Origin of the sequence: Klebsiella sp. K5-306 (assembly GCF_051835185.1) — a bacterium.
GTDB lineage: Bacteria > Pseudomonadota > Gammaproteobacteria > Enterobacterales > Enterobacteriaceae > Klebsiella > Klebsiella oxytoca.
Genome location: NZ_JAIFJY010000014.1, coordinates 57,672 through 115,342 on the forward strand (window position 1 = coordinate 57,672; position 57,671 = coordinate 115,342).

The window sequence follows — 57,671 nt, forward strand, 5'->3', positions numbered from 1 at the left end:
TACCAGTACACGCTGCTGTCGGACGACCTTGCGGCGCTGCGGGAGTGGGAACCCAAAATCCGCAAAACGCTGGCGGCGCTGCCGGAACTGGCGGACGTCAACTCCGACAGCCAGAATAACGGCACCGAGATGGACCTGATCTACGACCGCGATACCATGTCGCGACTCGGCATCAGCGTGCAGGACGCCAATAATCTGCTAAATAACGCCTTCGGTCAGCGGCAGGTCTCAACCATCTACCAGCCGCTGAACCAGTATAAAGTGGTGATGCAGGTCGACCCGGTCTACACCCAGGACGTCAGCGCCCTCGATAAAATGTTTGTGATCAACAGCGAAGACAAGCCGATCCCGCTATCCTATTTCGCCAAATGGCAGCCGGCCAACGCCCCGCTGTCGGTGAACCATCAGGGGCTGTCGGCGGCATCGACCGTGTCGTTTAACCTGCCTACCGGCAAATCGCTGTCAGAAGCCAGCGACGCCATTAACCGGGCGATGACCCAGCTTGGCGTGCCGTCCAGCGTGCGCGGGTCGTTCGCCGGGACCGCGCAGGTGTTCCAGGAGACCATGAACTCGCAGGTGATCCTGATTCTGGCGGCTATCGCCACGGTCTATATCGTGCTGGGGATCCTCTATGAGAGCTACGTTCATCCGCTAACCATTCTGTCGACTATTCCGTCCGCGGGCGTCGGCGCGCTGCTGGCGCTGGAGCTTTTCGATGCCCCGTTCAGCCTAATCGCGCTTATCGGGATTATGCTATTAATTGGCATTGTGAAGAAAAACGCCATCATGATGGTCGACTTTGCCCTGGAAGCGCAGCGCAACGGCAACCTGCCGCCGGAAGAGGCAATCTTCCAGGCCTGTCTGCTGCGCTTCCGGCCGATAATGATGACCACCCTGGCGGCGCTGTTCGGCGCGCTGCCGCTGGTTATCTCTGGCGGCGATGGCGCCGAGCTGCGCCAGCCCTTGGGGATCACCATTGTCGGCGGTCTGGTAATGAGTCAGCTGTTGACCCTGTATACCACGCCGGTGGTCTATCTGTTCTTCGACCGTCTGCGGCTGCGTTTTTCGCGAAAAGTCCATCAACCGGTAAGCGAATAACATGACAGATCTTCCTTCCAGCGTACGCTGGCAGCTGTGGATAGTGGCCTTTGGCTTTTTTATGCAGGCGCTGGATACCACCATCGTTAACACCGCCCTCCCCTCAATGGCGCAAAGTCTTGGGGAGAGCCCGCTGCATATGCATATGGTTATCGTCTCCTACGTGCTGACGGTGGCGGTGATGCTGCCCGCCAGCGGCTGGCTGGCGGATCGTGTCGGAGTAAGAAATATCTTTTTTAGCGCCATCGTGCTGTTCACCGCCGGCTCCCTGTTCTGCGCGCAGGCCGCCACGCTCGATCAGCTGATTCTGGCCCGGGTGCTGCAGGGCGTCGGCGGCGCAATGATGGTTCCCGTTGGCCGCCTGACGGTAATGAAAATTGTCCCGCGCAGCCAATATATGGCGGCGATGACCTTCGTCACCCTGCCCGGCCAGGTGGGGCCGCTGCTCGGCCCGGCGCTCGGCGGGATGCTGGTGGAGTACGCCTCCTGGCACTGGATCTTTCTGATCAATATTCCGGTTGGCATCGTCGGCGCCATCGCCACGCTGTGGCTGATGCCCAACTACACTCTGCAAACCCGGCGCTTTGATATCCTCGGCTTTATTTTGCTGGCCGCTGGCATGGCGACGCTCTCCCTGGCGCTCGACGGCAAAAAGGGGCTCGGAATCTCCCCCCTGTGGCTGACGGCGCTGGTGGCCATCGGCGCGGCGTCAATTCTGTGCTATCTGTGGCACGCGCGCGGCAACCGCAACGCGCTGTTCAGCCTGAAGCTGTTCAACAACCGCACCTTTTCTCTCGGCCTTGGCGGCAGCTTCGCCGGGCGCATCGGCAGCGGCATGCTGCCGTTCATGACCCCGGTGTTTTTACAGATTGGCCTCGGCTTTTCGCCGTTCCACGCCGGGCTGATGATGATCCCGATGGTGCTTGGCAGCATGGGAATGAAGCGCATTGTGGTTCAGGTGGTCAACCGCTTCGGCTATCGCCGGGTGCTGGTGACTTCAACGATCGGCCTCGCGCTGGTCAGCCTGCTGTTTATGGCCGTCGCGCTCGCGGGCTGGTACTGGCTGCTGCCGGTGGTCCTGTTTCTGCAGGGAATGATTAACTCCAGCCGCTTCTCCTCAATGAATACCCTGACCCTGAAAGACCTGCCCGACGATCTGGCCAGCAGCGGCAACAGCATGCTATCGATGGTCATGCAGCTGTCGATGAGTATCGGCGTCACTATCGCCGGGATGCTACTCGGTCTCTACGGCCAGCAGCATATCGGCGTCGATGCGGCGACCGCTCATCAGGTGTTTCTTTATACCTACTTAAGCATGGCGGTGGTTATTGCGCTGCCGGCACTCATTTTTTCCCGCGTACCGGACGACACCACGATGAATACCGTGATTCGTCGCCGTAAAAGGAGTGAGTCTTGAAGTTCTGGCGTCCCGGCATTACCGGCAAGCTGTTTATCGCGATTCTTGCCACCTGCATCGTGCTGCTAATCAGCATGCACTGGGCGGTGCGTATCAGTTTTGAACGCGGCTTTATCGACTATATCAAGCGCGGCAACGAACAGCGCCTGACCATGCTCGGCGATGCCCTGAGCGAACAGTATGCCCAGCACGGCAGCTGGAAGTTCCTGCGCAACAACGACCGCTTTATTTTCCAGCTGCTGAAAACCTTTGAGCGCGACAATGACGATCGCTCGCCGCCGGGTCGCGGCATGGGTCCGATGGACGAACCGCGTCCGGGCCCCGGCCCCGGAGAGATGCCGCCGGATGCCGCGCCGGACCGCCCCCTTGAGGGCCCGCGCGGCGATCGTGGCGATCGCGGTCCCGGTCCTGATATGCCTCCGCACGGCTGGCGCACGATGTTCTGGGTGGTCGATCAGAAAGGGCGCGTACTGGTGGGCCCGCGCGAGCGCGTCCCGACAGACGGTACCCGGCGCAGCATTATGGTTAACGGCGTCGAGGTTGGCGCGGTCATTGCCTCGCCGGTTGAGCGCCTGACGCGCAACACCGATATCAACTTCGACCGTCAGCAGAAACGCACCAGCTGGCTGATTGTCGCCCTCGCTACGCTGCTGGCGGCGCTGGCCACCTTCCCGCTGGCGCGCGGTCTGCTCGCCCCGGTTAAACGGCTGGTTGAGGGGACTCATCGTCTGGCGGCCGGCGATTTCTCCACCCGGGTCACCGCCACCAGCAGCGATGAACTGGGGCGCCTGGCGAAAGATTTCAACCAGCTAGCCAGTACCCTTGAACGCAATCAGCAAATGCGCCGCGACCTGATGGCCGATATTTCTCATGAACTGCGCACGCCGCTGGCGGTGCTGCGCGGCGAGCTGGAGGCGATTCAGGATGGCATCAGGAAATTTACCCCGGATTCCATCGCCTCCCTACAGGCGGAGGTCGCCACCCTCACCAAACTGGTCGAGGATTTGCACCAGCTTTCCATGTCCGATGAAGGCGCCCTCACCTACCAGAAAAGCTCGGTGGATATTATTAATCTGCTGGAGGTCGCCGCCGGCGCGTTTCGCGAGCGCTTCGCCAGCCGTGGACTGTCGATTGGCGTTTCGCTGCCGGAAAGCGCGGCGATTTTCGGCGACCGGGATCGCCTGATGCAGCTGTTCAACAACCTGCTGGAAAACAGCCTGCGCTATACCGATAGCGGCGGCGGCCTGCAGATTAGCGCCAGCCAGAGCGGCCAGATGCTGATTCTCGACTTTGCCGATAGCGCGCCCGGCGTCACCGACGAACAGCTGGAGCGGCTGGTTGAGCGCTTTTATCGTACCGAAGGGTCGCGTAATCGTGCCAGCGGCGGCTCTGGTCTGGGGCTGGCGATTTGCCTTAACATCGTGGCTGCCCACGGCGGCACTTTACGTGCCGGCCATTCGCCTTTGGGCGGGGTTAGCATTAAAGTAGAGTTACCTCTGGAACGTAATTTATCGAGAGACGTATGACTGAATTACCTGTTGATGAAAACACGCCGCGCATTCTTATCGTGGAAGATGAGCCCAAACTGGGCCAATTGCTGATCGATTATCTTCAGGCGGCGGGTTACGCGCCGACGCTGATCAATCACGGCGATCGGGTTCTACCGTACGTTCGCCAGACGCCGCCGCATCTGATCCTGCTGGATCTGATGCTGCCCGGTACCGACGGACTCACTCTGTGCCGGGAAATCCGCCGTTTCTCTGAAGTTCCGGTGGTGATGGTAACCGCCAAAATCGAGGAGATCGACCGCCTGCTGGGGTTAGAAATCGGCGCCGATGACTATATCTGTAAGCCCTATAGCCCGCGTGAAGTGGTGGCCCGCGTGAAGACCATTCTTCGCCGCTGCAAGCCGCAGCGCGATCTGCAGGCGCTGGATGCCGAAAGCCCGCTGATTGTCGACGAGGGCCGCTTCCAGGCTTCCTGGCGCAACAAGCTGCTGGACCTCACGCCCGCCGAGTTCCGGCTGCTGAAGACCCTCTCTCAGGAGCCGGGTAAAGTCTTCTCCCGTGAACAGCTGCTCAATCATCTGTACGACGATTACCGCGTGGTCACCGATCGCACCATTGACAGCCATATCAAAAACCTGCGCCGCAAGCTGGAATCGCTGGACGCCGAGCAGTCGTTTATCCGCGCCGTTTACGGCGTTGGATATCGCTGGGAAGCCGACGCCTGCCGCCTGGCGTAACCGCACAGCCCCGGCTCAGCGCCGGGGCTGGCATTTTCTGTTATCCGCTCCCCCAAATAAGCCCCTCAGCGGCGCTTCAGGAAAAAACTGCGCCCTTCGGGTCATAATCTGAGAATACCGGCAATAATAAGAAATACGTCACCGGCATGATATATTGCAGGCGGATATTCTCTAATATTCAACTGCGCAAGGAATGCCATGAGTAATATTCATAGAAAATATAATCCACGAAATATAATTAACGCTCCTGATGTAAAATCGGCCATTATTTCTCGCAGCGAACAGCGCGACGACGGTAATCGTATTCAACGCTGGCTAAGCAACCATTTTTTTCGCTGGGCTATCGGTAATTTTCCCCACGTTTACCCCGTACGCTCCGCCGCCGATTATGCGGTTTACTTTGGCGCGGAGAAGGCGATCCCCGCGTGGTTGATATCCGGGCTGGGCGGCGGCGGCGCCTTTTACTATCTTAATCCACAACATCCGCAGCTGCTGGCGACGGAAAGGGAGTTACTGGAGTTCCTGTCGCGGCTGGAAGGCACGCGGCTGGAAAGCAAACTTCAGCGCATTAATTGTTTCACCGTCCTGGACATGCGCGAGGCCGAGCACCAGAAAATGCAGCGCCTGCGCGAACGAGGGTGGTACCCCTCCAGCGACGACGCCGTTAAGCCGCTGATGAAGGTCACTGCTGGGCAATGGGTCGCCTTCGATGCCGCCAGCCCGGCCTTGCGTAGTGAAATGGCCTATGAATCCTGGCATATGCAGCACTGCGTCGGCCAGTTCGAGGATAAAGGGTCACTCTCCGGCGGCTACGGCGAGTACTACGCCCGGCAAATTGAACAAGGCGCATTTCGCCTTCTGAGCCTGCGCGACGAAAATAATATTCCCCACGTCACCCTGAGCCTGAGGATAAATAATGACAGCATGAGTATCGATCAAATTAAAGGTAAGCAGAACCAGCATCCTGTTAAAAAATATGCCGCCGACGTTTTGGCTTTATTACATTATCTGCAACCACGTCCCGAGCGCCACGCCGATTGTGAAGGTATGGGGATCGTCTATGAAGCGACGCCGCAATTTGCTGGCTGGAAATTTATCACCGATGTGGTTGATTTTGATTTTTTACTCAACGTTCTGCATAACAATTTTCATTTAATGACGCACTTCCCTCACCCACCGGTGGCGCTACAGTGGCTGCTTCTGCACAGCGCTCCGGAGGCATTGCGCTATCTTCGGACGATCGATCCCAACGTGGCGACCGCGGCGGAAATGCTGTTCCCACAGCATGAATGGCACCCTACGCTTGCCGGGAAAAACACCTGCAGCCAGCCTTTTGAAATTGAGAGCCTGACGCTACAAACCACGCGCTACCGACCCCACACCGGAGAGAGTCCTTGATGCTGCTGATAGCCTTGTTTACCACCGCTTATTACCTGCGCTTACGCGCCAAAAAAAAGAATAAACAGCTGGTTGCCGCCCGCATCGCCGAGGAAAAAGAAAAGGACCGTCTTAACGATCTGCGCCGCGATAGCCGAAGACGCCAGTGGGCGCTGGCGTTAGCCGATCTCCTCTCGCACCGCAATGGCCTGCCGACAAAAGGCGTACAGCTGGCGTTGAAACTTGATGATGACCAGCGCCGCCACCTGACGCAGCAGGTAAAAAAAGAACTGGGCTTGCATCAGCACCTCGACGGCGCGGCGTTACGCCAGCAGATCGCCGAGATCCTGCGCTGCTGGCCGGCGGGCATGGGCAACTCGCCGCGCACGTTTTACCACCACCTGGCGGCCCAGGGCCGGGTTCGCGACGCGCTGGCGTTCGACTGCATGCGCACCGCCTTTCTGACGCGCTGTATCGCCGGGCTCGGCTGGTGCGACGAAAATCAGGCCTGGCTGGTTCTCCTGTTAAACGCCCAGCGGGCGCAGGATTGTTTTGCTTCGTGGGAAGATTACGCCACCGCCTACGTCCGCGCCCGCCGGGTACGGCTGGCGTTAATGGATACGCCAACGGCGGTTGCCGGACGCGATGTGCAGGAGGTGGCCTGTTACCTGAAAGCCTCCTTCAGCCGCTGGAAAACGCTGCCGTGGAATGACTTCAAAATTTTCGACCCGGTTTAAAAGGAGTATTTATGGAAAAGGATGACCCACTGCTCACCGCCATGTTTGAGATGTGCAACCGTAAAAATCCCCTCAATGACGGACAGCGCGAGTGGTCTATCGCGGATCTTCCCGGCCTGTTGCGCGAAGGATGTTATGACGAGCTCGAAGCGCGCTATAGCCGGGCGCTGGCGGAAAGCCTGACCAGCCGCGAGGCGGAAAAACGTTACTTCCTCGCCTGGACGCAGATGTGCAACCATTTTTACGATATGGATGCGCTGGTCGAGGCCGGGCCTGCTGGGTTAGCGCTGATCAAAAACTGGCAGCGCGCCCGCCCGCGCTCCAGCTATGCCTGGCTTGCTGAGGCCCAGTACTGGAACCACCGCGCGTGGCTCTATCGCAGCTACGGCTGGGCGCAGGATACCACCCGCGCCATGTGGATCTGCGCCAGCGCCTGCAATGAGCGGATGGTCATTGCCGCTCTCTACGCCATCGACCTCGAACCACGCCAGTGGATGGCGGCGTCCCTGACCAGCACTAACTCTAAGGTCTTCGGCCAGCCCGACTGGCTGGCTGAGTTCCTTGCCGGCGCTGAGGTTGCGGGACGACCGCTGATGCAGGAACTGGCTGAGTATCACCGCCGCTCACCGCAGGAAGTGGAGGCGCTGATGGCCTATTCCGGCCTGTCGTTTGCCGACGCGGTATGCCCGAATCTTCCGCGTCCGCAGGTACTGCCTGCGTGCGATGGCGACGCCGGGCAACGCTACTGGCTCGCCGTTTGTCTGGCGATTTTCCCGACGGCATTTTACGCGCTGGATGAGTATATTCCGTTTCGTATGCCGCGCTGGGGAGGATCGCATCAGGAGATCCGCGAATTTCTGGCATCAACGGTATGCGATCATCTTACCGCCGCCGAGCGGGAGCATCTGGAACTTTTAATCTGGTGGGATGACCATCGCGATCTGCGTATCAATGAAGTGGATTCACCGACCGAGCGGGAGCATATTATCGCCAAAGCCGAAGAGATTGCCCGGCGGGCGCACATGGCGCAGTCTCGCCACTATGCGCTGGAGTGGCTGCTGCTCTGCTATAGCGATTTAGACGATAAAGACGCGCTCTGGCTCACCCTGCAGCGTTCGGTCATGGAAAAAGTGAAGCTCAACAATTACTACACCGCGTGGGCGTTAAAGTTTGCGCTGCGCGATTTCCCGGACAGCGAGTGGATTTACAATTTCATCTGCCAGAATGCGCAACAAACCGAATACGGCGTGCCGAAAATCTATCGCGGCTACTTCCAGTACGCGGGGTTATTTGGCTTTGAAAAAGATGAAGCGCAGGGTGCCGTCTGGCTCGATAGCGTCGCCGACATTGAATACGACCATAACTGGCGGGCGGCGATAAAAGATTTTCGCTGGCTCGGTTACCCCGAATATCTCCTGCCTCTGGCCCACCTTGGCGCCCGAAGAAACATCCCCAGCGCGCTTAATCAGCTCGGGGTGGAATCTCATGCCAGAGATAACGGAGGCTTGTTGCCGTACGATCCCGCCATCGCCTTCGGTTACTGCCAGCAAGCGGCCGAGATTTTACGCCAGCACGTCGCGCAGCGCGACGCAGATAATAAATATCGCTTGATCGCCAACGGCGGCGATGACGGCTATGAACAGGATCTGCAGGAGATCCATTTCCGCATGGCCAACTGCAGCGAACGTCTGATCAACCAGGCTCCGCCGGCGGAAAAGCGCGCCGCTTACGAAAAAAACCTTCTCGATAATCTCTATCTGGCCTCCCGCTATGGCGATAAGCGGGCCTGGGAACTCTTTCTGCTTAATATCGCCGGCGTAAAAGATTTAGCGCTGGCGCACTCACATTTGCAACAGGTGCGGGAAGCGGCAAATAAAGGTTCGCCGGAGGCCATGGTGGCGCTGTCGCAGCTGTACGGTAACAAACGGGATAAAGCGCTTTATAATATGAAACAGAGCGCGCGCTGGGCGCATTTTTTCATCACCTTGTACCCTGAACATGAATTATTCATGGATCTGGATGCTCTCCATTTCGATTCTTTCTGGAAACGCTGGCGCTTTGCCTGGTACACCTCACGCATCCCGGATTCCGAGCTGCCGGGGCAGGTCAACTCCATGGTGTAAGGTGGTTTACTCCCCTGCCCCACAGCGCTACAATGCCCGCCCTTAATGTGGGGGCACTCCCCAACTCGCCGCACCGGGTGCGGCGAATCTGACCTGTCATCAGAACGAGAAAATCATGTTTAAACCGGAACTCCTTTCCCCGGCGGGAACGCTGAAAAATATGCGTTACGCTTTCGCCTATGGCGCAGATGCCGTTTATGCGGGCCAACCCCGCTACTCCCTGCGCGTGCGTAACAACGAATTCAATCACGAAAATCTGCAGCTCGGCATTAACGAAGCCCACGCGTTGGGTAAAAAATTCTATGTGGTGGTTAACATTGCCCCGCATAACGCCAAGCTGAAAACGTTTATTCGCGATCTGAAGCCGGTGGTGGAAATGGGGCCGGATGCGCTGATCATGTCCGATCCGGGCTTAATTATGCTGGTGCGCGAACATTTTCCCGACATGGATATTCATCTGTCGGTGCAGGCCAACGCCGTGAACTGGGCGACGGTCAAGTTCTGGCAGCAAATGGGGCTGACCCGCGTCATTCTCTCCCGCGAGCTGTCGCTGGATGAAATCGCCGAAATTCGCAGCCAGGTGCCGGAGATGGAAATTGAAATCTTCGTTCACGGCGCGCTGTGCATGGCCTACTCTGGCCGCTGCCTGCTCTCGGGCTATATCAACAAACGCGATCCGAACCAGGGCACCTGCACCAACGCCTGCCGCTGGGAGTACAACGTGCAGGAAGGTAAAGAAGACGACGTCGGTAATATCGTGCATAAGCACGAACCGATCCCGGTGCAGAACGTCGAGCCGACGCTGGGCATCGGCGCGCCGACTGACCAGGTGTTTATGATTGAAGAGGCCAAACGTCCGGGCGAATACATGACCGCGTTTGAAGACGAACACGGCACCTATATCATGAACTCGAAAGATCTGCGCGCTATCGCTCACGTCGAGCGGCTGACCCAGATGGGCGTTCATTCGCTGAAAATCGAAGGCCGCACGAAATCACATTACTATTGTGCCCGTACCGCTCAGGTCTACCGCAAGGCCATTGACGACGCCGCCGCAGGCAAACCGTTCGATACTTCCCTGCTGGATACCCTGGAAAACCTCGCGCATCGCGGCTATACCGAAGGTTTTCTGCGTCGCCATACGCACGATGACTACCAGAACTATGAGCACGGCTACTCTGTTTCCGAACGCCAGCAGTTCGTCGGCGAATTTACCGGCGAGCGCAACGGCCAGCTGGCGGCGGTGGCGGTGAAAAATAAATTTTCCGTCGGCGATAGCCTTGAGCTGATGACCCCGCAGGGCAACGTCAACTTTACTCTCGAACATATGGAAAACGGCAAAGGCGAGCGAGTGTCGGTAGCGCCGGGCGACGGGCACACAGTATGGTTGCCTGTCCCGGAAGATATGGTGCTGCAATATGCTCTGCTGATGCGCAACTTTACTGGTCAGACAACCCGAAACCCGCACAGTAACTAGTTAATTTGGGTTATTTTTTCACGATGTAAAGATATTAGAAACGGATCACATACCGTTTCGTTCAAAGCAGATATCATCCATTTCGCTGAAAAACATAACCCATAAATGCTAGCTGTACCAGGAACCACCTCCTTAGCCTGCGTAATCTCCCTTACGCGGGCTTATTTTTTATCTCTCCCCCCGCCTTCGCTTTCTTCATGCGGTACACTTTATGCATTACTGAGCAATAAAGGTCCCCTGATAATGTCCACGTTTCCAGCCAGCTTACTGATTCTGAATGGCAAAGGCGCCAATGAACCGCAGCTACGCGAGGCGGTTAAACTGTTACGCGACGAAGGAATCGATATTCACGTCCGCGTCACCTGGGAAAAAGGCGATGCCGTTCGCTTTGTCGATGAAGCTCTGCAGCTGAATGTCGAAACGGTGATTGCCGGCGGCGGTGATGGCACCATCAATGAGGTGGCGACGGCGCTGGTCGAGCGCGACGGTAAAATGGCGCTGGGGATTTTGCCGCTGGGCACGGCGAACGACTTCGCCACCAGCGTCGGCATCCCGCAGGATCTGGCCAGCGCGCTGAAGCTGGCCATCGTTGGCCGCGAAGTAGCGATAGATATTGCGCGAGTTAACGATAAGACCGGTTTTATTAATATGGCCACCGGCGGTTTCGGCACCCGCATTACGACCGAAACCCCGGAGAAACTCAAGGCCGCGCTCGGCGGCGTCTCGTATTTGATCCACGGCCTGATGCGCATGGATACGCTCAAGCCGGACCGCTGCGAAATCCGCGGCGAGAACTTTCACTGGCATGGCGATGCGCTGGTCATCGGCATCGGCAACGGGCGTCAGGCCGGCGGCGGCCAGCAGCTGTGCCCGGAAGCATTAATCAACGACGGCCTGCTGCATCTGCGCATTTTCACCGGCGAAGAGCTGATCCCTGCGCTGTTCAGCACCCTGGCAAATCCGCAAACCTCGCCGAATATCATCGACGGCGTCTCATCGTGGTTTGAGATAACTGCCCCTCATGAGATGACGTTTAACCTCGACGGCGAACCGCTGACCGGTAAAACCTTCCGCATGGAGCTTTTACCGGCCGCGCTACGCTGCCGGCTTCCTCCCGACTGTCCGCTGCTACGTTGATCAGGTTTCGCAAAGCAAAGACGGCGCCCGGCTGGTATACAGCAGCCGGGTTCGTTGATTGAGCCGCTGAATATTAAGGTAAAACGGCACCTGCGGCTGCAGGAAAAACTTGGGCAGGATGTTGTTAATATGCTTCTCCTGCTCGGTTTCGCCGATGCTGGCAGAGACGGTTTCCGATCGCAGGAAGTAGTGCTGGCCGTCGCGGGTAAAGCTAAACCAGATGTTCTGGTTGATGGTAAACGATTCACCCTGCGGCGGCGTAATCTCTCCCCGGACAATCACCAGCCCACGGGTGCTATCAAATACGAAGCGTAATGAAATATCGCCCTGATAACCTGAGTTTAATAGCCGCATCTCACCGCTGCACTGGAAATGATTGCGCTGCCAGTATTGCCAGGATTTTATCGTCATACCGCTTAATACTCCGATAAATACGATAGCGATTAACCATTTAATTTCACGCCGGCGCATTGACTACCTCCTTAATGTAATATTTGGTGAGGCATTGATTATCACGCCATTGACTAAATGGCTGACGGCAGCGAATCACCGACACCCGCGCTTGCCCGGGATAAAGCGTCAAATAAATCCATGGATATTCTTCGCATTCAAATTTACTGCGCTTGATAAAATTGACATGACGAACATGGTCAACTACGTCATTATTGGCAAAGAAGTGACATTGTTGCGAAACTTTAGCAATTATGGGCGAATAACTTTGCAAATAAGATTCGAATTCTGTTTGCCACGCAACAAATCCACAAACCAGACAACTCAGCAGCGCCGCAAGCCCCCACAAAAGAGAGCGTCGCGGCCTTAACCGCTTTTTTTCGGGCAAACTCGCAGCTGCGACCTCCTTATGAACAGGCTCGTCAACGGGCGCTTGTGGCTCCTCCGCCGTCGGTGCCTTCTCTACATCGCGCGGCTGAGATTCCGTAACCGTTAATGTTGCATCCAGCCTGACGCCTACCCTCGGCACCGTAATAATAATATCCTCGTCTACCCCCAGCTCCTTAAATGCCCGACGTAACAGGGAAATATTCTGGTAAAAACCGTTGCTGGTTACCTGGGCGCCATGCTTTATCCACACTTCCTTAAAAAAGGTTTCGCGGGCAACAGTATTGCCATCATGCTGAATAAGCAGTAATAAACAGCGGCTGGCCGGCATATTTAAGGAAACCGTTTTCGTCTCGTCAGCAATAAGTATTAGAGCGCTACGCTGAGGAAAAAAGGCAATTCTTCCATTAATCGTATATATTTTTTCCATCCTGTTCTCTGAGAATAGTAATCACGTGGATGAGCGGCAGGGGGTACCCTACTATAAATAGGGTAATCCGCCATGACGTTGATGACATCTTAAGATTATTCGCAGGCGAGTTTACTCTATTACTCAGCAGATCTGGAGGCGTAATACGCAGTTTTTCCTTGTTATTAGCAAGGTTTAAATGAATTTACAGAACGGAATATTTTGTACTTCGAATTGAAATTGGCTATTTATTTCAAAAAAAATAATAAATACAAGTTATAATTCGCAAAAGATGCATTCACACAACAGATACTTTCATTTTAGATCTAAATACCACATTTACATTAATAGACGATATTTATAACTATAACTACATATCGTTTCAAAGTTTTATCTATAAAATGGGCGCATTTCCCGCGTGACAAATGCGCCATAAAGCTTAGTATGCCGCCACCTCGCGCGCCATTTCGCGCGTATATTGCCGACTGGCGTTGACCAGCATCTGCGTATAGGCCGTCCGCGCCTCGCCGCTGACCAGCGCATCGACCGTCAGGGTTTCAAGGATCTTCCCGTACTGCATCACCGCCACGGTCTGGCATAAATGGGCAATAACCCCGAGATCGTGAGTAACCATCAGGTAAGTGAGCTTAGCCTCCTGCTGCAATTCTGCCAGCAGATTGAGGATCTCCGCCTGCACCGACACATCCAGCGCCGACGTCGGCTCATCCAGCAGCAGTACCTGAGGCTCAAGAATCAGCGCTCTGGCTATCGCCACGCGCTGCCGCTGCCCGCCGGAGAGCTGATGCGGATAGCGCTCGCGAAAGGCACGGTTGAGGCCAACTTTGTCCAGCAGCGCATTGATCCGCCGGTCGCGGTCGTTGATACGATGGATCTGCAGCGGCTCTTCGAGGATATCGCCAATGGTGTGACGAGGATGCAGCGATCCGTAGGGGTCCTGAAATACCATTTGCACCTGACGGCAGCGCTTGCGGCTAATTTCATGCCCTAAGCGCTGACCATCGATGGCCAGCTCCCCCTGCCAGTGGGTAAACAGCCCCGCCAGGCACTTGAGCACCGTCGTTTTACCGGAGCCGGACTCGCCTACCAGACCGTAGATCTCGCCGGGCTTAACGTGGAAACTGACGTCATACAGCACCTGGTTACGCTTCTCCCCCTCGCCAAACGCGAGGTTGAGATGTTGAACTTCAATCATCATCCGCTCCTTATTCCGTTAACCAACTGGCCTGACGCTGCAGCACCGGCAGTATCGGGCGACGATGCTGCATATCCGGCAGCGAGTTAATCAATCCCTGAGTATAGGGATGACGGGCGTTATCGAGATCTTTAGCAGCGATGGACTCCACTACCCGTCCGGCGTACATCACCAGTACGCGGTCGCAGAAGCTGCGCACCAGGTTGATATCGTGGCTGATAAAAATCAGCCCCAGCCCGCGCGACTGAACCAGGTCATCCAGCAGGCCCAACACCTGCAGGCGCACCGACACATCCAGCGCGGAGGTCGGCTCATCGGCAATGATCAGCTCCGGGTCGGTAATCAGCATCATGGCGATCATGATGCGCTGCCCCTGTCCGCCGGATATTTCATGCGGATAAAGCTGATAAACGCGCTCCGGCTGGCGAATACGCACCACCTCCAGCATCTCCAGCGCCCTGGCTTTCGCCTCATCTTTGCGCCCGGGATGATGAGTAAGCCAGGCCTCGGCGATTTGCTTACCCACGCAGACCACCGGATTAAGCGAATATTTCGGGTCCTGCATAATCATAGAGATACGTTTGCCGCGTACGCCGCGCATTTGCGCTTCGCTAAGATGCTGCAGATCGAGGTCGGCAAACTGCATCCGGCTGGCGCTGACGCGGGCCTTTTTCGAATGCAGCTGCAGCAGCGCGCGCCCAACGGTGGACTTACCCGAACCGGACTCGCCGACAATCGCCAGCTTTTCGCGCCCCAGCTGGAAGGAGACGCCGCGCACGGCATGGGTCACCGCGCTGCCGTTAACAAAGTCGACGCACAGATCGCGCACGTCGAGCAGCGGAGCATTATTCACTGCGGGGATCGAGGATGTCACGTAGGCCATCTCCTAAGAAGTTGAACGCTAAGCTGTTGATCAGAATCGCCAGCCCCGGAATTGTTACGACCCACCAGCACTCCATCATATAAGTGCGCCCGCTGGAGATCATCGCTCCCCACTCCGGCTCCGGCGGCTGCGCGCCGAGCCCGAGAAAGCCGAGACCGGCCGCGGTCAGAATGATCCCGGCCATATTCATGGTGATACGGATAATGACCGAGGGCAGACACAGCGGCACGATATGGCGCCAGAGGACGCGGGACGATGAAGCGCCCTGCAGACGCACGGCGGAGATAAAATCGGCCTGGCGCAGAGAGAGCGTTTCGGCGCGCGCCAGACGGGCTATCGGCGGCCAGGCGGTAAGCGTGATGGCGATAACCACATGCTCCAGCCCCGGCCCTAAGGCGGCGACAAACGCCAGCGCCAGAACCAGGCTCGGGAAGGAGATGAAAATATCGGTGACGCGCATCAGCACCATATCGACTTTACCGCCGAAATAGCCGGCGCTGACGCCCAGCAGCAGCCCGAGCGGACCGACGGTCACCGAGACCAGCAGCACGATATAGAGCGTGATGCGCGAGCCGTACACCAGGCGACTAAAGATATCCCGGCCAAACTCATCGGTGCCGAACCAGTGCTGCGCATTCGGCGCGACCAGCGCGCTGTTCAGGTCCTGCACCAGCGGGTTATAAGGCGCAATCAGCGGCGCGAAAATCGCCACCACCAGCAGCAGAAAGATAATTCCTCCGCCGATGGCCGTTAGCGGGTTGCGCGCCATTTTGCCGATAAACCCGACGGCCCGCGCCGCCGCGCGTTGCAGCCGCTGACGGCCTTCGCCCGCACCGCCCGAAAGCGGCGAATCCAGAGAAACGGTCATGATTTTGTCCTCGGGTCAAAGAATTGATACAGCATGTCGGAGAGCAGGTTGAGCATCACGAAGATCACTCCCACCAGCAGCACGCAGCCCATCACCGCATTCATATCGCCCAGCAGCAGGCTACCGGTAAGATAGGAGCCGAAACCCGGCCATGAGAAGACGGTTTCAATCAGCACCGCGCCTTCCAGCAGCGCGCCGTAGGCCAGCGCCACCACCGTCAGCAGCTGCACGAGGATGTTACGAAACGCATGGTTCCAGATAACCTGACGCTCGGTTAGCCCTTTCACCCTCGCGGTAATAATGAACTCCTGCGACAGCTGGGCCAGCATAAAGCTGCGGGTCATACGGCTGATATAAGCCAGCGAGTGAAAACCCAGCAGTGAGGCGGGAAGAATCAGATGATTAATGGCGTTCCAGAACACCTGTCCGTTTCCTGCCAGCAGCGCATCAACGGTCATCAGGCCGGTACGGCGCGGCACAATGCCGTCCAGACCGAGGTCTACCCGACCGGCGCCGCCCACCCAGCCGAGCCAGGCATAGAACACCAGCAGCCCCATCATTCCGACCCAGAAAATCGGCGTCGAGTAGCCCGCCAGGCTGATAATGCGTACCACATAATCGGAGACGCTATTGCGCCGCGCCGCCGCCAGCACGCCCAGCGGAATTCCGAGACCCGCGCCGACGAGAATCGCCATCGTCGCCAGCTCCATGGTGGCCGGGAAGACGCGGATAATATCGTCCACCACCGGTTTCCCGGTCAGCAGCGCATTGCCCAGATCGCCGTGCAGCAGGTTGACGAAATAGATGCCAAACTGGGTGGTCAGCGATTTATCAAACCCCAGCTGCTGGTAAACCTGCTGATAGGTACTCTGGTCAGCATCCGGACCGACGATCGCCAGCACCGGGTCGATAGGCATGACGCGGCCAATGGTAAAGGTCAGCAGCAGCAGGCCGAACAGCGTAATCACCACCTGCAGCAGCCGTTTGGATAAGCGCCGGCCGCGTGAGCCGGGCGCAAGGATTGCGGTACTCATCCTTTCTCTCCTTCGCGGACTTTATAGACGTCACGCAGAAAAGTGGTGGCGGAGGGGTGCGGCTGATACTCTCGTACCTCGTTGCGCACCACCACGGAATCGACCATCTGCGAAAGCGGAATTAAAGCCGGAACCAGCTGGTCGTAGCGCGCCTGGATGGCCTGGTAGTCAGCCACCTGTTTTTGCGGATCGCGTTCCAGCAGGGCCTGGTCAATCATCGTATTGAGCTGCGGGTCGTAAAAACCGGTACGCCAGCCCTGAAAGTTGGTCAGACGCGCCTCATCGCTGTTATCCGGGTTATAGACCAGCGCGCGCAGGCTGGAGTGCGGATGCGGCTCCATTCCGCTGCCGCCGCGTCCTACCAGCAGGTCAAATTTACGCTCGCGCATCGCGCCGTAGATCTGGTTACCGGTGCCGGTGATGATTTTGGCGTTAATCCCCGCCTGCATCAGCGTCGACTGCACGGCGATAGCGATGTTAAGAAATGGCTGATCGGAGAGGACCCGCAGCGTGGTATCAAAGCCGTTGGGATAACCCGCTTCCGCCAGCAGCTTTTTCGCCCGCGCCACGTCCAGCTTATAGCCAGGGTCAGGCAGCGTAGACGGCATGCCCGCCTTAATCGGCCGCTGGTGCAGCACACCGTAGCCCGGCATCAGCGCTTTATTGATACCCTGGTAATCAATCAGATAGCGCACCGCTTCGCGCACTTTCGGTTGGGCGAAGTGCGCCTCTTTCATGCTCATCGCCACGTAGTACATGGTGCCGCGCTGCACCGCATCGACGGTCAGCTGCGGGTCGCTGCGCAGGGCGTTAATATCGGAAACCGCCATATTGTTGGCAATATCGAGGTCGCCTTTTTCGATCATCAGACGCAGGGTTTGCGACTCCTGGAAATGGCGCAGCACCACGCGGCTCATTTTCGCCTCGCCGCGCCAGTAGTCAGGATTGCGCTTCATGCGCAGCACATCTTTTGCCTGCCAGGTTTCCAGCGTAAACGGCCCGGAACCGGCTTCATGGGTGGTCAGCCAGCGGTTACCCCAGTCGTTATCCTGCTGGTGGCTTTGCACCGTTTTACTGTCCAGCACCCCGAGGTTGCCCAGCGCCGCCAGCGAGTAAATCACCAGCTGCGGATCGTTATCTTTGGGTAACTCGATTTGCACCGTGAAGCGGTCCGGCGCGCTGACCTGGCTGTCGATATTTTTCTTACTGAAGCCATAGGATTTCCATACCGAGGCCTGAGCCAGGTTGAGGTGCAGGATGCGCCGCATTGACCACACCACGTCAGCGGCGGTCAGCGGGTTGCCGGAGTGAAACTTAACGTCGTCGCGCAGATGAAAGGTCAGGGTTTTGCCGTCGGGGCTGATATCCCAGGATTTCGCCAGCGCGGGCTTAACGTTGGTGAGCTGTTCAGGGTCAAGCTCCACCAGCGAGTCGTAGAGGTTGACCACGATTCCCACCACTTCGTTACCGGTCATCGCCGCCGGGTCAAGGGTGAGCAAGTTATTCATATTCATGCCGATGATGAGCTGATCGGGCGGCGTTTTCGCCACCGCCGCCCCGCTTCCCATCGACACGGCGAGCGTGAATAAGCACGCTGCCAGTAGGGAGGTTTTTTTCATATCTCTGTTTGCCTGTACTGTAGGGTACATGTTGCCGGATGGCGGCATTTTCGCCTTATCCGGCCTACCGGGCCGCAGACCCGATAAGCGCAGCGCCATCGGGCATTTATTTTTTTGAATCAGTCGTGGCTAACGGTATTGGCTTCGATATACGCAAAATTAATGTCTTCGCCGAGGCCCGGACGTTGTGACAAATGCACAAATCCCTGGTCATCCATCGGGTCAACAATGCTATTGAGATAAGCCGCCGGTTCATCGTAGTCGAGGAACGGATGCAGCAGGCCGCGCTCGTACCAGCGGCAGTTGCGGATCGCGCCGACCACCGCCAGGCTTGCCGCGCCGTTGCCGTGGACTTCGCAATCCATGCCGAAAGATTCCGCCAGCGCCGCGACCTTCATGGTCGGGGTAATACCGCCCACGCCGTTAGCGCCGGCGCGCAGAATGTCGCAGGCTCCGGCTTTCACCCATTCGGCGCGCATGTGGTGCTTGCCGCCGAAGCTCTCCGGCCCGACGATGGGGATCGACAGGTTTTCCGCCAGCCACGCGTAGGAGGACATCGAATCCTCCTCCATCGGCTCTTCAAACCAGGCGAAATTGAGTTTTTCCAGCTCTTTGCCGATCCACAGCGCCTCGGCGCGGCTGTACCAGTGATAGCCGTCAATCATCAGGTCAATATCCGGCCCCACCGCTTCGCGCACCGCCGCGCAGGCTTTAATGTCCATTTTGGGATTGGGCGCAAAAGAGATTGGCGGCATCCAGGTGTGCAGCTTGATGGCCTTGTAGCCGCGGGCGACCAGCTTTTCGGCAAAGGCGGCATACTCTTCCGGAGTCGACAGACCACCCGGCAGATCGTCGCCGCACATCGTGCTGCCGTAAGCCGGGACGGTGTCGCGATAGCCGCCGAGCAGCTTGTAAACCGGCATCTTAAGGCTGCGGCCTATCAGGTCCCACAGCGCCTGTTCAATAAACGACAGCGCGCGCTCCGTTAGCTGATGTGCACTACCGCGCTGCCAGTGGTTAAGATCCTGCCAGATACGCTCGCGGTTAAACGGGTCCTGCCCCACCAGCACTTTGCGGAAAAAAGTATTCACCACGAACGGGCGCACGACTTCCGGAGGCGCAAATGAAAAACCCTGCTCCCCATCATCAGCGGTGATGGTCAGCATCGCCATTTTGGCCATGCTTTCAGCCCCCGGATGGGAGTGCCCGGCGCTGTCGGAAACCCGACGTGTGGGATACTGGAAAACGGTGACATTCACAGATTCAATTTTCATGCTCAATCCTTATCACGGCCAAATCCGATCGATAGAAGCAAATCGGCAAAGTGGTTTCACATTATTGAAAATACGTTTCAATATCTAATCTAAGCACAATTACGTAGCAGTGCCTCGGACAAACACCGCTAAGCAAGGCAATAAATTTGGGCATTGGCACAACAAGACGTGACTGTTTTCACAAAAGATGAGTGAAATGTGAGGCGGATCGGCATGGAGAAAAAAGGGCGTGAGCGCAGAAAAGAGAGTGACCGACCGTGTACATCCCGGGATTTTCTGCGCTCACGAAAGCGTGAGTTATGCGACCGCCTCTGGCTCGGCGGTGAGGGCTTCCAGCAGTTCAGGCAGCGCCCGGTAGCGGCCAGCGGCGGCCTGAAAACGCGCGTGCTGGCTATCTTCGGCAATCACTATCGTGGCAATCCCCGCCGCCCGGGCCGCGCTAAAGCCATTGAAGCTGTCTTCGATCACCAGGCAACGGCTGGCGTCGAGATTAAGCTTATCCAACGTCGTCAGATAAACCGCCGGATGCGGCTTGCCCTGCGCTTCATCATCCGCGCTGCAAATCACATCAAAATAGTGCCAGAGCGAGAGCTTGTTCAGCACGGCGGCGATAACCTGCCGGGACGAGGAGGTCGCGAGCGCAATTTTATAACCGGCATGGCGAAAATAGCGTAACGCCTCATGCACCCCGCGCATCGGCTCGCCTTCGGCGGCGATCAGGCCGGTAATACGCTGCAATATCGCGGCTTCAAGCCGCTGCGGAACAAGCTCAAGCTGGCAATGGCGGCACCAGGTGCGGGCAATTTCGTCGAGGCGTTTGCCTTTGGTCAGCGTTTCGCACTCCTCGACGCTCGCCGTTGCCCCCCACTGCGCGAGGGCGTCGATTTGCGCCTGCCGCCACAGGCTTTCGGAATCAATAATCACGCCATCCATGTCAAAAATCACTGCCTGAATACTCATCATTCACCTCATTAAGGCTGGCATGCCTGGCATGCCAGCCGCATCACCTTAAGAGAACTCCACCTGCTCGCTGGCCGGCGCTTCCTTGTGGGAAAATCCCGGCTGCTCGACGCGGATAAACGCACAGAGGAAAAAGGCCGCCACGTACAGCGCGGTATAGGCGATCACCACTCCGATGGTGCTAAAGAACGGCAGCAAAATCACCGCAATAGCCGGTGCGAGAAAGTTCGACATCCCCGCCGACAGGTTGTAGACCGAAATGGCCGCGCCTTTGTGCTTCGGCTCCAGCGCCGGGAAAACCGCCGCCAGCGGAACAAACGCGGCGACAAAGATCCCCAGGGCGATAGCCGGAAGCAGCGCCATCGCGAAGTTATGTCCGAAGTGCTGCGGAATGTAATAAAACGCCAGGCTGGAGACCGCCATACCGATGCAGCCGAACCAGCGCACCACCTTCATCCAGCCCAGTTTTTCGCCCAGAATGCCCCACAGCACGTTAGAGAAAATGGTGGTAAAGAAGAAGACCGCCCACACCTGCAGCCATTCTGAGGTGGTGAAGCCCAGCTCATCGACGAACATCATCGGCATAATCACCGCAAAGCCGAACAGCGAGAGCGTATTGATAATTCGCACCATGCTCGACAGCAGAATATTGCGGTTGGTATAGAGCAGCGTCGCCGCGCGGCCCAGTTCGGCAAACTTCTCGCGGGTGGTCAGGTTCTGCATATGGTGCGGCGTTTTAATATGGCGCAGGGAAGCCAGCGCAATGATGCCGCCGGTGACGCAGAAAGCGAGCGCCAGCCACAATGTCCCCAGCTCGCCGATATGCGGGATGGTAAAGCTCGGAATATAGCTGCCGAATACGCCGATGCCGATGGAATAGACCGCCCAGAACCAGCCGATCGCCGAGCTGGCGTTATCGCTTTTCACGTTGTGGATAATGGCGACGATAAACGAGTAAAGGAACAGCGGATACGCGAAGCCGCGGATGCCGTAGAAAATTAAGATCAGCGCATAGTTGGCATGACCGAGACCGAAGACCAGGAACAGCACGTGGAACACGCACCATAGCACAAAGCCAATCATCATGGTCTTCAGCGGCGTGATGATTTCCGCCACCACGCCGGAGATCCATGCCGACAGCGCGGCGGCCAGGCCGTAGAGGGTGAAGGCGAACGATGCCTGCGCCGGGGAGAACCCGAGCTCTTTAATGTAGTGCGACAGGAATGCCAGTTCAAAACCGTCGCCGGTCATAAACACGGCAATGGCGATGTATCCCCAGAGCAGGTTCAGGGGTAAACCGAGCCACTGTTTATTATTGATGGACATAATGACCTCGTTTTTAGGGTACAGGAGGCCGCTCCGGTCAGATCGCCGGAGCGGTTATGGTGATAAAAATTAGTGCTGCCGATAGTTCAGATCGTTTAAATACAGGGCCTTGAACTGCGCATAGCGCCGCATCAGGGTTTGATGGCGTACCGGGTCCGCACGCCAGGTCTGCCAGATCTCCGGTTTTTCACATACCGCGGTAATTGGTTTGCCCGCCGCCAGACAGGCCAGCCGCGCCGCGCCCAGCGCGCCGCCGGTCTCTCCACCTTTGTGGGTCACCACCGGCATATCGAGGATATCGGCCAACAGCTGCGCCCAGAACGGGCTGCGGGCGCCGCCGCCAACCAGCGAACATTGTTCGATCTGCGTACCGCTCTCTTTCAACACCTGCAGACCATCGCTGATCCCAAAGCTCACCCCTTCCAGCACCGCATAGCCGAGCTGGGCGCGCAGGCTGGAGTGGGTCATGCCCCAGAACATGCCGCGCGCGTCAGGATCGTTGTGCGGCGTACGTTCGCCGGAGAGATAGGGTAAGAAGAACGGCGCATGGGCCTTCTCCTCTTCGCTAAGCTCGGCAATCTCCTCCAGCAGCGCCACTTCCGTGGTGCCGGTCAGGCGGCAGAACCACTGCAAACAGCTGGCGGCGCTGAGCATCACGCTCATCTGATGCCACAGATTCGGCAGAACGTGACAAAACGCATGGACCGCCGACTGCGGAGCCGGACGATAGGCGTCGGTTACCACAAACAGCACGCCGGAGGTACCGAGCGAAATAAACGCATCCCCCGGTGAAACCGCCCCGACGCCGATGGCGCTGACCGCGTTATCGCCACCGCCGCCGGCAACCGCTACCGAGGCATTCAGCCCCCAGCGTTCAGCCACCTGCGGGTCAAGGTTCGCGGAAACCTCGCAGCCTTCGACCAGCGTCGGCATCTGGCTGCGCGACAGGCCGCATTTATCCAGCAGCGAGTCGGACCAGTCGCGCTTCGCCACGTCCAGCCACAGCGTCCCGGCGGCGTCGGACATATCGGAGACTTTCTTCCCGGTCATCCGGTAGCGCAGATAATCTTTCGGCAGCAGTACCGTGGCGGTGCGCTGAAAGTGTTCCGGCTCATGACGGCGCACCCACAGCAGCTTCGGTGCGGTAAAGCCGGGCATCGCCAGGTTTCCCGCCACCTGATGCAGCTCCGGCGCCCTCTCCTCCAGCTCCGCACACTCCGCGGCGCAGCGGGTGTCGTTCCACAGGATTGCCGGGCGAATGACCTCCCCGCCGGCATCCAGCAGGACCGCGCCGTGCATCTGCCCGGAAAGGCCAATGGCCTTAATGGCTGGCCAGTGCTGGGCGCATTTTTCCCGCAGCGTGGTCATCAGATACTCTGTCGCCTCCCACCATGACTGCGGCGACTGTTCTGACCAGTGCGGGTGAGGCCGCTGAATGCTCAGCGGCGCGCTATGGCTGGCAATAACCTCATTGTTCTCATCAATGACCAGCGCTTTCACTTCCGATGTGCCGAGATCGATACCCAGATACATAGCCACCTCTTAGTTAATCAGCGTATAAACTGCCGCGACTTTTTCGCGCATCAGCGCGAGGAAATCGGCGTTTTCAGCGAGTTCGCCAAACAGAGCTTTATCGCGGGCATACAGCGCCAGCGGATCGCTGGCTTCGAACATCTGATGCACCGCCTGCGCATCAAGAATGCCGTCCTGGTATTCATACGGCAGACTTCCCTTATGCCACTGTTCCATAAAGACGAAGAAGAGCGCGGGCAGCATCGCGGTCGCTTCCGGGCGGGCGCCGCGCTGGTAGCACTCCTGCAGGGTTGGGGCGATCATCGCCGGAATTTTCGAGAAACCGTCGGCGGCAACGCGCTGGTTCGTGTCCTGGATATACGGGTTGGTAAAGCGCTTAAGCACCACATCGCGATAGGTTGGTAAATCAATGCCGTTATCGCCAAGGCAGGGGATCACATCTTCCGTAACGTAGCGGTCGGCAATGGCGTAGATGAAATCCGTTAGCGTACTTTCATGAATATACTGCTGGCCGATTAACGTCCCCGCCCACGCAATGCAGCTATGCGACGAGTTCAGAATGCGAATTTTCGCCTCTTCATAAGGAATAACCGATGCAACCATCTCCACGCCAACCGCTTCCAGATTCGGGCGCTCATCGCGGAAATGGTTTTCCACCACCCACTGGATGAAGGTCTCACCCATCACCGGCGCGCTATCGTCAATGCCGGTTTGCGCTTTGACGCGCGCGGGCAGGTCTGCCGCCGGACGCGGAGTGATACGGTCGACCATGGTGTTCGGGCAGGTCGTGTTGGCGGCCATCCAGTCAATCACCGCCTGCTTGCCGGTTAGCTGCAGGAACTCAACCATGCCGTCGTGGAAGCGCTCGCCATTATGGCGCACGTTATCGCAGTTCAGCAGAGTCAGCGGCCCGGCGTTGTCCGCCATACGCTTTTCCAGGATCCGCGCGATAGTGCCGTAAATCGTTTTGCACTCCCCTGCCAGATCGGCCTGCAAGTCGGGGTTGCTGGTTTCCAGCTTATGGCGGGTATTCAGGTAGTAGCCGCCTTCCGTCACGGTGAAGGCGATGACTTTGGTCTGCGGGTTTGCCCCTTCGTTAATCAGCGGCTTGAGCCCGGCCTGCCACGGCAGCAGTTTCTGAATTGAGGTGATCTCTTCATATTCACGTTCCCCTTCAGGGCTGACGGTTTCCAGCACGTAGCGCCCACCCTGAGCTGCCAGCGCCTGGACCACCTGCTCGGCGTCGTTGCGGATATTCCCCGCCGCAATGTGCCAGCGCTTATCTCCGGAAGCAATCAGACGATGCAGATACCACGCCTGATGGGCGCGATGAAAAGAACCCAGACCAATGTGAAGCCATGTGAATTGATTGTTCATGTTCTGCTCTCCTTGAGTTGATGGCGTCACTGTAAATGATCATTTGACCAAAATAAGAGCCACGGATCACAAAAGAGCAATTACCCATTAAAATTACAATTGACCAGAAAAGAGCAAAAGCTTGCCAGTTTTACCAACCACGGCGAGAATGCGGTTATTCGCCGGGCGAAATTATCGCCGCGGCCAGAAACTTAGGGCAGGAAACCATGAGCAAAGAAGATGATATTCGGCTGGATCAAAAGGTCCGCGCCGCGTGGATGTACTACATTGCCGGGCAGAACCAGAGCGAGATCGCCAGCCAGCTTGGCACGTCGAGGCCGGTGGTACAGCGGCTGATCGCCGCCGCGAAAGAAGAAGGGATTGTGTCGATCGGGCTGCATCATCCGGTGGCCAACTGCCTCGATTATGCGCTGTTACTGCAGGAAAAGTACCGGCTTATCGAGTGCAATATCGTGCCCGCCTTTAGTGAAGAAAGCACCCTGGATAGCGTCTCCTTTGGTTGCTATCAGCTGATGGCCCGCTACCTGCAGGACGATAAAGAGAAAATCATCGGTCTGGGTTCCGGCCTGACCCTGAAAAAAGCGCTGCAGCGTATCGATTTCGACAGCCAGAATACCCGCTGCGTCGCGCTGATCAGCGCCATGGACGCCGACGGTCAGTGCAACTATTACGATGATGTCCCGCTGCTGCTGACCAGCAAAATTAAGGCGAAGTACTATCAGTGGCCCGCGCCGCGCTACGCGCAGACGCAGGAAGAGTACGACATGTGGTGTACCAGCCGGCTGTTCCGCAGCGTCTCCGCCGTCGCCCGCCAGGCGGACGTTATTTTTGTCGGCATTGGGCCATTAGGCACCCAAAGCCCTATTTTTAAAGACGGCTTTATCAATCAGGCCCAGATGGATGAAGTGACGGCGCAAGGCGGTATCGGCGAGATTATGGGGCGCTTTATCGATGCCGAAGGCGGAGTGGTGGATAGCGAAATCAACAGAATGATCACCAGCTACGATATCCGCCAGAATCAGTGTCCGCGCATCGCGGTGGCATGCGGCGAGTACAAACGCCCGGCGATTCTGGCGGCGCTTAAAGGCGGCTGGATCAACGGTCTGGTGACCGACGAGCACACCGCCCGCTGGCTGCTGACGCGCTAAGGTCAAACAGCCAGATAGCGACTCAGCTGCTGCTCATCAGTAGCGGCGGAATTTCAATCCGCTGCTGGCCGGCATCGCCGGAGTCGATAATCGTAAACACCGCTTCCAGCATCGCCGGCACGTCCTGCTGCACCATGTCGATATCGTGCCCCAGCAGATAGACAAACGGGTCCCAGTCGAAGCAGCCCATCGGCGGCTGCTCGCTGCCGGTGAGTCCTGCCTGCGACAGCCAACGTACGACCCCCTCCAGCGATATCGTTGAGTTGACAAATATGCCCTGCAACGGAACCTTCGCGGTGCCAAACCGCTCCTGCAGGCAGGCTTCGACTTTGCCTTTCGAATAGCCGGGAGCCAGAATGTTCGCCTGCGGCACGCTCAGCCCCTGCTCGCGATGCGCGTCGTGGAAGCCGCGTAAACGTTCGCTGGTGTTATGGTCGCTGCTGCGCCCGCCAATGAACGTCAGCGGCGCTATCTCTCCCCGGCGGCGAGCGCTATTCGCCAGGATCTTATGGGTCAGCGCTTTCGCGCCGCCGTAGTTATCCGAAATCACCGACGGTGCGATAGTCCCCGGTAGATCGAGATTGACCGTTGGCACGCCCGCCTGCTGGCATAGAGCGGAAATTTTATCCGGATTGGTCGCCCCGGTCGCCACCACCCAGTCAACCTGCCAGGAGAGCATCGCTTTCACCGCTTCGAGCTCCAGCTCGGGGCTTCGGCGCGTACAGGTGATAATCGGCAGCAGGCCCCGTTCGCGAGCCATCTCCTCAAAGCGTTCGGCGATCGAACCGAAATAGCGGTTATCGTATTTGGGGATAATCATGCCGATGACGCGCGATTTTTTGCTGCGCAGCATGCTGGCCTGGCGGTTAATCGCGTAGCCCTGCTCCTCGGCAATCCGCGTCACCTTTTCGGCAAGCTTTGCGCTGATGCGGCGCTTTTTCCAGTTGCCGTTGAGGATAGCGCTCACCGCGCTCGCCGAAACGCCGGAAAGTTCCGCCAGGTCGTAAATCGTGATTTTCTTCATTTTCCCAACTTGCGTCACAAAATCATTTCGCTGTTAATTTCCCCACTTGCTCAATCGATGAAGCTAGCGCAACATGAGCTTCATCGATTGAGCTTCCATTTTACTTTCCGAAGTATTAACGCATTCAGCATTAATATTCCAGAAAACCTGCAGAAATGACGCTCATATTCAATACCTTAATAAGTTTTCGTCTCTAACGTCGAACGCGATGCCCTCGCGCTCGACAGTGCCAACCAGACTCTGTAAAGGATTATAAAATGAACCACTCTGTCTCCTCTATGAATACTTCCCTTAGCGGTAAAGTTGCCGCTATTACCGGCGCGGCGTCCGGTATTGGCCTCGAATGCGCCAGAACCCTGCTGGGCGCCGGCGCAAAAGTGGTGCTTATCGACCGTGAAGGGGAAAAGCTCAATAAACTTGTTGCCGAACTCGGTGAAAACGCCTTCGCCCTGCAGGTTGACCTGATGCAGGCGGATCAGGTTGATAACCTTGTGCAGGGAATTTTGCAGCTCACCGGGCGTCTTGATATTTTCCACGCCAACGCCGGAGCTTATATCGGCGGACCGGTGGCCGAGGGCGATCCGGACGTCTGGGATCGCGTGCTGCATCTCAATACCAACGCCGCCTTCCGCTGCGTGCGTAGCGTCCTGCCGCATCTTATCGCGCAAAAGTCCGGGGACATTATCTTCACCAGCTCTATCGCGGGCGTGGTGCCGGTGATCTGGGAGCCTATCTATACCGCGTCGAAATTTGCTGTCCAGGCGTTTGTTCATACCACCCGTCGCCAGGTTTCACAGTACGGCGTGCGCGTCGGCGCCGTGCTGCCTGGCCCGGTAGTCACCGCCCTGCTGGATGACTGGCCGAAAGCCAAAATGGACGAAGCGCTGGCCAACGGCAGCCTGATGCAACCGATCGAAGTGGCCGAGTCGGTGCTGTTTATGGTGACGCGGTCGAAAAACGTCACCGTACGCGACATTGTGGTCCTGCCGAACAGCGTGGATCTCTGACCGTTCAACCAGACTGTGTGAGAGGATATTATGCAAAGCGATACGCAACATATTATTGGCGTCGATGTTGGCTCAGGCAGCGTTCGCGCCGGCGTGTTCGACCTGCGTGGCGAACTTCTCGCCCACGCAACCCGGGAAATTACCCTGTTTCGCAGCGCCGGAAGCGTGGTCGAACAGTCAAGCCGCGAGATCTGGCAGGCGGTGTGCTACTGCATTAAAACGGCGGTGGCCAGCGCCGGGGTCCCTCCATCGTCGATTGCCGGGATCGGCTTCGATGCCACCTGCTCGCTGGTAGTGATTGGCGATAACGACGCGCCGCTGGCGGTCGGGCCTTCGGAAGATGCGGACCGTAACATTATTGTCTGGATGGATCATCGCGCCACCGGCCAGGCGGAAAAGATTAACGCTACGGGCCACGCGGTGCTGCAGTACGTTGGCGGCAAAATCTCGCCGGAGATGGAAACGCCGAAAATTCTCTGGCTGAAGGAGAACCGCCCGCACATTTATCAGCAGGCGCGCCACTTCTTCGACCTCGCCGATTATCTCACCTGGCGCTCGACCGGCGATTTAGCCCGCTCAGTCTGTACTGTGACCTGTAAATGGACCTACCTGGCGCATGAACAACGCTGGGATGCCAGCTACTTCCGCCAGATTGGCCTCGAAGAGCTGGCGGATGAAGATTTTGTCCGCATCGGCCAGCGGATTGTCGATCCGGGAACCCCCTGCGGCGACGGCCTTTGCGCCACGGCGGCAGAGGAGATGGGGCTGCCGATTGGTACGCCGATAGCGGTCGGTATGATTGACGCCCACGCGGGCGGCATCGGCACCGTCGGCGTGCTTAACGGCGCGGTTAACAATATGGCCTACGTCTTCGGTACCTCTTCCTGCACCATGACCACTACTCAGGAAGCGGTATTCGTGCCCGGCGTCTGGGGGCCGTATCACTCGGCGATGGTGCCAGGGTTCTGGCTGAGTGAAGGTGGTCAGAGCGCGGCCGGAGCGGCCATCGACCAGCTGCTGAGCTTCCACCCCGCCGCCGCAGAAGCTAAGTCGCTGGCCAAAGCGCGCGGCGTCCCGCTACCGGTTTATCTTGCCGATAGCGTGCTGGCGAAGGTAGATAATCCGTCAGCGGCGGTCAAACTTACCGACGGCCTGCACGTGGTGCCCGAGTTTTTAGGTAACCGGGCGCCGCTGGCCGATCCGCAGGCGAAAGCGATTATCGCCGGCCTGGGGATGGAGCGGGATCTGGACAATCTGATGGCGCTCTACGTCGCCGGATTGTGCGGCATCGGCTACGGTCTGCGGCAGATTATTGACGCCCAGAAGGCGTGCGGCATCCGCAGCGAGAATATCGTCATCAGCGGCGGGGCCGGTCAGCATCCGCTGGTGCGCCAGCTGCTGGCAGACGCCTGCGGAGTGAACGTGGTGAGTACCGAATCCAGTGAACCAGTGCTATTAGGTTCGGCGATTCTTGGCGCGGTGGCCGGTCATATCGCACCTTCCCTGCCAGAAGCGATGAAGCAGTTTACCCGGGTGGATAAAACCTACCGCTGCGTAGAACAATTTAGTGCCGATCATCAGCGGCGCTATGAGGCGTATAAAATGCTACAGCACACGGCGCGGCTGATTCGCGAGTAAGCAGGAACCCGGAGGCGGCGCTTGACGCGCCTGTCCGGGCTACCGGCCCGCAGATAGCTGTGAACCCGCACCCTGCTCTCGATGGGGCCTCCGGGCCGCAGACGGCGGTGAACTGGTAGCCCGGCCAGGCGCAGCGCCGCCGGGGAAGGCAGACGACGCTGTTGCCTTTAAGGGTTAGATAGCCTGTTAAGCGATAGTGACTTTGCCGTCCAGATAAACATCCTGTACGGCATTGATCAGCTTCACGCCGTCAGCCATTGATTTTTTAAACGCTTTACGGCCCAGAATCAGCCCCATGCCGCCCGCGCGCTTATTGATAACCGCGGTGCGCACGGCGTCGGACAGATCGGTTTCCCCGCCCGCCGCGCCGCCGGAGTTAATCAGCCCGGCGCGGCCCATATAGCAGTTCGCCAGCTGGTAACGCACCAGGTCGATCGGATTATCGCTGGTGAGCTTGCTATAAACCCGGTCATCGGTATAGCCGAAGTTCACCGCTTTATAGCCGCCGTTGTTTTCCGCCATTTTCTGCTTCACGATATCCGCGCCGATGGTCGCCGCCAGGTGGTTGGCCTGACCGGTTAAGTCAGCGGAAACATGGTAGTCGACGCCATCTTTCTTAAACGCCGAATTACGCAAATAGGCCCACAGCACGGTCACCAGGCCAAGCTCGTGCGCGCGCTCAAAAGCGGCGGAGATCTCTTCGATTTGCCGACGGGACTGTTCGGAACCGAAATAGATCGTCGCCCCGACCGCCACGGCCCCCATATTGAACGCCTGCTCGACGCTGGCATACAGCGTCTGGTCATATTCGGTCGGGTAGCTCAGCGTTTCGTTATGGTTCAGCTTGACCAGGAAGGGGATGCGGTGCGCATAGCGGCGCGACACCGAGGCCAGCACGCCATAGGTGGAGGCCACGCAGTTACAACCGGCCTCAATGGCCAGTTCGACGATATTTTTCGGATCAAAGTACAGCGGGTTGGCGGCAAAAGAGGCGCCAGCAGAATGCTCTACGCCCTGGTCGACCGGCAGGATCGACAGATAGCCGGTTCCCGCCAGGCGGCCGGTGTTATACAGGGTTTGCATATTACGCAGCACCGCCGGCGGACGGTTGTTATCAACCATCACCCGATCGACGTAATCCGCCCCCGGTAAATAGAGCTGGTCGGCTGGAATTGTCATACAGCGGTGCTGTAAAAGCGTGTCGGCATCTTTGCCAAGCAACTGCGTAATATCAGTCATAGCTATCTCCCGTAAGTGCCGGTCGAAACCGGCATGCGTTTTCCCAACCCAATTATTTTGGGCAGGTTAAGCCTGGTACCGACTCAGCAGATTTTCCAGCCGGGAGCCTATTTTTTCAGCATAGTCTGCTGACCCGTTGTCTTGCCGTTTACCACCAGGCGTGAAAATGGTGTACCGGACCGATGCCGTGTCCCACTTCCAGCGAATCCGCCTGCGCCAGCGCCGCCGACAGCCAGCCTTTGGCTTCCGCCACGGTTCGCCCCCAATCCTCGTAACGCGGACGCAGGGCCGCCAGCGCCGCCGATAGCGTACAGCCGGTACCGTGGGTATTTTTAGTCTGGACTCTCGGCGCGGTAAAACGCCGCTCCTCTTCGCGGGTAAACAGCCAGTCCGGGCTTTCCGCATCATCGAGATGGCCGCCTTTCATTAATACCGCTCCACAGCCCATGCCCAGCAGCGCTCTGCCCTGCTCCAGCATCTCCTGTTCCGTTCTGGCATGCGGCGCATCCAGCAGCGCCGCCGCTTCCGGCAGGTTCGGAGTGATCAGCGAGACCTGCGGCAGCAGGCGCTGGCGCAGCGTTTCCACCGCCGACGCCGAGAGCAGCGGATCGCCGCTTTTCGCCAACATGACCGTATCCAGCACCACATTTTTAATCTGATAACGCGCCAGCCGTTCCGCCACCGCTTCAACGATATCAGTTTCCGCCAGCATCCCGATTTTGGTGGTATCGATGCGCACATCGCTGAAGACGGAATCGAGCTGCGCGGCGACAAAATCAGGCTCTATACGATAAACCGACTGGACGCCAAGGGTGTTTTGCGCCACCAGCGCGGTGATGACCGAGCAGCCGTATGCCCCCAGCGCCGAGAAGGTTTTGAGATCCGCCTGGATCCCCGCACCGCCGCTCGGGTCGGTGCCGGCGATGGTTAGCGCATTAATTCGTTTCACAGATCGCCTCCCGCATAGAGCGCATCGAGGAAGGCGGGAGTAAAGCTGCCGGGGCCGCCCTGCTGCGCCGCTTTCCCCCCCGCGAGCTTCATCAGCCCGCAGGCCGCGGCCACGTTCTCCAGCCGATCGCCGGGCATCGCCGCAGCGGCGGCAACCACCGCCGACAGCGCGCAGCCGGTGCCGACCACCCGGGTCATCAGCGGATCGCCGCCGGTGACCATGCGAATGCGCTGGCCGTCGGTGACGTAATCAACCTCCCCGGTCACCGCGACCACGGTATTCAGCTGGCGGGCTAACGCCTGGGCTGCGGGCAGCGCTGCGGCGGCGGTATCGGTCGTATCGACGCCGCGCCCGCCGCCGCTCATTCCGGCCAGCGCCATGATTTCCGACGCATTACCGCGAACGGCGGCAGGCTGCAGCGCCAGCAGCTCCAGACAAAATTCTGTCCGTAAGGTCAGCGCGCCGACCGCTACCGGGTCCAGCGTCCAGGGTTTGCCCGCCTGCGTTGCGCTACGCGCCGCCGCGCGCATCGCCTCCGCACGCTCAACGGTCAGCGTGCCGACATTAATCAGCAGCGCATCGGCAATGGCGGCAAACTGGCTGGCTTCGTCCGGATCGATAACCATCGCCGGCGATGCGCCAATCGCTAACAGGACGTTGGCGGTAAAGGTCTGCACCACGTCGTTGGTCATGCAGTGAACAAGGGGAGAATGGCGGTGAAAAAGGTGCCGCAGATGGGCAATATGCGCGGGGTTCAGCAGGTCAGACATCGTTTGCTCCCGCCAGGCGATGAAGAAGCGACGACCCTGCGGTCTCTGACTTCCCTACGCTGGCATTATCCAGATCAGGTGGTACGGGTTTTTCTCAGCCTTCACAAGGAAGGGCACCCCGAGTCATTGAGAGATAAAAACGTTCTCAGCGGGCAGGTTACGGTAAGTCGCCGGACAACGCAAGCTGGCCCGGCGTAGGTATTCAAGCGCACGGCAATCCAAAATTAACAATAAGCAATCAAATAATTAACAAAATAAACACTTTTGCAGCTACGTGTTTATAGTTTAGGAGGCGTTACAGGATGTAACCCGACGTCATATCGAAATTAACGAGTGAATCAGCGTAAACCCATGAGGATTCCGATGAAATTAACACCGATTATGAAAAGTCTGGCTCTGGCAGGAATTATCTCGACTCTCCCTGCGATCAGCTGGGCCGAAACGTCGCCTAAAGAAGCCGCTGCGGCGACCAAACAGGCAAACGACGCGCTGTATAAACAGCTCCCCTTCTCCGACAACACCGACTTTACCAACGCGCATAAAGGTTTTATTGCCGCGCTCCCTACGGAGGTGATTAAAGGTGAACAGGGCAACGTTATCTGGAACCCGCAGCAGTACGACTTTATTAAAGAGGGTGAAAAGGCGCCGGATACGGTCAACCCCAGCCTCTGGCGGCAATCCCAGCTCATCAATATCAGCGGCCTGTTTGAAGTGACCGAAGGCGTGTATCAGATCCGTAACCTCGATCTCTCCAATATGACCATCATCGAAGGTAAAGAAGGCGTCACGGTTGTGGATCCGCTGGTATCGGCAGAGACCGCCAGGGTAGGAATGGAGCTGTATTACAAAAATCGCGGCAATAAGCCCGTTGTTGCGGTGATCTACACCCACAGCCATGTTGACCATTACGGCGGCGTGCGCGGCGTGGTCGATGAAGCTGATGTCAAATCCGGCAAAGTCAAAATCTACGCGCCTTCCGGTTTTATGGAAGCCGCCGTTGCTGAAAATATTATGGCCGGTAACGTGATGAGCCGTCGCGCCAGCTATATGTACGGCAACCTGCTCAAACCGGATGCCACCGGCCAGGTTGGCGCAGGTCTCGGCACCACGACTTCTGCCGGCACCGTCACGCTGATTGCTCCCACCCATATCATCGAGAAAGATGGCCAGAAAGAGACTATCGACGGACTGACCTACGATTTTATGCTGGCACCGGGCTCGGAAGCACCGTCAGAAATGCTGTGGTATATCGAAGAGAAGAAGCTGATTGAATCCGCCGAAGATGTCACCCATACCCTGCATAACACCTACTCGCTGCGTGGGGCGAAAATTCGTGAACCGCTACCGTGGTCGAAATATATCAACGCTGCCATTGTGCGCTGGGGCGACAAGGCTGAAATCATTATGGCCCAGCACCACTGGCCGACCTGGGGTAACGAGAACGTGGTTAACCTGCTGAAGAGCCAGCGCGACCTGTATCGGTACATTAATGACCAGACTCTGCGCATGGCCAACGAGGGCCTGACCCGCGATGAGATCGCCGCTAAATTTAAGCTGCCGGACAGCCTGGCTAATACCTGGGCCAACCGCGGCTACTACGGTTCCGTCAGCCATGACGTGAAGGCTACCTACGTCCTCTATCTCGGCTGGTTCGACGGCAATCCGGCTACGCTGGACGAGCTGCCGCCGGAAGAAGCGGCGAAGAAATTCGTGGATTATATGGGCGGCGCCGACGCTATCCTCAAGAAAGCCAAAGATGATTACAACCAGGGCAACTACCGCTGGGTAGCGCAGGTAGTCAGCAAAATTGTCTTCGCCGATCCCGGCAATCTGGAAGCGCGTAATCTGGAAGCCGATGCTCTGGAGCAGCTGGGCTATCAGGCGGAATCAGGACCGTGGCGTAATTTCTACCTGACCGGCGCGCAGGAGCTGCGTAACGGCGTAGTGAAAGGCCCGACGCCGAACACCGCCAGCCCGGATACCGTGCGGGCCATGACCCCGGAAATGTTTTTTGATTACCTTGCGGTCCATATCAACGGTGAAAAAGCCGGAACCGCCAAAGCAGTGTTCAATATCGACCTTGGTAACGATGGCGGTAAATATAAGCTGGAGCTGGAAAACGGGGTGCTTAATCACACCGCCGATGCCGAAGCGAAAGATGCCGACGCCACTATCGCCCTGGATCGCGCCACGCTGAACAAAATCATCCTGAAAGAGGAAACGCTAAAACAGGCGGAGGATAAGGGTGAAGTCAAAGTGACCGGCGACGGCGCGAAACTGGATGAGATGCTGGGCTATATGGATAAATTTGAGTTCTGGTTCAATATCGTGACGCCGTAAATCAGCTCCCGCGGCGGCCAGCTGCGGGGGTTACTCTCCCGGAGTCGACGCGCGCCGGTCAGCGCAGCGAACTCAGTAATAGTGCAAAACATTCCTCGATCAGCGGCGGCAGAGGCTGCGGTCCGCGCATCAGCGCCACGGTTCGCGTCAGCGCGGGCTGCTGAAGCTGCGCCACCTTTAACGCCGGATCCTGAAGGTGGGTAGTATAAAGCTCAGGCAGAATCGCCACCGCCAGCCGCGAGCGCACCAGGCCGTAAAGCGTCTCGATATAGTCAACCTGATAACGCGTATTCAGCGTGAGGCGATGGCTCTCGGCCAGCGCGCCGACCAGACGCTGAATATTGCCCTTTGAAAACACCGCGATATCGCGCCCCGCGAGCAGTTTCCACGGCAGATGCGGCTGCCCGGCCAGCGGATCGTCGCCGTGCAGCACCGCCACAAACGGATCTTCGCGCAGAGGATAAACCTGCAGCTCAGGCGGTAACGAACTGTCTATTGCGCCAACGGCAAAATCTATCTTTCCCGACTGCAGCTCGCAGAACAGGGCGTCGTTGGTCTGATCGTGAAACTCCACCCTCAGGCGCGGAAACGCCTGGGCCAGCGTTTGCGGCAGCAGCGGAAACAGCAGCGAACTCACCGAAGGCACTAAGCCAATACGCACCGTTCCGTCGCCGCCGGCTTCGACTATCTGCTGCATATCCTGAAAAGCCAGCTGCGCCACGCTCAACACTCGCCGGGCGTGGGGCAAAATCGCAGCCCCCAGCTCGGTTAAGGTCACCGCCGAGGCGGTACGGTTGACCAGCTTGCCGCCGAGCACCGTCTCGATTTGCCGCAGCGCGCTGCTTAGCGCCGGCTGGCTGATAGCCAGCCGGTTAGCGGTGTCGGTGAAGTGACGCAGCTGGGCCAGGGTCACAAAGTACTGAATCTGCTTGAGAGAGAGCGCGGGCAGCCGCTGCCAGGGTTCGGTCATCATGTTTTCGTCAACGGTGAGCATGCAGAATAACCCGAAGTTATCGGGCGATAAATTTATTCATCTGGGCAAACGTTTGCTCTGCCCCTAGAGTATCCCCATTATCCTTGTGCCGGAGTTGTTATGTCCAGCAGTGCTGAAACCCGCCGCCGCGCCGTCCAGGCCGCGCGCGGAGAATCCCCGTTCGATTTATTATTAACCGACGCGCAGATTGTCGACATGGCCACCGGAGAAATCCGCGAGGCCGACGTCGGGATCGTCGGTGAAACGATCGCCAGCGTGCATCCGCGCGGCAGCCGCTCCGATGCCCTCGAACGCCGCTCGCTGGCGGGATGTTTCCTGTCGCCGGGGCTGATGGATACGCACGTTCACCTTGAAAGCTCTCACCTGCCGCCTGAACGCTATGCCGAAATCGTGCTGGCTCAGGGCACCACGGCAGTATTCTGGGACCCGCACGAGCTGGCCAACGTACTGGGCGTCGAAGGCGTGCGCTACGCCGTCGCTGCCAGCCGCCATCTGCCGCTGCAGGTGATGGTTGCGGCGCCTTCCAGCGTGCCGTCGACGCCGGGACTGGAGATGTCCGGCGCCGATTTCGCCGGCGCGGAGATGGAAACCATGCTGGCCTGGCCGGAAGTCTGCGGCGTTGCTGAAGTGATGGATATGCACGGCGTGCTGCACGGCAGCGAGCGGATGCAGGAGATCGTTCAGGCCGGGTTGAACAGCGGCAAGCTGATCGAAGGCCACGCGCGCGGTTTGAGCGGCGCGGATCTGCAAGCCTATCTTGCCGCCGGGGTCACCTCCGATCATGAGCTCACCTCGGCGGCCGATGCGCTGGAAAAACTGCGCGCCGGGCTGACTATCGAAATTCGCGGCTCGCACCCTTACCTGCTGCCGGATATCGTTAACGCGCTGAAAACGCTGCCGCATCTCTCCTCGCAAATCACCGTCTGCACCGACGATGTGCCGCCGGATATGCTGCTGGAAAAAGGCGGCATTATCGCCCTGCTCAACCTGCTGATTGAGCACGGACTGCCGGCTACCGACGTCCTGCGCTTCGCCACCTTAAACGCGGCGATCCGTCTGCAGCGTAACGATTTGGGGCTGATTGCTGCCGGACGCCGCGCCGATCTGGTAGTTTTCGATTCTTTATCCCGACTCAACGCGCAGGAAGTTTACGTCGCCGGTAAGCTGATTGCCCGCGATGGCGCCCTGCTTCAACCCATTCCGTCGGCGGCGGGCGTTACCCCGCCGCGCGATACCCTGCAGATACCGCCGCTCAGCCCTGACGATTTTATCCTCCGCGTTGGCGCCATTCGCCACGGCGTCGCCCGTCTGCGGCATATTCGCGGCGCGCGCTTTACCCAGTGGGGAGAAGTTGAGGTGCAGGTCCGGGATGGCCGGGTGCAAATCCCGGAAGGATTTAGCCTGATTTGGGTTAAGCACCGCCACGGTCGTCACCAGGCGACGCCGCAAATTGCGCTGCTGGAAGGCTGGGGCGAACTGCGCGGCGCCATCGCCACCAGCTACTCCCACGATTCTCACAACCTGGTCGTGCTCGGACGCGATGCCGACGAGATGGCGCTGGCGGCGAACCGCCTGATCGAATCCGGCGGCGGCATGGCGCTGTCGCAGCAGGGAAAAATCCTTGCCCACGTGGCGATGCCGATCGCCGGGATGCTTTCTGACTTACCCGCCCCGGAGCTGGCCAGAGAGTTCCGCCAGCTTCGCGACCTGAGCGCGGAAGTCGCCGACTGGGAGCCGCCCTATCGCGTGTTTAAGGCTATCGAGGGTACCTGCCTTGCCTGTAACGCCGGGCCGCATTTAACAGATTTAGGTTTGACCGACGGCAGCACCCGCCAGATAGTCGAGCCGCTGATAGACTGCCGGGAAATCCCGGAACACACAGAACACAACAATAAACATCAGGGAGCCTGAGCATGGCCGACAATACCCTTAACTCATCCGCGCAGGGAAGCTGGCTGGAGCGCCGTTTTGCCTTGTATTCCCGCGGCAGCACGCTGCGCACCGAATGCCTCGCGGGCATCACCGGTTTTCTCGCCGCCGCCTATCTACTGGTGGTTATCCCCGGCCTGCTGGCGGTGGGCGGGATGGATAAAGGCGCGGCAACCACCGGCACGATTCTGGTGTTCGTCGGCGGCACGCTGCTGATGGCGTTTTATGCCAACCTGCCGTTTATCGTCGGGCCGGGCATCGGCGGTTCGGTGTTGGTCGGCGTCACGCTGGCGGGCAGCGAAGGCATTGGCTGGCAGATCGGGCTTGGTATCGCCTGCTGGTCGGGGATTCTGTTTTTCCTGCTGACCAAATTCGGCCTGCGTGAAGTGGTAACCCGTTCGGTGCCGCAGTCGATCAAGCTCGGTCTGACGGCGTCCATTGGGCTGTTCGTCGCGGTATTGGGCTTCCGTAACGCCGGACTGGTGCTGGCTAACGCCAAAACCAACGCCCTGATGCTCGGGGATTTCCTTTCGCCGGGGGCGCTGGTTGCGCTCTGCGGGTTGTTTCTGGCCATTGCCCTGCAGGCAAGAAAAATCCCCGGCTCGATTCTGTGGGCGATTCTCTTTGCAACCCTGGTCGGTATTCCGATGGGCGTTACCAGACTCCCGGGCAGTTTTATCGATATGCCGCATTCGCTGACGCCGGTGCTGGGGCAAATCGATATGCTGGGCGCGCTGAATATCGCCTTTCTGCCGTTCCTGTTCGTCTTTTTCGCCTCAGAGTTCTTTTCCACGATGGGCACCACTCTGGCCGTGGGCGGCGAAGCGGGTCTGCTGGATGAAGAAGGCAATATGCCGCATATCAATCGCCCGTTTATGGTCGACTCGATCGCTGCAGCTATAGGTCCCTGGCTGGGTATTCCGGCGGCGACCGCGCTGATTGAATCCTCGGCGGCAGCGGAAGCCGGCGGTAAAACCGGGTTAACCGCGCTGTCGGCGGCGGTAATGTTTCTCCTGATGCTGCTGTTTACGCCGGTGGCGCTGATGATCCCGAAAGAGGCGACCGCACCTGCGCTGATCCTCATCGGCCTGAATATGTTCAGCGGCCTGCGCAAAGTGGATCTGGCAAACTTCACCGACGGCCTGCCGGTGCTGATGATGGTGATGATTACGCTGATTGCCAATAGCTTCGGTACCGGGATTGCCGGCGGGCTGCTGTTTTATGTCGTGATCAAAACCATCGCCGGCAAATGGCGGGAAATCCCCATCGGCCTGTGGATCCTTGCGATTCCGCTGGTCTACTACTTTGCCACGCTGGTGAAGCATTAAGCTTCGCGCCGATCGTTCTCCCGGAGGCGGCGCTGACGCGCCTTGTCCGGGCTACCTGTCCGCAGATTGCTGTGAACTCGTAGCCCGGTCAGCGCAGCGCCACCGGGGAAAAGCCACGCCGATGCTTCACCCCGACACCGTTCCCGGAGGCGGCGCTGGCACGCCTGTCCGGGCTACCGGCCCGCAGAGAGCGCGCTGGAATTAACCGCTTCGCACGCCTCTTTCACCGCCTCATACAGCAACCGTACCGCAGGCGAAAGCTGTTTGCGATGCGGGCAAATCATATTCAGCGGCACCACGTCGCCCTGGTAGTGCGGCAGCAGCACCTGGAGTCGCCCTGCACGAATATCGTCGCCGACGTCGAGTTCAGATTTGTACGCAATCCCCTCACCGGCAATCGCCAGGCGGCGAATCACCTCCGCATCATCGCTCACGATAGTGCCGGAAACCTGCACGTGGTGTACTTTCCCTTCCCGGCTCAACGGCCAGCGGTCAAACGCCCTGCCGCGCAGCACGTAGGTGAGCGCATTATGTCGCGCCAGCTCTTCCAGCGTTTGCGGCTCGCCGTTTTCAGCTATCCAGCCGGGCGAAGCCACCAGCACTCGTCGGTTATCGGGCGCGACGGGCAGGGAGATAAACGAAGCATCGTCGTTATCGCCGTAGCGAAAGGCCACGTCCACCGGATCTTTAAACACGTCGGTCCGATGATCGGAAAACAGGATCCGCAGACGCAGCGCAGGATGACGCTGGCGAAAGCCGCGAAAAACACGCAGAAGCAGGTTGCGCCCGAGATCGGACGGCACGGCAATTTGTAACGTACCGCGAACTTCGTCATCCGGCGTGCGGATTTTTTGCAGCCCGGCGTGCAGCGTATCGAGCATCTGCGTGGCGTAGGGCAGCCAGGCCTCACCTTCCGGCGTCAGGCGCAGGCTCCGCGTTGAACGGGCAAAAAGACGAATATTCAACGTCGTTTCCAGACGCTTGATCGCCGCACTAACCTGCGCCGGCTGCAGCCCGGCCTCTCGCGCCGCATCGCTGAAGCTGCTTAGCGCCGCAGCGCGGACAAACAGAGCCAGATCTTCCAGCCTTAACATAGACACTCCCGAACCCGGATTATTCTCAAAACAGGCGCAACCAGGCGAAAAACATCGTTGCCTCACCGTTTGCTTACACTTTTAACGAAACCAACGCTTGCCATTTCCTTGAGGTATCAGGAATCATACGAGGCTGCGATTGAGTGTCCAGGATAATAATGAGGAAACTATGCGTAAAACAAAAATGATGCTTCTGGGCGTACTGTTGGCATGCACCAGCGGAGCGTGGGCGGCGACCGGCGACGGCATTCAGAAATATGAGCTGGACGGGGTGACCGCAGACTTTAAACAATTCCACATCGGCGATACCGTTCCGCCGCTGTACCTGACGCCAGAATACAATATCAAACAGTGGCAGCAGCGCAATCTGCCGGCGCCGGATGCCGGCACGCGCTGGACCTACATGGGCGGGAGCTACGTCCTGATTACCGAAACCGAGGGGAAAATCCTCAAAATCTACGATGGCGAAATTTTCTATCATCGCTAAAAACGAAACGCCAGCGGACAAATTCTGCCGCTGGCATATCTTTTATCGTTGCTAAAGCGCTATTCGTTAAAGCGGTTTTGTTTGTGCATAAACTCCTCGACGGCAATATAGGCAGCGACCTGTTCGTAGAGCATTAAAATACTGAGTATCAGATCCCCGCCGCTGCGCAGTAAATCATCCGGCGCAGTGCGACTTTTATCATCCGATAAAAAAACTATCTGTTCATAAATTTCACAATATTCACCATAAGCGCCAATCGGAAGGTCAGCCAGCGGGATATTTTCCTGACAATAACGCAGCGCGTCAGCGGCTTTCTCCGGCAGCGTGCGCGAATGCATAAAGATGACCAGAAGTTCCCGCAACTTAACGATTAGAGCAATATTATTCATCATGCACTCCGGAAATGTAGTACGGCGATATTTTCCTTCCATCGTTTTTATTGACGTATGACTGATGACTACCACATTCCGCCAAATAATAAAGCCAAATAAAATTCCTTTCGGCGAATTAAAATAGGTCACTGCTATGCTAATTAAGCTCGCACAAGCGCGGAGGGAAAACAATGTTAAGAGTATGTTTTGTTGATTAATCTCAACATCAGCAAATGTGAATAAAAATAAGTAATATTTAACACCACTATCATTCGCGCAGTGATTATTTTAGCGAAAGAAAACGGCGTTCGGCGGAGGTAAAAAAACCGCACGGCGCTTTGCGCCGCACGGTTCAGGATAGTGAGTGGACTATACCGCGCGGAAGGCGATCTCACCGGGGATAACTTCCCCCTGCCAGTACAGCTGCGCCGCGACGCGGTCTGCCAGCTGACGATAGGTCTCGGTAAACTCGCTTTCCGGACGCGCCACTACCGTCGGGGTCCCTTTGTCGAGGTCTTCGCGCAGAGTGATGTGCAGCGGCAGCTGGCCCAGCAGCTGGGTGTGGTATTTCTCCGCCAGCTTTTGCGCGCCGCCGGTACCGAAGATAGGCTCGTGGTGCCCACAGTTGCTGCAAATATGCATGCTCATGTTTTCCACGATACCCAGCACCGGTACCTCGACTTTTTCAAACATCACGATGCCTTTTTTGGCGTCGATTAGAGCGATATCCTGCGGCGTGGTCACCACTACCGCGCCGGTAACCGGAATATTTTGCGCCAGCGTCAGTTGAATATCACCGGTACCCGGCGGCATATCCAGCACCAGATAATCGAGATCCGGCCACAGGGTTTCCTGCAGCATCTGCATCAGCGCCTTGCTGGCCATCGGCCCGCGCCACACCATAGCGTTATCGTCGGTCACCAGATAACCGATGGAGTTGGTGGCAAGACCGAACTTCATAATCGGCGCCATATGGGTCCCATCTGGCGAGGTCGGACGCTGATCTTCCGCGCCGAGCATGGTCGGAATCGACGGGCCGTAAATATCGGCATCCAGAATGCCGACTTTCGCCCCTTCCGCCGCCAGCGCCAGCGCCAGGTTGACCGCGGTCGATGATTTACCCACGCCGCCCTTACCGGAGCTGATAGCGATAATATTTTTCACGCCGTTGATACCGGGCTGATTTTTTACCCGCTGAAGCGTGGCGATGCTGTGCGTCAGCTTCCAGTCAATAGCTTTGGCACCGGTAATGCGCAGCAGCTCGGCGCTGCACTGCTCCTTCAGAGCTTCAAAGGCGCTGTTCCAGACGAACGGCATCTGAATTTCAATATGCACGGTTTCGTCCAGCCAGGCGACGTGATGCAGCGCCTTCAGCGTAGTGAGGTTATGTTTCAGGGTTGGGTGCTGGAAATTAGCCAGGGTCCCGGCGACCATCGCGCGTAGACGTTCGGGGGATTTGGCCTGGGATTGCGAACTCATCCCGACTCCTTTGTTATTGTGAGTTGAATCTTGTGCGTTAAGTTTACCTTAAAGGGAATAATTCCCCCACCATAAGCTTTGGGCTTACCAAATTATTGCCTTTGCGGTAACATCAAACCCCCTTTTTACAATAGAAGATGTAATGCCCACTATGACTCAAGTCGCGAAGAAAATACTGGTAACGTGCGCACTGCCGTACGCAAACGGCTCAATCCACCTCGGCCACATGCTGGAGCACATCCAGGCTGATGTCTGGGTCCGTTACCAGCGAATGCGCGGCCACGAAGTCAACTTCATCTGCGCCGACGACGCCCACGGAACCCCGATCATGCTGAAAGCGCAGCAGCTCGGTATCACCCCGGAACAGATGATTGGCGAAATGAGTCAGGAGCATCAGACCGATTTTGCTGGCTTCGACATCAGCTACGACAACTATCACTCCACGCACAGCGACGAAAACCGCGAGCTGTCGGAGCTTATCTATACGCGTCTGAAAGAGAACGGTTTTATCAAAAACCGCACCATCTCCCAGCTCTACGATCCGGAAAAAGGCATGTTCCTGCCGGACCGTTTTGTGAAAGGCACCTGTCCGAAGTGTAAATCACCGGATCAGTACGGCGATAACTGCGAAGTATGCGGCGCGACCTACAGCCCAACCGAGCTTATCGAACCGAAATCGGTCGTCTCCGGCGCGACGCCGGTGATGCGCGAGTCCGAACACTTCTTCTTCGACCTGCCGTCGTTCAGCGAAATGCTGCAGGCGTGGACCCGCAGCGGCGCGCTGCAGGAGCAGGTAGCGAATAAAATGCAGGAGTGGTTTGAGTCCGGCCTGCAGCAGTGGGATATTTCCCGCGATGCGCCGTACTTCGGCTTTGAAATCCCGAACGCGCCGGGTAAATATTTCTACGTCTGGCTGGACGCGCCGATCGGCTACATGGGTTCCTTTAAGAACCTGTGCGACAAGCGCGGCGACGCCGCCAGCTTCGATGAGTACTGGAAGAAAGACTCCACCGCCGAGCTGTATCATTTTATCGGTAAAGACATCGTTTACTTCCACAGCCTGTTCTGGCCGGCCATGCTGGAGGGCAGCAACTTCCGCAAACCAACCAATCTGTTCGTTCACGGCTACGTGACGGTCAACGGCGCGAAGATGTCCAAGTCGCGCGGAACCTTTATTAAGGCCAGCACCTGGCTGAACCACTTTGACGCCGACAGCCTGCGCTACTACTACACCGCCAAGCTCTCTTCGCGTATCGATGATATCGATCTGAACCTGGAAGATTTCGTGCAGCGCGTTAATGCCGATATCGTCAACAAAGTGGTGAACCTCGCCTCGCGCAACGCCGGTTTTATCAATAAGCGTTTCGACGGCATGCTGTCCGCCGAGCTGGCCGATCCGGCGCTGTACAAAACCTTCACCGATGCCGCAGCAAGCATTGGCGAAGCGTGGGATAGCCGCGAGTTCGGTAAAGCCATCCGTGAAATCATGGCGCTGGCCGACGTGGCGAACCGCTACGTTGACGAGCAGGCGCCGTGGGTGGTTGCCAAACAGGAAGGCCGCGATGCCGATCTGCAGGCCATCTGCACCATGGGCCTGAATATGTTCCGCGTGCTGATGACCTGGCTCAAGCCGGTTCTGCCGCAGCTGGCCGCCCGCGCCGAAGCGTTCCTCAACAGCGAACTGAGCTGGGAGGCCATTCAGCAGCCGCTGCTCGGTCACAAGGTTAACGCCTTTAAAGCGCTGTATAACCGCATCGAAATGAAGCAGGTGGAAGCGCTGGTCGAAGCGTCGAAAGAAGAAGTGAAAGCGCTGTCAGCGCCGGTCACCGGACCGCTGGCGGACGATCCGATTCAGGACACCATCACCTTTGACGATTTCGCCAAAGTCGATATGCGCATCGCGCTGATTGAAAACGCCGAGTTCGTGGACGGTTCCGACAAGCTGCTGCGCCTGACGCTGGATCTCGGCGGCGAGAAGCGCAACGTCTTCTCCGGCATCCGCTCCGCCTACCCGGATCCGCAGGCGCTGATTGGCCGCCTGACGGTTATGGTCGCCAACCTGGCGCCGCGTAAAATGCGCTTCGGCATCTCGGAAGGCATGGTGATGGCCGCAGGCCCTGGCGGGAAAGATATCTTCCTGTTAAGCCCGGACAGCGGCGCCCAGCCAGGCCAGCAGGTCAAGTAATACCGCATAAAGCGCTGCCCCGGCAGCGCTTTTTATTATAAATTCTGAAAATCCTCTTGCTGCCTTTTCATCGCTGCCGACACGCCTCATACTGCCCCACTGTTCAACAGTATCCAACAGTCTAATGATTTGCGGAAAAGGAATTCCCATGCGCTCAACCGCGAGATTGAAGCCCTTATTTGTTGCCCTCTTTTTATGCGCCAGTCTGGCAAGCTGCGATAAAAATGAAGATAAAACGTTTGTGCAGAAGATTGCTGAAAGTGATGCCCCAGAACAACACCAGACCTTCACGAACAATCTTAACGGCGTTGATGTAAAAATCACCTATTACTATAAAGGCGATGTCATCCTGCGCCAGACGGCAGAAAACACCCTGCCCTATGATGTTCTTGCCGCCAAAAATAAAGAACATGCCAGAATGATCATCGAGCAAATTGCCGGGGCTTATCGGGAAACTGAGGGTGTCAGCGATGTTATTGAGTATTTTGACGATCGCGCCAGCGAACATATGACGATTGATTTCAGCAAAGCAAAAATCAGCGAGCTGTGTAAACTGCCGGGAATAAACATCACTGATTGTTCGGGAAAATATCTCTCGATGGCGCGATCTGAACGCCTCATTCTCAAGGATGGATTCAAAGCGGTTGAGTAGCGGATGAGTCCGCGCACGTCTTATCCTGCAGTAGGCTATCAAAGGTTTTCTCTGGCATAACGCGCGGCTCCGGCAGCGCTTTTTCATTTTATAAATTCTGAAAATCGCATTCTTGTCGCCCCTCCCCTCTGCGTTCCAGGGCAATAGCTGTTAGCATCAGCACCGAACTGGATAAAAATACAGGGAATGTTATGACAACCGCTCAAAATCAGAACTATGGAATGCAAAACGCTGCCGTAGGGGATCACCGCCCGTGGCTTGCCGATGATGCGTCCATTGCGCTTACCGATCAGATTAACCACTTTAGCCGTTGCCGCCGCGATCGGCCTCGTCCCCCCGGCCATGCACGTTCTGAAGATCAGCTCTGGCAAGATATCGCCGCGAGTAAAAAGGCTTACAACACCTTAGCGGCATACGCATCCTGCCCACCAGACTGGCAGTTCGCTTTTGCTGAACTTGCGCTGCGTCTCAAGGCGAGTCGACGCGAAGGCAGCCTGCTTTCCGAAGCAGCGTTACTCTGGCATATAGGCCACTTTGAGCCAGATTTAATGGATAGCTTCGTTGCCCGCCACGGCCTGGAAACGACGGTGGAAATTGTTTGTTGCTCCCTGCAACTGTGGAAAAAATATAGCGATACCGCATGCAAATATATCCTCACGCGGGATATTCCTCTTGATGAGGAAAACGCTCTCCCCAACTGGCACCCACGCCTGTGCGGCTATCTTTCCACGGCGCCAGAAGAAGAGTGGCAACGCTGCGCAAACAAACTGATTGCCGCTATTCCAACACTCTCTCCCGTTATGCAGCCTTTAATTGCACTGCTACTGCCGGAGCGTACGGATATCGCCAACGACATGGCGCTGCGTTTCGTCGGGCAAAATATCCCGGCCATGGGGAGATTAAAGTCAGTGGTTACGGACGACAATGCAATAGCGGCATTGCGCCACTATCCGTTCCTCCCGGCAAATAACTTTGGCTATATCAGCTTCGCGGCAACGCAAATGGCCGACCGGGGCATAAAGGGAATGAGCCGCACCCTCGACGTCCTGAAGGAAGAATATGCGGCGGAACTCTGCGAGATACTTCCGCAGCTCCACGTTGCCGACTATCTCGGTAAATGGCTTTGGAAAGTTAACCATCCCGATGCGTTGAAGCTGTTGATCTTAAGCGCTGGCGACAAAAACAAGCGTCTGGAATACCTCAGCAAAGCCAGCCAGAGGCATCCCCACGCCGCTATCGCGGCTTATGCAGAACTGCTGAAGGAACAAGAAAACCCCATCTGGCGTCAGACGCTAACGACGCTTATCGCCGCCGCGCCAGAACGAGCAGAACAGGTCTTACCCTGGATAAGCGAGCAGGCAGTCGAAGTACTCGCCAGCTGTCGTCAGCAAGAGACGCAGATGACATGCGCCAGTTCCGACTCGCTGCCCCAGGTGCTGGTCACGCCGCCGTGGCTGGCGAAAACAACTAAAGCCGCCGTCCCCGCGTTTGATCTGCCCACGCTTGCCGTATCCGCGGTTGTCGCCCCTACCCGAAAAATGCTCGAGAGTAACGGTGAATATCGGCAGATAGCCCAACGACAGGCAACACGGCAAACGATGTTTATCGATTTACCGCCGCTGGAAAAAAGAAGCTGGGAGCCCATGCTCCTGCCACAAACGCCAGAGCAGCAAATCCTGTGGCGTTTAGGCTTTGAGAACTGGCGAAAAACGGGAGAAGAGCAATATGAAAAATTGCCCATCCCACAAAGCGCCGTCGATGCGCTACTGCGTGACGATTTTCCGACGCTTAAAGCCGAGCGAGCAAAATATTGCGGGGACAGGCGTACCTCCTGGAACCTGGCAGAACTTTGTTATCTCCCCGGTGAACAAGCTATCTCGCTGCTGAATCAGATCATTAACGAAACGGACTATTATGGTGAATCTGAGATTCTGACGATATTCGGCCCTGCCGCCGTCCCGGCTTTTTTGACCTGCCTGAACCGAGACCCCAGGCGACTATGGCACTTCACTGCCTCCTGCGGCACCAGCGAACTGGCGCTGCCGATGGCGCGGTTATTGCGTAAAAAAACGCAGCACGCCGAAAGCCGCGACTGGCTGTTAAAATACCCCGAACATGCCGCCGCCGGGCTGCTTCCTGTTGCGTTGGGCAAAACAAAAAAAGATCGCGAAGACGCCCGGCTGGGGCTCCGCCTGTTGGCAGAAAACGGCAGGCGGGCGCTGATTGAAGAAGTGGCGCAGCGCTATCATCAACCCGCAGTCTCGGCGGCATTAACCGCGCTGCTGAATGATATTACACAGATTAAATACCCCTCGACTACAGCTCCGCTACCGGGATTCTGGCAGCCCACGCTGTGGCGCAGACCGCAGCTCAAAACCAACGGTCTACCGCTGGGGGACGATGCCCTGTGCCATCTGGGCACCCTGCTCAACTTCCCGCGTGAAGTCGCTATCCATGGCGGCCTGATGCAGGTAAAAGAGGCCTGTACCCCGGAAACGCTGGCCGCCTTCGCCTGGGATCTGTACGAGGCCTGGGAAGCCGCTGGCGCCCCGTCAAAAGAGAACTGGGGCTTTACCGCGCTGGGTATTCTCGGCGATGACAATACCGCTCGGGACTTAACGCGATTCATCCGCGCCTGGCCTGGAGAATCCCGACATAAACGCGCCATTACAGGGCTCGACATTCTGGCTGAAATCGGCAGCGATATCGCCCTGATGCAGCTGAACGGCATCGCGCAGAAAATAAAATTTAAGGCGCTTCAGGAAGCCGCGCGGGAAAAAATCAAACAGATTGCCGACAAGCGCGAACTGACCATTGCCGAGCTGGAAGACCGCCTCGCCCCGGATCTCGGACTGGACGACAACGGCACTCTGGTTCTCGACTTCGGCCCCCGCCGCTTTACAGTCAGCTTCGATGAAGCTCTGAAACCCTTTGTGTGCGATGAAAGCGGCCGACGCCTGAAAGATTTGCCGAAGCCCGGCAAAAGCGACGATGAACCGCGGGCTGCGGAGGCCGTCAGTCGTTACAGACAGTTGAAAAAAGATGTCCGTACCATCGCATCCCAGCAAATTCAGCGTCTGGAAACCGCCATGTGCCTGCGCCGCCGCTGGACCGCCGAACAGTTCCGCCTGTTCCTCGTCGACCATCCGCTGGTGCGCCATCTCACCCGCCGCCTGGTCTGGGGAGTCTATAGCCAGGAAAACGTCCTGCTGGCCTGCTTCCGCGTCGCCGAAGATAACAGCTACAGCGATGCAGAAGATAACCTGTTCAGCCTGCCTGAAGGGCAAATCGGCCTTCCGCACGTGCTGGAAATCTCCGCGGAAGACGCCGCCGCCTTCGGCCAGCTGTATGCCGACTATGAACTACTGCCGCCGTTCCGCCAGCTCGATCGCAACCACTATCGCCTGACTGAAAGCGAAAACCGGGCCACAGAATTAACGCGCTGGCGCGGACGCCAGTGCCAGGCCGGGCGCATCGTCGGACTGGAGCGCAAAGGCTGGCAGCGAATAGAAGATGGCGGCAGCATCTGCGGCATGTTCAAACCCGCCGCCAGCGGCGATATTGTGCTGGAAGTGGAACCTTTTTCGCTGCTGTATGGAGAAACCACCTACGACGAACTCATCCCGTTCGAGACAGTGAAAATCGTTACCAAAGGCGATATTGACTACGGCAAACCGACCTTTGCTTTCGCAACGCTTGACGCTATCGCCGCCAGCGAATTTATCAACGATATCGAATCGCTATTCGATTAAAAGGACTTAGTCATGAAAAAGTTTATTTATCAGGATGAAAAATCACATAAGTTCTGGGCGGTTGAGCAGCAGGATAACGAACTGCATCTGAGGTGGGGGAAGGTGGGTACCAGCGGCCAGAAGCAGATTAAAACCTTTGCCGACGCGGCAGCGGCCAGTAAGGCCGGGCAGAAGCTGATTAATGAGAAGGCTAAAAAAGGTTACGTCGAAAATAGCGCGGCGGAGGCCAGCATGCCGGCTCCGCAGCAAACTGCTGCCAGCGCTGGCAGCCCGCCGTGGCTAAAGGATGACGAACCGATTATTCTCGATCCAGATTACGAGACCAATGCCTACAGTAATCGCCGTTTTACTGATGAACCGCTCAAGCCAGTTAATGAAGACTGCACGCTGTGGGAAATGCTTAAAGAAAGTGAGCACTGGACCCCTTTCTTTCTCACCTGTCTGCAACATTTCGATGCGAGCACTTGCCGTCGGGAATGGCAGCAGGCACTACAGGAAGCAATGCGACGAATCAAACAGCAGCAGTCAGAAGGATCGCTACTCTCCGATACCATTCTGACTCTCGCAAGATTTGTCCTCCATTATCCTATCCGTATTGATGTCTGGCTGGACGGTATCGTTCAACAGCGGGGGGTGGAATACGCAGTCGACTTAGTCATTGCCTTACAGCAAGTTCAGATGACCGATCAAACAAACAGCGATCCCGTCACAAACAAGGCGATTGAGGATGGTTATGAGCGACTCTTAATGATTCTGCGAAATGGCCAGTCAGCGCAAACGTCGCCGTTAGTTGCTATTACCCTGAGTCACAATATTACCGACCTGCGTTTTGAGCATGGTTTTAGCAAAATCGACTTGCATTTGCGTAAACACCTGTCGCAGGCCGATGCGACCACCTGGCAGCGCTGTGCCGATAAACTGATCGCCGCCCTGCCATCGATTGCCCCACGTCGCCGCCCGCTTGTCGCCTTTCTGCTGCCGGAAAAGCCCGAAATCGCCAATCGGCTGGCGCTCGAACTGGCGCCTGATAACGACTTCCCCGAGCTGGAGTGGTTGAATATCGTCGCCACCGATCCGCAGGCGGTGCAACAACTGGCAAGATTCCGGCAACTGAATCTATTCACCCACTACCGTACGAGCGAGCGTTGCATTGAGACGTTGCTGCGGGAACAGGGCCTTGCGGGGCTATCACGACTAACGCCTCTGGTACATGAATACCGGATTAAGCGCGCGTTAGTTGAAGTTAATCACCCTCAGGTCATGACGCTGCTTATGATGGATAAAAATGCCAGCGACGCTGACCATCTGGACTCTTTTACAAAGAAATACCCGGAAGCCGCCCTTTACGCGCTGACTCAGGGGCTGGTCAATGGTAAAAACGCGATACATTTACGCCTGCTGGAACAGATCGTTCTGGGCAACCCGCAGGCGCTGGAAAGCGCGGGGCCCTGGCTGACGGCGGAGCAACAACAGCTCCTGTTCAACCACTTTCCGCAGCTGGTCGCCACGGAGGAAATCGCCTCCCCGGACGACCAGCCCCCGGTTCTGCGCTCCCCACCGTGGCTGGCGAAAAAGAAAAAAACTGCCGCTGTGGCGTTGACGCTTCAAGTGCTGCCGCTCGAATCAATGGGGCCTGAGCCTGAGCCGCTGCAGGAAGAGGAAGTCCCTACAACGGCGGAAGTCCTACGCTATCTTGGTTTCGAGAGTTTCTATTTTGACCGGGATAACCCCGATCCGGAAAGATTTGACTGCAAATGGGGCGTCAGCAAAACGGCCATCTCTCTGCTGGAAAAAGAGGATTACGAATCGTTACTTAACACCCGGCAAAAGTACAATTACGAAAGCTACATTACGCTACATATGTCAATCCTGGCCAGACTACCAGAAGAGAAAGCGCTCTCTATCTGGAACGCGATGACGCACCTGCATCTTACCGGGATTGATGAAGTGGTTCACCGCTTTGGTCTGCCGACGCTGCCAGGCCTGCTGCGTTACGCTCGCATAGCCCCAAAAGAGGCCGTTCCTCTGGCGGCAATGTTCGCCGCTAGCGAAGCGGCTCCGCTGATGGCCCGCGCTTTCTGCCAGCTCAAATCCCTACGCGATATCGCCGAACGCTGGCTGCTCACTTACCCGGAGCACGCTATTACCGGCCTGCTACCCGCGGCGCTGGGCAAATCGAGTAAAGAGCAGGGAGATGCGCGGATGACTCTGCGCTTTCTTGTCAGTTCCGGCCATCTGCCGCTGATGGAACAGGTCGCGCGACGCTATAACCAACCGGAAGTGATGACAGCACTGGGCGAAATGCTGGCCGCCGACCCGCTCGATAACTATCCGCTGAAAATCGCTAAACTCCCCGAATGGTGTACTCCAGAGGTCTGGCATCGCCCGATACTGCACAACGGAAAAGCGCTTAGCGATGATGCCATCCGCCATCTCTGCACTATGCTTGCCTTCCCGCGCGAGGAGACGCTCTACCCCGGCATCGTTCAGGTGCAGGAAGCCTGTACGCCACGGTCGTTGGCCGATTTTGCCTGGGATCTGTTTCAGAGCTGGGAAATCGTCAGCGGTTCCGCCAAAGATAACTGGGGTTTTACCGCGCTGGGTATTTTCGGCAACGATGACACCGTACGCCGCCTTACGCCGCTCATCCGCGCCTGGCCGGGGGAATCTCAGCATAAACGCGCCACCGTCGGGCTGGACATTCTTGCCGCCATCGGCAGCGATATCGCCCTGATGCAGCTGAATGGCATTGCACTGAAGATAAAATTTAAGGCACTTCAGGAAGCCGCGCGGGAAAAAATCAAACAGATTGCCGACAAGCGCGAACTCACCATTGCCGAACTGGAAGACCGTCTCGCCCCAGATTTAGGTCTGGATGACAGCGGTACCCTCCCCCTCGACTTCGGCCCCCGCCGCTTTACCCTCGGCTTCGATGAAGCCCTGAAACCCTTTGTGCGCGATGAAAGCGGTCGCCGCCTGAAAGATTTGCCGAAGCCCGGCAAAAGCGACAATGAACCGCGGGCAGCGGAGGCCGTCAGTCGTTACAGGCAGTTGAAAAAAGACGTCCGCACGGTAGCCAGCCAGCAGATCATGCGGCTTGAATCAGCGATGTGCCTGCGCCGCCGCTGGACCGCCGAACAGTTCCGCCTGTTCCTCGTCGACCATCCGCTGGTGCGCCATCTCACCCGCCGCCTGGTCTGGGGAGTCTATAGCCAGGAAAACGTCCTGCTGGCCTGCTTCCGCATCGCCGAAGATAACAGCTACAGTGACGCGCAAGATAACCCAATCAACCTGCCTGAGGGGCAAATCGGCCTTCCGCACGTGCTGGAAATCTCCGCGGAAGACGCCGCCGCTTTCGGCCAGCTGTTTGCCGACTATGAACTGCTACCACCGTTCCGCCAGCTCGATCGCAACGCCTACCGTTTTAGCCAGGCAGAATCCGAAACTTTCGACCTCCAGCGTTGGGCGGGACGTAAAGCCCTCAGCGGACGAGTGGCCGGGCTGGTCAGTAAAGGCTGGCAACGGGGTGAAGTTCGCGATGCTGGCGGGGTCTATACCTTCTATAAACCCGTTGATGGTGGCTACGTAGAACTCGAAGTGTTTCCGGGATTTACGGTAGGTTTATCGGTGGATATGGTCAGCAAGACCCAGGGAATAAGCCATATTCGTCTGTATAAAGCAGGGCAAAGAAAAATGATATATCCCTTCTCTTCACTCGATAAGATAGCCGCCAGCGAACTGATTAACGATATCGAATCGCTATTCGATTAAAAGGATTTAACCATGAAAACGTTTATTTATCAGGATGAAAAATCACATAAGTTCTGGGCGGTTGAGCAGCAGGATAACGAACTGCATCTGAGCTGGGGGAAGGTGGGTACCAGCGGCCAGAAGCAGATTAAAACCTTTGCCGACGCGGCAGCGGCCAGTAAGGCCGGGCAGAAGCTGATCAATGAAAAAACCCGCAAAGGCTACGTTGAGCAAGGCGAAACCACGCCGTCTGCGGCAGACAGCCTGCCGGAGGAACCGGCATCTACCCCAGCTGCACCGCCGCCCGCATGCGCCACCGTGCCTGCAGACATAGCTCGTCCGTGGCTGGCGGACGATGCCGAACTGGCTTTGTCAGATGATCTGCTGCAAGATGTGCTCCCTTCACGCCGCTTTCCCGGTCAACCGATCGCCGCGCCCGCAGATAGCGAACTGATGAATCTCGGCAAAGAGATCCACCAGCAGTCCGGGAAAGCCGTGACCTTTGACTATGCCGACTGTTCCGCCTACTGGCAGCAAACCATCAACGAAGCCCTTAGCGATGGCCCGCTCTCCCCTGCTGCGCTGGCGGTGCAGCTCGCCCTCGCCACGCGTCGCGGCTGGCGCAGCAGCGACAATGCCGACCTGATGGACGAAATTGTTTACGTCTACGGACTGGAATACGCCGTCGAGACGTTTATTGCCCTGCAGCACATTGCTTTTGATTACAATTACCAGACCCTGCAGGTGACCTTCCTTTCAGAACCCACCAGCGCGCGCGGGCCCGGGATGCTCGACGTGCGCCTGCGCGCGCATCTGGCTCAGGCCGATGAACCGCTCTGGCAGCGCTGCGTGAATAAACTGATCGCCGCGCTGGCGGATATGCCCATCGGGCAGCAGCCGCTGGTGGCGCTATTGCTGCCCGATCGCCCGGATATCGTCCACGAAATCACCCGCCGGGTGCTGGCGCATAAAAATATCAGAACGGCGGAATGGCTGAAGGTGGTGGTTCGCGACCCGCAGCTCGTCAAAGCGCTGGAGCCTTATCGGGCGGAGAACCTGTTTAACGACTACTACCACGGCAGCGTCTGGAACGCGACGGTGATGCGCGAACAGGGCGTTGCCGGCATCGCCCGCTTCGCACCCTACGTTCATGACGATCTGTGCGGTAAGCTGGTCAGCCAAATTAACCATCCGCAGGCGCTGAGCCAGCTAATCCTCGCAAGCGAGCAGGGTAAGCGTTGTCACGAACGGATGACCCAGGCCAGCGCGCGCTTCCCGCATGCCGCGCTGGCGGCGCTGGCTGAACTGCTGACGCAGAAAGAAGAGAAACGCTGGCGCATTATGCTGATGACCCTGCTCAGCGGGCAGCCGGGGCTGGTCGGAGAAATTGTGCCGTGGATCTCTGCACAGGCCGCGACGCTACTGGAAGCCTGCCAGCAGCAGTTAAGCCAGCAGGCCGAGTGCGCCCGCGACGATATGCTCCCGCCGGTGCTGGTGATCCCCCCCTGGGCGGCGAAAAAGAAAAAATCCCCCATTGCACAGCTGAATCTGCCGCCGCTCCCATTAGAGCCGGTCTGTATGCTGACGGAAGAGGCAAGTAAACAGCTTCTCGAACAGCGTAGCTGGTATGCCCGCCAGCTCGATAATGGCAAAGAAAAAGATGAAAAGGAGCTCCTGTCCTGCTTAGGTTTCCACAGCTGGAACCGGAGCCAAAATCGCTATGAAGATGTCTCCGATGCCGCTTTCGATGCCTGGCAACGACAGGATTATCCGGCGCTGATTGCGGAATTTAAGAATGCCCATACCTATCGCCAGGAAGAGTGGAAGCTGTACATGCTCGCCGCCCTGCCCGCCGGACGGGCGCTACAGGCCTGGAACGCGCTCAGCCAGGAGCCCCACACCGGCGCAGACTTTGTGATGGCGCACCTGCGTCTCGCCGGTTTGCCGGGCTTTATCCACTCCTTCTCACGCTATCCGCAGGAAAACCTGTCGGTTGCGATCTGGTTTGCCGCCAGCGAACTGGCCCCCATCATCGCCCGCGCTTTTAACAAGCTTAAATCGCTGCGTGAAGGCGCGCGCGAATGGCTGCTGGCCTATCCTGAACATGCGATTACCGGCCTGCTGCCCGCCGCCCTCGGCAAAGCGGGCGAAGCGCAGGACAGCGCGCGCCTGGCGATACGTATGCTGGTGGATAACGGCCATCAGCCGCTGCTTGAAGAGGTCGCCCGGCGCTACAATCAGCCGGCGGTAACGGAGGCCGTTAGCGCCCTGCTCGCCCTCGATCCGCTGGATAACCATCCGACCAAAATTCCGCCGCTGCCCGCATTTTACCAGCCTGCGCTGTGGACGCGTCCGCTGCTGCGGGAAAATGGCCTGGCTCTGCCGGATGGCCCCTTAAAAGCGCTCGGCGAAATGCTGCGCTTCCCGTCAGAGGAGGGGATTTATCCCGGCCTGCAGCAGGTTAAAGATCTCTGTACTGCCGAATCACTTGCCGCCTTTGCCTGGGATCTGTTCAGCGCCTGGCAAACCGCCGGAGCGCCATCGAAAGAGAGCTGGGCGTTTACCGCGCTCGGGATTTTCGGCAACGATGATACCGCCCGGGCCCTGACGCCGCTGATCCGCGCCTGGCCCGGCGAATCTCAGCATAAGCGCGCCACCGTCGGATTAGATATTCTCGCCGCCATCGGCACGGATATCGCCCTGATGCAGCTTAACGGCATCGCCCAGAAGCTAAAATTCAAAGCCCTGCAGGAACGCGCCAGAGAGAAAATCGGCGATATCGCTGAAAGCCGCGGGCTGACCGTGGAAGAACTGGAAGACCGCCTGGCGCCCGATCTGGGTCTGAATGAGGATGGTAAGCTCACCCTCGATTTTGGCCCACGGCGCTTTATCGTGAGCTTTGATGAAGCGCTCAAGCCGTACGTCCGGGATGTAAACGGCAGCCGTCTGAAAGATCTGCCGAAGCCGAATAAAAGCGACGATAACGCGCTCGCCGCCGAGGCTGTCAATCGCTACAAGGCCCTGAAAAAAGATGCCCGCACGATTGCCGCCCAGCAAATCGCGCGGATGGAGTCGGCCATGTGCCAGCGCCGCCGCTGGACGCCGGAGAACTTCCGCCTGTTCCTGGTCAACCATCCGCTGGTACGCCATCTCACCCGTCGCCTGGTATGGGGCGTATACGGTGAGGACAACCGCCTGCAGGCCTGTTTCCGCGTGGCGGAAGACAACAGCTACAGCAATGCCGATGACGATCTCTTCCCTCTGCCGGACGGCGACATTCGTATCGGACTTCCGCATCTGCTGGAAATGACGCCGCAGGATGCCGCCGCTTTTGGTCAGCTATTTGCCGATTACGAACTGCTGCCGCCGTTCCGTCAGCTCGACCGCAACTGCTACACACTAACACCTGCCGAGCTTGCAGCCACTGAGCTGACCCGCTGGGCCGGACGCAAGTGCCCGAGTGGCCGGGTCATCGGGCTGGCGAACAAAGGCTGGCTACGCGGCGAGCCGCAGGACGCTGGCTGGATCGGCTGGATGCTAAAACCGCTGGGACAGCGGGCGCTGGTAATGGAAATCGACGAAGGCTTCGCCGTGGGCATGCTGCCGGATGAGCTCAGCGCCGAGCAGCTATTAAGCAAAGTCTGGCTGTACGCCGGAAATGCCCGGCAGTACGGCTGGGGCGGCAACGCTCCGCAGCAGGCTCGATTTTCGGAGCTGGATAAAGTCGCCCTCAGCGAACTGATCAACGATATTGAAGGGCTATTTGAATAGAACAAGGAACGTTTATGCACAACGCACTAACCCCACCCTGGCTGGCGGATGACGCGCAGCTGGAGCTGACCTTTAAAAAAGGTAAGACGCCGTTAAGCCATCGCCGCTGGCCGGGCGAGCCGGTGCCGCTGGTCAAAGTGGAACGACTTCAACGGCTGGCGAACGATATTGCCTCCCGCAGTCAGCCCCTCGCCTGGGAGGCTGAACAATGTACTGCTGAGTGGCAACAGGCGATTGCGCAGGCGATGCGCTGCGTGGGCGAGGCCAGCGCGGCAATGCCCGCCCGCGCGCTGGCGGTGCTGACTCGTCTGGCTGAAGAGGATAGCCCGGCGCTTTTGGATGAAATCGTCCAGCTGCACGGCGTCGAGTACGCGACCGAGGTGGTGATTGCCCGGCAGAATATCGCGGCGGGCCATAGTAAATACCCGCCGCGCAAATGGGTGTTCAGTCATCCGCAGAAAGAGAACGTTTACGGCCTCCACTCTGAAACCTATAGCGAGTTCGATCTACGTCTGCGCAAACATCTGTCGCTGGCGGAAGAGGTCGTCTGGCAACGCTGCGCCGAAAAGCTTATTGCCGGCCTGGTCGAAACGCCATTTTATCGCCAGCCGTTTATCGCCCTGCTGCTGCCGGAAAGGCCGGATATCGCCAATCAAATAGCCGGACGTTGCATTGACAACTCCTGGCGGTCGTCAAAAGAGTGGCTTAAAGCCGTCGCCACCGACCCGGCCGTGCTGGCGAAGCTTGAGGAAACCTGGTCGAGTGATATTTTTACCGATCGCCAGGACAGCGATGGCTATTTTGCAAACCGCTACGGCTA

At 57.7% G+C, this 57,671-nt stretch carries 41 protein-coding genes, 1 pseudogene and 1 riboswitch (2 of these 43 cut by a window edge); of the genes and pseudogenes, 22 read left to right on the plus strand and 20 right to left on the minus strand.

Annotation, left to right across the window (positions count from 1 at the left end):
• The 9 genes from mdtC to yegS all read left to right on the plus strand — a co-directional run.
• Positions 1–1,098, plus strand: the 3' portion of a protein-coding gene (mdtC, locus tag K2184_RS20340; protein WP_163525704.1) for a multidrug efflux RND transporter permease subunit MdtC. The gene continues 1,980 nt to the left of window position 1, outside the view; 1,098 of the gene's 3,078 nt are visible here — the last part of the coding sequence; the start codon falls outside the window, past its left edge; the stop codon is at positions 1,096–1,098.
• 1 nt (position 1,099) lies between these two features.
• Positions 1,100–2,515 carry an MFS transporter gene (locus tag K2184_RS20345; RefSeq protein ID WP_049129049.1) on the plus strand — a complete coding sequence of 472 codons (1,416 nt, stop codon included), beginning with the start codon at positions 1,100–1,102 and terminating at the stop codon, positions 2,513–2,515.
• The gene (gene baeS / locus K2184_RS20350) at positions 2,512–4,041 is read left to right on the plus strand and encodes a two-component system sensor histidine kinase BaeS (protein ID WP_032728501.1); all 1,530 of its coding nucleotides are present in this window, start codon (positions 2,512–2,514) and stop codon (positions 4,039–4,041) included. The genes K2184_RS20345 and baeS overlap by 4 nt, the downstream gene beginning before the upstream one ends.
• Positions 4,038–4,760, plus strand: coding sequence for a two-component system response regulator BaeR (gene baeR / locus K2184_RS20355; protein WP_004103744.1), 723 nt, complete (start codon positions 4,038–4,040; stop codon positions 4,758–4,760). The genes baeS and baeR overlap by 4 nt, the downstream gene beginning before the upstream one ends.
• A 198-nt stretch (positions 4,761–4,958) precedes the next feature.
• Positions 4,959–6,158, plus strand: coding sequence for a PcfJ domain-containing protein (locus K2184_RS20360; protein ID WP_004103746.1), 1,200 nt, complete (start codon positions 4,959–4,961; stop codon positions 6,156–6,158).
• A complete protein-coding gene (locus K2184_RS20365; protein WP_004103748.1) occupies positions 6,158–6,874 on the plus strand; it encodes a DUF1266 domain-containing protein in 717 nt (238 codons plus the stop codon). Before K2184_RS20360 ends, K2184_RS20365 begins: the two co-directional genes overlap by 1 nt.
• A gap of 11 nt (positions 6,875–6,885) precedes the next feature.
• The gene (locus K2184_RS20370) at positions 6,886–8,997 is read left to right on the plus strand and encodes a DUF4034 domain-containing protein (RefSeq protein WP_163525703.1); all 2,112 of its coding nucleotides are present in this window, start codon (positions 6,886–6,888) and stop codon (positions 8,995–8,997) included.
• Positions 8,998–9,112: 115 nt separating this feature from the next.
• On the plus strand, positions 9,113–10,474 hold the full coding sequence (gene trhP / locus K2184_RS20375; RefSeq protein WP_004114016.1) for a prephenate-dependent tRNA uridine(34) hydroxylase TrhP: 1,362 nt from the start codon (positions 9,113–9,115) through the stop codon (positions 10,472–10,474).
• Between the two features lie 243 nt (positions 10,475–10,717).
• Entirely contained in the window at positions 10,718–11,611 is an 894-nt protein-coding gene (gene yegS / locus K2184_RS20380; RefSeq protein ID WP_004103756.1) for a lipid kinase YegS, read from the plus strand.
• Here yegS and K2184_RS20385 read toward each other — a convergent pair whose 3' ends face one another.
• From K2184_RS20385 to dalD, 12 genes are all read right to left on the minus strand, one after another.
• Positions 11,612–12,082 (minus strand): hypothetical protein, encoded by a 471-nt coding sequence (locus K2184_RS20385; RefSeq protein ID WP_004103758.1) that lies wholly within the window; start codon positions 12,080–12,082, stop codon positions 11,612–11,614.
• Positions 12,069–12,878, minus strand: a complete 810-nt coding sequence (locus tag K2184_RS20390; protein WP_163525702.1) for a winged helix-turn-helix domain-containing protein — start codon at positions 12,876–12,878, stop codon at positions 12,069–12,071. Before K2184_RS20390 ends, K2184_RS20385 begins: the two co-directional genes overlap by 14 nt.
• 418 nt (positions 12,879–13,296) lie before the next feature.
• Positions 13,297–14,070: an ABC transporter ATP-binding protein gene (locus K2184_RS20395; protein ID WP_004103762.1), complete on the minus strand. Its 774-nt coding sequence runs from the start codon at positions 14,068–14,070 to the stop codon at positions 13,297–13,299.
• 10 nt (positions 14,071–14,080) lie between these two features.
• Positions 14,081–14,944, minus strand: coding sequence for an ABC transporter ATP-binding protein (locus tag K2184_RS20400; RefSeq protein ID WP_163525701.1), 864 nt, complete (start codon positions 14,942–14,944; stop codon positions 14,081–14,083).
• Positions 14,916–15,821, minus strand: coding sequence for an ABC transporter permease (locus K2184_RS20405; protein ID WP_004103766.1), 906 nt, complete (start codon positions 15,819–15,821; stop codon positions 14,916–14,918). The genes K2184_RS20400 and K2184_RS20405 overlap by 29 nt, the downstream gene beginning before the upstream one ends.
• Positions 15,818–16,855, minus strand: coding sequence for an ABC transporter permease (locus tag K2184_RS20410; RefSeq protein WP_004103768.1), 1,038 nt, complete (start codon positions 16,853–16,855; stop codon positions 15,818–15,820). The genes K2184_RS20405 and K2184_RS20410 overlap by 4 nt, the downstream gene beginning before the upstream one ends.
• Positions 16,852–18,474, minus strand: a complete 1,623-nt coding sequence (locus tag K2184_RS20415) for an ABC transporter substrate-binding protein (protein ID WP_004103779.1) — start codon at positions 18,472–18,474, stop codon at positions 16,852–16,854. The genes K2184_RS20410 and K2184_RS20415 overlap by 4 nt, the downstream gene beginning before the upstream one ends.
• 119 nt (positions 18,475–18,593) lie before the next feature.
• Positions 18,594–19,748, minus strand: a complete 1,155-nt coding sequence (locus K2184_RS20420) for a mandelate racemase family protein (RefSeq protein ID WP_049094414.1) — start codon at positions 19,746–19,748, stop codon at positions 18,594–18,596.
• Positions 19,749–20,045: 297 nt separating this feature from the next.
• Entirely contained in the window at positions 20,046–20,708 is a 663-nt protein-coding gene (gene hxpB, locus K2184_RS20425) for a hexitol phosphatase HxpB (protein WP_032728518.1), read from the minus strand.
• 48 nt (positions 20,709–20,756) lie between these two features.
• The gene (dalT, locus tag K2184_RS20430; RefSeq protein ID WP_004103784.1) at positions 20,757–22,034 is read right to left on the minus strand and encodes a D-arabinitol transporter; all 1,278 of its coding nucleotides are present in this window, start codon (positions 22,032–22,034) and stop codon (positions 20,757–20,759) included.
• A 69-nt stretch (positions 22,035–22,103) separates the two neighbouring features.
• Positions 22,104–23,567 carry a xylulokinase gene (gene xylB, locus K2184_RS20435; protein ID WP_047720876.1) on the minus strand — a complete coding sequence of 488 codons (1,464 nt, stop codon included), beginning with the start codon at positions 23,565–23,567 and terminating at the stop codon, positions 22,104–22,106.
• A 9-nt stretch (positions 23,568–23,576) separates the two neighbouring features.
• The gene (gene dalD, locus K2184_RS20440) at positions 23,577–24,944 is read right to left on the minus strand and encodes a D-arabinitol 4-dehydrogenase (protein ID WP_049128618.1); all 1,368 of its coding nucleotides are present in this window, start codon (positions 24,942–24,944) and stop codon (positions 23,577–23,579) included.
• Between the two features lie 206 nt (positions 24,945–25,150).
• On the opposite strand from dalD, the gene K2184_RS20445 reads away from it, so the two are divergent.
• Entirely contained in the window at positions 25,151–26,092 is a 942-nt protein-coding gene (locus K2184_RS20445) for a sugar-binding transcriptional regulator (RefSeq protein ID WP_004103788.1), read from the plus strand.
• Between the two features lie 22 nt (positions 26,093–26,114).
• On the opposite strand, the gene K2184_RS20450 is transcribed toward K2184_RS20445, so the two are convergent.
• A complete protein-coding gene (locus K2184_RS20450; protein ID WP_163525700.1) occupies positions 26,115–27,116 on the minus strand; it encodes a LacI family DNA-binding transcriptional regulator in 1,002 nt (333 codons plus the stop codon).
• Between the two features lie 257 nt (positions 27,117–27,373).
• Here K2184_RS20450 and K2184_RS20455 point away from each other — a divergent pair, with 257 nt between their 5' ends.
• Both K2184_RS20455 and K2184_RS20460 read left to right on the plus strand, forming a co-directional pair.
• A complete protein-coding gene (locus K2184_RS20455) occupies positions 27,374–28,123 on the plus strand; it encodes an SDR family oxidoreductase (protein ID WP_163525699.1) in 750 nt (249 codons plus the stop codon).
• Between the two features lie 30 nt (positions 28,124–28,153).
• Positions 28,154–29,761, plus strand: a complete 1,608-nt coding sequence (locus K2184_RS20460; RefSeq protein ID WP_163525698.1) for an FGGY-family carbohydrate kinase — start codon at positions 28,154–28,156, stop codon at positions 29,759–29,761.
• Between the two features lie 186 nt (positions 29,762–29,947).
• Here the strand turns inward: K2184_RS20460 and fbaB are convergent, their stop codons facing one another.
• The 3 genes from fbaB to thiM form a co-directional block, all read right to left on the minus strand.
• Positions 29,948–31,000 carry a class I fructose-bisphosphate aldolase gene (fbaB, locus tag K2184_RS20465; RefSeq protein WP_004103793.1) on the minus strand — a complete coding sequence of 351 codons (1,053 nt, stop codon included), beginning with the start codon at positions 30,998–31,000 and terminating at the stop codon, positions 29,948–29,950.
• Between the two features lie 148 nt (positions 31,001–31,148).
• On the minus strand, positions 31,149–31,949 hold the full coding sequence (gene thiD / locus K2184_RS20470; protein ID WP_016809241.1) for a bifunctional hydroxymethylpyrimidine kinase/phosphomethylpyrimidine kinase: 801 nt from the start codon (positions 31,947–31,949) through the stop codon (positions 31,149–31,151).
• The gene (gene thiM / locus K2184_RS20475) at positions 31,946–32,719 is read right to left on the minus strand and encodes a hydroxyethylthiazole kinase (RefSeq protein WP_024274477.1); all 774 of its coding nucleotides are present in this window, start codon (positions 32,717–32,719) and stop codon (positions 31,946–31,948) included. The genes thiD and thiM overlap by 4 nt, the downstream gene beginning before the upstream one ends.
• Positions 32,720–32,753: 34 nt before the next feature.
• Positions 32,754–32,850, minus strand: a riboswitch (TPP riboswitch).
• A gap of 232 nt (positions 32,851–33,082) precedes the next feature.
• Between thiM and K2184_RS20480 the strand changes: the two genes are divergently transcribed.
• Positions 33,083–35,059, plus strand: coding sequence for an alkyl/aryl-sulfatase (locus K2184_RS20480; RefSeq protein WP_163525697.1), 1,977 nt, complete (start codon positions 33,083–33,085; stop codon positions 35,057–35,059).
• A gap of 58 nt (positions 35,060–35,117) precedes the next feature.
• Here K2184_RS20480 and K2184_RS20485 read toward each other — a convergent pair whose 3' ends face one another.
• Positions 35,118–36,032 carry a LysR family transcriptional regulator gene (locus K2184_RS20485; RefSeq protein ID WP_162680288.1) on the minus strand — a complete coding sequence of 305 codons (915 nt, stop codon included), beginning with the start codon at positions 36,030–36,032 and terminating at the stop codon, positions 35,118–35,120.
• A gap of 120 nt (positions 36,033–36,152) precedes the next feature.
• On the opposite strand from K2184_RS20485, the gene K2184_RS20490 reads away from it, so the two are divergent.
• Both K2184_RS20490 and K2184_RS20495 read left to right on the plus strand, forming a co-directional pair.
• Positions 36,153–37,964, plus strand: a complete 1,812-nt coding sequence (locus K2184_RS20490; protein WP_163525696.1) for an adenine deaminase — start codon at positions 36,153–36,155, stop codon at positions 37,962–37,964.
• A 2-nt stretch (positions 37,965–37,966) separates the two neighbouring features.
• Positions 37,967–39,310, plus strand: coding sequence for an NCS2 family permease (locus K2184_RS20495; protein ID WP_004103803.1), 1,344 nt, complete (start codon positions 37,967–37,969; stop codon positions 39,308–39,310).
• 173 nt (positions 39,311–39,483) lie between these two features.
• Here the strand turns inward: K2184_RS20495 and K2184_RS20500 are convergent, their stop codons facing one another.
• Entirely contained in the window at positions 39,484–40,404 is a 921-nt protein-coding gene (locus tag K2184_RS20500) for a LysR family transcriptional regulator (RefSeq protein ID WP_004103805.1), read from the minus strand.
• A gap of 169 nt (positions 40,405–40,573) precedes the next feature.
• Here K2184_RS20500 and K2184_RS20505 point away from each other — a divergent pair, with 169 nt between their 5' ends.
• The gene (locus K2184_RS20505) at positions 40,574–40,891 is read left to right on the plus strand and encodes an RcnB family protein (protein ID WP_004103807.1); all 318 of its coding nucleotides are present in this window, start codon (positions 40,574–40,576) and stop codon (positions 40,889–40,891) included.
• A gap of 59 nt (positions 40,892–40,950) precedes the next feature.
• Here K2184_RS20505 and K2184_RS20510 read toward each other — a convergent pair whose 3' ends face one another.
• Positions 40,951–41,280: a hypothetical protein gene (locus tag K2184_RS20510; protein WP_004114049.1), complete on the minus strand. Its 330-nt coding sequence runs from the start codon at positions 41,278–41,280 to the stop codon at positions 40,951–40,953.
• Between the two features lie 351 nt (positions 41,281–41,631).
• The gene (gene apbC / locus K2184_RS20515; RefSeq protein WP_004103811.1) at positions 41,632–42,741 is read right to left on the minus strand and encodes an iron-sulfur cluster carrier protein ApbC; all 1,110 of its coding nucleotides are present in this window, start codon (positions 42,739–42,741) and stop codon (positions 41,632–41,634) included.
• Positions 42,742–42,892: 151 nt separating this feature from the next.
• Here apbC and metG point away from each other — a divergent pair, with 151 nt between their 5' ends.
• The 6 genes and pseudogenes from metG to K2184_RS20545 form a co-directional block, all read left to right on the plus strand.
• On the plus strand, positions 42,893–44,926 hold the full coding sequence (gene metG / locus K2184_RS20520) for a methionine--tRNA ligase (RefSeq protein ID WP_016809243.1): 2,034 nt from the start codon (positions 42,893–42,895) through the stop codon (positions 44,924–44,926).
• Between the two features lie 148 nt (positions 44,927–45,074).
• The gene (locus tag K2184_RS20525) at positions 45,075–45,578 is read left to right on the plus strand and encodes a YehR family lipoprotein (protein WP_023321318.1); all 504 of its coding nucleotides are present in this window, start codon (positions 45,075–45,077) and stop codon (positions 45,576–45,578) included.
• 1,949 nt (positions 45,579–47,527) lie between these two features.
• Positions 47,528–49,330 (plus strand): annotated as a pseudogene (locus K2184_RS20530) (DUF4132 domain-containing protein); the annotation flags it as partial.
• A 12-nt stretch (positions 49,331–49,342) separates the two neighbouring features.
• A complete protein-coding gene (locus tag K2184_RS20535) occupies positions 49,343–53,101 on the plus strand; it encodes a DUF4132 domain-containing protein (RefSeq protein WP_163525694.1) in 3,759 nt (1,252 codons plus the stop codon).
• A 12-nt stretch (positions 53,102–53,113) separates the two neighbouring features.
• Positions 53,114–56,851, plus strand: a complete 3,738-nt coding sequence (locus K2184_RS20540) for a DUF4132 domain-containing protein (RefSeq protein WP_163525693.1) — start codon at positions 53,114–53,116, stop codon at positions 56,849–56,851.
• A gap of 14 nt (positions 56,852–56,865) precedes the next feature.
• On the plus strand, positions 56,866–57,671 hold the beginning of the coding sequence (locus K2184_RS20545) for a DUF4132 domain-containing protein (RefSeq protein WP_163525692.1). 2,788 nt of this gene lie beyond the right edge of the window; the window shows 806 of its 3,594 coding nt (coding positions 1–806); its start codon is at positions 56,866–56,868; its stop codon lies beyond the right edge, outside the window.

Bases quoted from the DNA above. Each gene is read 5' to 3' on its own strand.
- fbaB (WP_004103793.1), bottom strand. From the start codon at position 31,000: ATGACTGATATTACGCAGTTGCTTGGCAAAGATGCCGACACGCTTTTA.
- yegS (WP_004103756.1), top strand. From the start codon at position 10,718: ATGTCCACGTTTCCAGCCAGCTTACTGATTCTGAATGGCAAAGGCGCC.
- K2184_RS20535 (WP_163525694.1), top strand. From the start codon at position 49,343: ATGAAAAAGTTTATTTATCAGGATGAAAAATCACATAAGTTCTGGGCG.
- K2184_RS20510 (WP_004114049.1), bottom strand. From the start codon at position 41,280: ATGAATAATATTGCTCTAATCGTTAAGTTGCGGGAACTTCTGGTCATC.
- K2184_RS20485 (WP_162680288.1), bottom strand. From the start codon at position 36,032: ATGATGACCGAACCCTGGCAGCGGCTGCCCGCGCTCTCTCTCAAGCAG.
- K2184_RS20525 (WP_023321318.1), top strand. From the start codon at position 45,075: ATGCGCTCAACCGCGAGATTGAAGCCCTTATTTGTTGCCCTCTTTTTA.
- thiM (WP_024274477.1), bottom strand. From the start codon at position 32,719: ATGTCTGACCTGCTGAACCCCGCGCATATTGCCCATCTGCGGCACCTT.
- K2184_RS20445 (WP_004103788.1), top strand. From the start codon at position 25,151: ATGAGCAAAGAAGATGATATTCGGCTGGATCAAAAGGTCCGCGCCGCG.
- K2184_RS20410 (WP_004103768.1), bottom strand. From the start codon at position 16,855: ATGAGTACCGCAATCCTTGCGCCCGGCTCACGCGGCCGGCGCTTATCC.
- K2184_RS20365 (WP_004103748.1), top strand. From the start codon at position 6,158: ATGCTGCTGATAGCCTTGTTTACCACCGCTTATTACCTGCGCTTACGC.
- K2184_RS20450 (WP_163525700.1), bottom strand. From the start codon at position 27,116: ATGAAGAAAATCACGATTTACGACCTGGCGGAACTTTCCGGCGTTTCG.
- baeR (WP_004103744.1), top strand. From the start codon at position 4,038: ATGACTGAATTACCTGTTGATGAAAACACGCCGCGCATTCTTATCGTG.
- K2184_RS20390 (WP_163525702.1), bottom strand. From the start codon at position 12,878: ATGGAAAAAATATATACGATTAATGGAAGAATTGCCTTTTTTCCTCAG.
- K2184_RS20455 (WP_163525699.1), top strand. From the start codon at position 27,374: ATGAACCACTCTGTCTCCTCTATGAATACTTCCCTTAGCGGTAAAGTT.
- dalT (WP_004103784.1), bottom strand. From the start codon at position 22,034: ATGTCCATCAATAATAAACAGTGGCTCGGTTTACCCCTGAACCTGCTC.
- K2184_RS20495 (WP_004103803.1), top strand. From the start codon at position 37,967: ATGGCCGACAATACCCTTAACTCATCCGCGCAGGGAAGCTGGCTGGAG.
- K2184_RS20345 (WP_049129049.1), top strand. From the start codon at position 1,100: ATGACAGATCTTCCTTCCAGCGTACGCTGGCAGCTGTGGATAGTGGCC.
- K2184_RS20360 (WP_004103746.1), top strand. From the start codon at position 4,959: ATGAGTAATATTCATAGAAAATATAATCCACGAAATATAATTAACGCT.
- K2184_RS20480 (WP_163525697.1), top strand. From the start codon at position 33,083: ATGAAATTAACACCGATTATGAAAAGTCTGGCTCTGGCAGGAATTATC.
- dalD (WP_049128618.1), bottom strand. From the start codon at position 24,944: ATGAACAATCAATTCACATGGCTTCACATTGGTCTGGGTTCTTTTCAT.
- K2184_RS20460 (WP_163525698.1), top strand. From the start codon at position 28,154: ATGCAAAGCGATACGCAACATATTATTGGCGTCGATGTTGGCTCAGGC.
- K2184_RS20415 (WP_004103779.1), bottom strand. From the start codon at position 18,474: ATGAAAAAAACCTCCCTACTGGCAGCGTGCTTATTCACGCTCGCCGTG.
- xylB (WP_047720876.1), bottom strand. From the start codon at position 23,567: ATGTATCTGGGTATCGATCTCGGCACATCGGAAGTGAAAGCGCTGGTC.
- K2184_RS20500 (WP_004103805.1), bottom strand. From the start codon at position 40,404: ATGTTAAGGCTGGAAGATCTGGCTCTGTTTGTCCGCGCTGCGGCGCTA.
- K2184_RS20370 (WP_163525703.1), top strand. From the start codon at position 6,886: ATGGAAAAGGATGACCCACTGCTCACCGCCATGTTTGAGATGTGCAAC.
- K2184_RS20405 (WP_004103766.1), bottom strand. From the start codon at position 15,821: ATGACCGTTTCTCTGGATTCGCCGCTTTCGGGCGGTGCGGGCGAAGGC.
- K2184_RS20420 (WP_049094414.1), bottom strand. From the start codon at position 19,748: ATGAAAATTGAATCTGTGAATGTCACCGTTTTCCAGTATCCCACACGT.
- apbC (WP_004103811.1), bottom strand. From the start codon at position 42,741: ATGAGTTCGCAATCCCAGGCCAAATCCCCCGAACGTCTACGCGCGATG.
- K2184_RS20385 (WP_004103758.1), bottom strand. From the start codon at position 12,082: ATGCGCCGGCGTGAAATTAAATGGTTAATCGCTATCGTATTTATCGGA.
- K2184_RS20490 (WP_163525696.1), top strand. From the start codon at position 36,153: ATGTCCAGCAGTGCTGAAACCCGCCGCCGCGCCGTCCAGGCCGCGCGC.
- K2184_RS20395 (WP_004103762.1), bottom strand. From the start codon at position 14,070: ATGATTGAAGTTCAACATCTCAACCTCGCGTTTGGCGAGGGGGAGAAG.
- trhP (WP_004114016.1), top strand. From the start codon at position 9,113: ATGTTTAAACCGGAACTCCTTTCCCCGGCGGGAACGCTGAAAAATATG.
- K2184_RS20505 (WP_004103807.1), top strand. From the start codon at position 40,574: ATGCGTAAAACAAAAATGATGCTTCTGGGCGTACTGTTGGCATGCACC.
- metG (WP_016809243.1), top strand. From the start codon at position 42,893: ATGACTCAAGTCGCGAAGAAAATACTGGTAACGTGCGCACTGCCGTAC.
- K2184_RS20540 (WP_163525693.1), top strand. From the start codon at position 53,114: ATGAAAACGTTTATTTATCAGGATGAAAAATCACATAAGTTCTGGGCG.
- hxpB (WP_032728518.1), bottom strand. From the start codon at position 20,708: ATGAGTATTCAGGCAGTGATTTTTGACATGGATGGCGTGATTATTGAT.